This is a genomic window from Micromonospora sp. NPDC002296 (assembly GCF_040296145.1).
Classification (GTDB): Bacteria; Actinomycetota; Actinomycetes; order Mycobacteriales; family Micromonosporaceae; genus Micromonospora.
Genome location: NZ_JBEOWQ010000004.1, coordinates 226,117 through 273,381, shown reverse-complemented (window position 1 = coordinate 273,381; position 47,265 = coordinate 226,117). Strand labels below are relative to the sequence as shown.

Below are 47,265 nucleotides of genomic sequence, written 5' to 3'. Positions count from 1 at the left end.
CTCATATATTTGTTGGGTTTCTGTTTTCCTTGGGGTGTCCCCCCCCCGGGGGGGGGCGCCCCCCCCCCCCCCCCCGCGGCCGGGGCCCGGCGCCCCCCGCGGCTGGTCGGGTCGATCATGGCCAGGCACGGGGGCGGGGTGCCGTGGCACCGGGTGGTGAACTCCGCCGGCCGGCTGCCGCCCGGCCACGAGGTCGAGGCGCGGGCCCGGCTGCGCGCCGAGGGCGCCCCGCTGCGCCCGTCGGGCGTGGACATGGCGGCGGCCTGGTCGCCGGAAGAGGGGATGTGACCCAGGCCATAACATGAGTAACATTCGGCGTCATGACGCTGCCGCCGGCCGAATCCGGCACGCCGCCCGGGGCACCGACTCGCCGGGCGAACGGCGGGCTGCCCCGCCGGGTGCACCTCGGCTACGCGCTCGGCTCCCTGGCGACCGGGGCCTTCGGCACGGTGCCCGGGCTGCTGCTCCTGCCGTACCTGACCGACACCCTGGGCGTCGCCGCCGGGGTGGCGGCCCTGCTGGTGCTCCTGCCGAAGGCGTGGGATGTGCTGGTCAACCCGGTCGTCGGGCGTATCTCCGACCGGACCAGGTCGCGCTGGGGCGCCCGCCGGCCGTACCTGCTGCTCGGCGGGCTCGCCCTCGGCGTGCTGTTCGCCGCGATCTTCGCCGGCCCGTTCGGGTCGGGCCCGGCCGCCGCCGGGTACGTCGCCGTCGCGTTCCTGGCCGCCGCGACCGCGTTCGCCTTCTTCCAGGTCCCGTACGTGGCGATGCCGGCCGAGCTGACCGACGACTACGCGGAACGTACCCGGCTGATGAGCTGGCGGATCGCGGTGCTGGCGGTGGCCATCCTGGTCTCCGGCGCGGTCGCCCCGGCCGTGGTGGCCGCCGGTGGCGACGGCGTCGCCGGGCACCGCTGGATGGGCCTGTTCGTGGCCGGGCTGATCGTGCTCGGCGCGGTCGGGGCGTTCCTCGGCACCCGGGGCGCGCCCACCGGCACGGTCGGCGAGAGCGAGCCGACCCTGCGCGCCCAGCTCGCCGTCGCCGGCCGGAACCGGCCGTTCCGGGCGCTGCTGATCTGCTTCGTGATCCAGTCCGCCGGGGTGGCCACCATCCTGGCCGGGGTCAGCTACTTCGCCGGCCAGGTGCTGCGCGACCCGGACACCGGCCCGACCGTGCTGTTCGCCTGCTTCGTCGGCCCGGCGCTGCTGGTGATGCCGCTGTGGACCCGGGTCGGCGCCCGGGTCGGCAAACGGGCGGCGCTGGTCGCCGCGTCGGCGCTGCTCGCGGCCGGTGCGACCGCGCTGGTTGCCGCGCCGGTGCTGCCGGCCGTCGCGGTCTACCTGGTGGTCGCGGTGATCGGCGTCGGGTACGCGGGCCAGCAGGTCTTCGCGCTGGCCATGCTGCCGGACTGCATCGCGTACGACACCGCGCGCACCGGCCGCCGGCAGGCCGGCGTGTTCACCGGCCTGTGGACGGCGGGGGAGACCTTCGGCCTGGCCCTCGGCCCCGGCATCTACGGCCTGGTCCTCCAGCTCAGCGGCTACGTCTCGTCGGACACGGGCACGGCGGCGGCCCAGTCCGACACCGCCCGCCTCGGCGTCCTGCTGGGCTTCACCCTGCTGCCGGCCCTCCTGGTGGCCCCGCCCCTGCTCCTCCTGCGCCACTACACCCTCACCCGGGCCGATCTCCTCGCCACGCCCACCCTCCACGAGAAGGGCACCACCACCTGATGATCGACGACCAGGACACCGGCCGGGCGCTGCCGGGGCACGGGGTGCCGGCCGAGCGGGTGCTCCGGGAGATCCGGGGGCTGCGCGAGGCCGACCGGCCGACGCACGGGGGGCGGCTGTTCGCGTACGTGTACGACCCCGCAGTACCCGGGCTGGACGACCTGGCCGCCGCCGCCCACGCCGGCAGCGCGCACGTCAACGGGCTCGACCCGACCGCCTTCCCGTCCCTGCTGGCGATGGAGAACGCGCTGGTCGGGGCGGCTGCCCGGCTGCTCGGCGGCGGCCCCGGCACGACCGCCCCGGACGTCGTCGGCAGCGTCACCAGCGGCGGCACGGAGTCGCTGATCCTCGCCGTCAAGGCGGCCCGGGACGCCCGCCCCGAGATCGGCGAGCCCCGGATCGCCGTGCCGGTGACCGCGCACGCGGCGTTCGCCAAGGCGGCCCACTACCTGCGGGTCGCCCTCGACCCGGTGCCCGTCGACCCGGACACGCTGCGCCCGTCGGCCGCCGACGTGGCCGCCGCGATCCGCCCCGACACCGTGCTGGTCGCGTGTTCCGCCCCCTCGTACGCGCACGGCGTCGTCGACCCGGTCGCCGGGATCGCCGAGGTGGCGGCGGCGGCCGGGGTGCGCTGCCACGTCGACGCCTGCTTCGGCGGTTGGACCCTGCCCTGGCTGCGCCGGCTCGGCGTGCCCGTGCCGCCGTTCGACTTCGCCGTCGACGGGGTCACCTCGATCTCGGTCGACCTGCACAAGTACGCGTACGCCCCGAAGGGCGTCTCGGTGCTGCTGCACCGCGACCCGGCGCTGCGCGCCCCGCAGTACTTCGCGTACGCAGACTGGCCCGGGTACACCATGGTCAACCCGGTGATCGCCTCCACCCGCTCGGGCGGGCCGATCGCCGCCGCGTACGCCACCCTGCGCCACCTCGGCGAGGACGGCTACCTGCGGCTGGCCGGTGCGACCCGGGACGCGGTGGCCGGGCTCGCCGACGCCGTGCGGGGCGTCGACGGGCTGCGGCTGATGGCCGAGCCCGAGTCGACCGTGGTCTGCTTCACCTCCGTCGACCCCGGGTTGGACCTGTTCGTGCTGGTCGACGAGCTGACCGCGCGCGGCTGGCACACCCAGCCCCAGCTCACGTACGGCGAGCTGCCGGCCAGCGTGCACCTCACGGTGACCGCCTCGGTCGCCCCCAGGGTGGCGGAGTTCGGCCCCGACCTGGCCGACGCGGTCGCGGCGGCCCGGGCCGCCGGGCCGGTGGAGCTGCCCGCCGAGCTGACCGCGCTCGCCGCGACCCTGACCCCGGACGCCCTGACCCCGGACCTGGTCGCCGGCCTGGCCGCCGGCCTCGGCCTCGGCGGTACGCCGTCCGGCGGCCCGGCGTCCGGCCCCGGGGCCTTTGCGCCGGACGCCACCGTCAACGCCCTGCTCGACGCCGCCCCGCCGGCCCTGCGGGAGCGGCTGCTGGTCGAGTTCGTCGGCCTGCTGCAACGCCCGACCTACTGAGCGGCCCGGCCGGGCCGTCCGGTGGCTGTGGTTGACTGGCGTTGGGAGAGAGGGGGCCGGTCGTGCAACTGCCGGGAGTGCTGGGAGAGCCGATCCGGTTCGTGCTGAACTGGGGCCGCCGCTACTCGCTCTGGGTGTTCAACTTCGGCCTGGCCTGCTGCGCCATCGAGTTCATCGCCACCAGCATGGGCCGGCACGACTTCATGCGGCTCGGGGTGATCCCGTTCGCCCACGGCCCGCGCCAGGCCGACCTGATGGTGGTCTCCGGCACGGTCACCGACAAGATGGCCCCGGCGATCAAACGGCTCTACGACCAGATGCCCGAGCCGAAGTACGTCATCTCGTTCGGCGCCTGCTCCAACTGCGGCGGCCCGTACTGGGACTCGTACTCGGTGACCAAGGGCGTCGACCAGCTCATCCCCGTCGACGTCTACGTGCCCGGCTGCCCGCCCCGCCCGGAGGCCCTGCTGCACGGCATCCTGCGCCTCCAGGAGAAGATCGCCGCCGAGCAGTCCGGCATCGGCGGCGTCCCCCGCCCCGACCCGCTCGCCTCCCCGGCCGCCACGCCCGCCTCCCCGGCCGACGCGCACCCGCCCCGCCCGGTGGAGTCCCTGACCGCCCCACCGGTCCGCCTCCCCGACTGAGTCCCACCCCACCCCACCCCGCTGGTTGATCATGAAGTTGTTGCCATGACACGCCGGACGGTCTGGTAACAACTTCATGATCAACCAGCGGGTGGCGGGCGAGGGCTAGCCTGCCGGCCATGACTCAGTCCGCGGACGATCGGTCCGCCTTCATCGTTGACGTGCTCACCGGGGAGTTCGGCGCGTCGATGGCGCTCGACCCGGCGGCTTTCCGCCGCAAGTTCCGCAAGATGGCCGCCTCGCCGTTCGCCTTCTACCGGGGCAGCGCCTCGCTCTTCTACGCCGACCAGCGCGGCGACTTCGCCGACGACGCGTTCCTGGACGAGCGCACCAGCCGGGTGTGGATCCACGGCGACCTGCACGCCGAGAACTTCGGCACCTACATGAACGCCTCCGGGCAGCTCGTGTTCAACGTCAACGACTTCGACGAGGCGTACGTCGGGCCGTTCTCCTGGGACCTGAGGCGGCTCGCCGCGAGCGTGGCCCTGCTCGGGTACGCCAAGGCGCTCTCCGACCGGGCGATCAGCGACCTGGTCACCGGCTTCGCCCGGTCGTACCTGACCGAGCTGCGGGCGATCGCGGCCGGCGGGGACGACGCGATCGGCTCGATCACCCTGGACAACGCCGACGGGGTGCTGCGCCGGGTGCTCCAGCAGGCCCGGCTCAACACCCGGGTCGACCTGCTCTCCGCGCAGACCACCGTCGACAACTACGAGCGCCGGTTCTCCCTCGGCGACGGGGTCTTCGAGATCGACGACGACACCCGGGCGAAGGTCTGCGCCGCGTTCCAGGACTACCTGGGCACCCTGCCCGAGTCGTCCGCCCGGCTGCGCCCGGTCGCCGCGCACATCAAGGACGTCGTGCTGCGCAAGGGGGTGGGCATCGGCTCGGCCGGGCTGCCGTCGTACAACCTGCTGCTGGAGGGGCACACCCAGGCGTTGGAGAACGACGTCGTCATCTACATGAAGCAGGCGCAGGTGCCGGCGGTGGCCCGGCACATCGAAGACGAGCGGGTACGCGGCTACTTCCGGCACCAGGGGCACCGTACGGCCGAGTCGCAGCGGGCGCTCCAGGCACACGCCGACCCGTGGCTGGGCTTCACCGAGCTGGACGGGGCCGGGCAGCTCGTCGCCGAGGTCTCCCCGTACGCGGCCGACCTGGACTGGGCGGACGTCAACGAGCCGGAGGAACTGGCCGGGGTGCTGGCCGACCTGGGCCGGGCGGTGGCCCGGATGCACTCGGTGGCCGACGACGAGTCCAGCCACGACCTGGTCGACTACTCCACCGAGGAGGCAATCGTCGCCGCGGTGGACGCCGACCCCGACGGGTTCGCCACCGGGCTGGTCGAGTTCTCGCACGCGTACGGGCTGCGGGCCCGCGAGGACCACCAGCTCTTCGTCGACCTGTTCCGCAACGGCCGCCTGCCCGGCATCTGACGGCCGTGCCACCCCGTCTGCCCCGGTCGGTCGCCTGGAGCCTGTTCGCGATCGCCCTGTCCAGCTTCCTGGTGGGCGTCGGCTGGGAGACGTTCGGCGGCGACAACATGCAGCACCACCCGTACCTGGTCAACGTCCTGTCCGGCATGACGGGCTTCTCCAGCAGCGCCCTGGTGGTGACCCTCGGCGTCAGCCGTTTCCTCCGGCGGGAGTACGTGCGGCGGTGGTCGCCGGTGATGGGCGACGCCGTCGGACGGGTCTCCGAGGACATGACCGACGTGCACAGGTGGTTCCTGCTGGAGGGGGCGGTGCTGCCGCGCCAGCCCTGGCGTCGGGGCGGGCCGCTGCTCGACGACGAGCTGTACTTCAGGACCCTGCGACTGGTCAACGAGCACGGGGTGCCGGAGGCGGTCTCCCGGGAGCAGTTGGACGTCCTGCTCCGCCTGCTGGACCGGCTGCTCACCCGCTCCGTGCCGGCCTTCGAGAAGGCCTTCGACGTGGTGGCGGAACCGGACCTGGACCGGGTCGTCGGCGAGTTGCGGCGGATCGCCGAGGTGCTGTCGGACGGGGTGGAGGAGGACGCGCTCCAGGGGGCCCTGCTGGAGGTGCTGCTCGGCACGGGCGAACTGCTGAAGGCGCTCGCCGCGGGTGAGAACTACCGGCTGCACAAGGCGTCCGTGCTGCGTCGCCGAGGTTCCGCCCGGCCGCGGTGACCCCGTGCCCACGGGCGGGATCACCCGCTCAGGCGGTGAAGTCGAGCACCACCTTGATGTCGTCGGGGGTGGAGGTGTACGCCTCGGTGTACGCCTCCACCGGCACCCGCCGGGTGATCAGCGAAGCCAGCCATGCCGGGTCGGCCCGGGCGAGGGCTTCGGCGGCCAGGCCCCAGTGCCGGCGGTTGGCGTTCACCGAGCCGAACACCACGTGGTTCTCCAGCACCAGTTCCCGGTTGAGTGCCCCGGCGTCGAATTCGATACGCCGGCCGCCGCTGGACACCCCGGTCAGGCAGATGATCCCGGTCGGTCCGGCCTTGCACATCGCGTCCAGCACGACCACCGGCGCGCCGGTGCACTCGACGATCACGTCCGGGTCGAAGTCGAGCTGCGCCACCGACTCCGTGTGGTACGTCGCGCCGAGCGCCCTGACCAGGCCCGGCTTCGGCCCGGTGGTGGCCCGGTCGAGCACGTGTACGGAGAACCCGCGCTGGGTGGCCAGCAGCGCCGCCAGCAGGCCGATCGGCCCGGCCCCCGTGACCAGCACCGTCTGCGGCTGCCACTCGGCGCGGGCGCCGATCCGTTCGATGTGGTCCCACGCCTTCGCCACCACCGCGGTCGGTTCCAGCAGCACCCCGACCGGGGCCAGGGCGGGGTCCAGGCCGACGGCGAACCTCGGCTGCACCCGCCACCGGTCCCGGGCGAAGCCGGGCAGCGCCTTGATCCCGTGCTCGGTGTACCTGCCGTTGCGGCACATGTCCCACTCGCCGATTGCGCAGTTGGGGCAGGGCACCGGGTCCGGGTGGCGGACGATGCCGGCCACCAGTGCGCCGGGTTGCAGCGTGCCGCTCGGGTCCTCCAGCACCCGGCCAAGCGACTCGTGCCCGAGCACCAGGGCCGACGCGCCGGGCGGGGCCTCGCCGTAGTCCCCGGCGACGATCTCGTGGTCGGTGCCGCAGATCCCCACCGCGAGCGCCTCGACCAGGATCGCGCCTTCCTCTGCGGGCGGCTCGGGGTGGTCGTGCACCAGGCGCAGGGAGTTCGGGACCCCGGGGGTGACAGTCACGGCGCGCACGACCTCATCCTTCCCCGCAGGGCGGGCTGCCGCCGGTGAAAGCAGCCATCCGGTCCGCCGGGCAAAGCAGCCATCCGGTCCGCCGGGCCGCGCGCACGCGGACTCCACGCGGCCCGCGGCCGGGGCGGCCCGCCGCGTGGGGCCGGCGTCGGCCATAGGATCAGCGGCATGACTCCGGAAGAGGTCGGCCGGCGGCTGGTGGCGCTGCTCGCCCCCGTCGAGGCCACCGCGTCGGTATCCGGCGGCCAGGCGTACGCCCGGGCCACCGTCGACGTACCCCCGGCGAGCTGGCGGGACGCGCTGGCCGCCGCCCGGGACGACGCGGACCTGGCCTGCGACTTCTTCGACTGGCTCTCCGCCGTCGACCAACTGGCCGACGGCTGCGAGGTGGTGTCCCACCTCTGGTCGACCGGCCACCGGCACGGTCTGCTGCTGCGCACCCGGGTCCCGTGGGACGAGCCACGGGTGGCCTCGGTCGTCGACCTCTACCCGGGCGCGGCCTGGCACGAGCGGGAGACGTACGAGATGTTCGGCGTCGACTTCCCCGGGCACGGCGAGCTGAAGCCGCTGCTGTTGCCGCCGGAGTTCGAGGGGCACCCGCTGCGCAAGGAGTTCGTGCTCGCCTCCCGGGTGGCGAAGCCCTGGCCGGGCGCGAAGGAGCCCGGCGAGTCCGGGGCCGGTGGCGGCAGGCGCCCGATCCGCCCGCCGGGCGTACCGGCTCCGGGGGAGTGGGGGCCGACGCCGACGCCCGCCGGCGCGGCCGGGGTCGGCGAGGGGCCGCGCGGCGGCACGCCCGCCCGACCGGCCCGGGAACGCCCGCCCCGCCCCGCCCCGGCCGAGCCACCGGCCCACCCGGGTTCGGGTCCGGCGGGCGACGACGCCGGCGGGAACGGAGGTACGGCCTGATGCCCGACTGGTTGGAGGCCGTCCTGCGGGTGGTCGGCGTGCTGGCCGCCTTCCTCATCCTGCCGCTGGTCGTGGGGCAGGCCGAGCACAAGGTGATGGCGCACATGCAGGGCCGGCTCGGCCCGATGTACGCGGGCGGCTTCCACGGCTGGGCCCAGCTCGTCGCCGACGGGGTCAAGTTCGTGCAGAAGGAGGACGTCACCCCGCGCGAGGCCGACCGGGCGGTGTTCCGGCTGGCCCCGGTGGTGGCCCTGGTGCCGTACCTGCTCGCCCTGCTGGTGATCCCGCTCGGGCCCGGCGACCTGGTCGGGCAGCCGCTGGACATCGGCCTGTTCTTCGTGCTGGCCGTGGTCGGGGTGGGCGTGCTGGCGGTGCTGATGTCGGCGTGGGCGTCGGCCAACAAGTACAGCCTGCTCGGCGGGCTGCGCGGGGCGGCCCAGCTGCTCGGCTACGAACTGCCGCTGGTGCTGGCCGCAGCGTCGGTGGCCATGGCGGCCGGCACCCTGAGCCTGCCCGGGATCGTCGAGGCGTGGCGGCCCTGGTGGCTGCTCTGGCAGGCACCCGCGATGATCGTCTTCTTCGTCGCCGGGCTGGCCGAGATCCGGCGGCCCCCGTTCGACATGCCGATCGCCGACTCCGAGCTGGTCTTCGGGTACATGACGGAGTACACCGGCCTGCGCTTCGCGTTCTTCCTGCTCGCCGAGTACGTCGGCATCGTGGTGATCGCCGCGCTGACCACCGTGCTCTTCCTCGGCGGCTGGCAGGGCCCGTTCGCCGACGAGCACCTCGGCTGGCTGTGGACGCTGCTCAAGGTCTTCGCCGTCGCGTTCGTGATCATCTGGCTCCGGGTGTCGTACCCCCGGCTGCGCGAGGACCAGCTCCAGCGCCTCTGCTGGCTGGTCCTGGTCCCCGCCTCCCTGGCCCAACTCGTCCTGACGGCCGCCGTCCGCCTCGCCCTCTGACCCCCCACCCCCACCCCGCCCCTCCTTCCCGCGATCTTGCAGTTGCGGCCCCGACACAAGGTGCGAAAGGCACATCACGGGGGCCCAAAGTGCAAGATCGCGGGAGAGCGGGAGCGGGGGGTGGGTTAGGGCAGTGGGGGTGGGGTGCCGTTGCCGAAGGGGCGGCCGCCGAGCTGCTCGCGGCCGTGTGGGGTGAGCCAGTTGGACAGGTCGGGGCCGAGCGGAACGATCCCGGTCGGGTTGATGTCCCGGTGTACCTCGTAGTAGTGCCGCTTGATGTGGTCGAAGTCGATCGTGTCGCCGAACCCGGGCGTGGCGAACAGGTCCCGGGCGTACGCCCACAGCACCGGCATCTCGGTGAGCTTCTGCCGGTTGCACTTGAAGTGGCCGTGGTAGACCGGGTCGAACCGGACCAGCGTGGTGAACAGCCGCACGTCCGCCTCGGTGATCGTGTCGCCGACCAGGTACCGCTGCCCGGCCAGCCGTTCGGCCAGCCAGTCCAGCCGGTCGAACAGCCGGTGGTACGCCTTCTCGTACGCCTGCTGGCTGCCGGCGAAGCCGCACCGGTACACGCCGTTGTTGACGTCGGCGAAGACGACCGCGTTGACCTCGTCGATCTCGTCGCGCAGCCGCTCCGGGTACAGCTCCGGCGCGCCCTCGCGGTGGTACGCCGTCCACTCGGTCGACAGGTCCAGGCTCATCCGGGCGTAGTCGTTGGTGACCACCTGCCCGGTCGGCACGTCCACGATCGCCGGCACGGTGATGCCCCGCTCGTACCCGGGGAACCGGGCGAAGTACGCGTCGGCCAGCCGCTCGATGCCGAGCACCGGGTCCCGCCCGCCCGGGTCCAGGTCGAACGTCCAGCTCCGGGCGTCATGGGTCGGCCCGGCCACGGCCATCGAGATGGCGTCCTCCAGGCCCAGCAGCCGACGCACGATGATCAGCCGGTTGGCCCAGGGGCAGGCGCGACTGACCGCCAGCCGGTACCGGCCCGGCTCGACCGGCCAGCCGTCCCGCCCGTCGGCGGTGATCCGGGTGGCGATGTACCGCTGGTCGCGGGTGAACTCCCTGCCGGGCTCGACGTACTTCCCGTCGGTCGTCGCCGCTGCCTCGTCGCCCACGTCGCCTCCTGGTGTCCGCCGGTCGTTCCCGTCCGTACCATCTTGGCCGATCTCCGGCCTGCGCGGGCAGGGCCCGGGTCCGCGCGGCCCGTCCGGACGCCCGCCCGCGTGCCCCGGGGCCGCCCGGCCCGGTGGCTAGGCTGCCCGGGTGAACGATGTGGAGGCGGCGGCCCGACGCTTCATCGCCGACGTGTGGAACGGCCGGCGCGAGGAGTCCGCGTACGAGCTGGTCGCGGCGGAGTGCCCGGGGCTGGGCGGGACCGGCCCGGAGGCCGCGCTGGCCTGGCACCGGGAGCGGCGGGCGGCCTTCCCGGACCTGCGCTACAAGATCGTGGACGTGGTGGCGTCCGCCGAGCGGGTGGCCGTGCACTGGCGGGCCGCCGGCACCCAGGCCGGCGCGTTCGGGCCGGTGCCGCCCACCGGTCAGGTGGTCAGCTTCTCGGGGGCGTCGTTCCTGCGCTTCGACCCGGCGGGTCGGATCGCCGACGTGTGGCACTGCACCGAGCTGTTCCAGCTCCTCCAGCAACTCGGCGTCGAGGTGCTTCCGCCGGTCACAGGTGCCGGGGCGTGATCCGGCTGACCGGCAGGTTGACCGGGAACGGCTCGCCGGTGTCCACGAACTTCGTCCAGCGCCCGGTCTCGGTGTAGACCTCGTCCACCGGGTCGATCCGGTGCGTGTGGACGGCCAGCCCGTCGTCCTCCACCTCGATCCGCCAGAAGTACGGGATGCCGGCCTGCGCGTAGAGGGCGGGCTTGAGCACCCGGTCGATGGAGCGGGTGCTGGGGGAGACGATCTCGACCGCGAGCACGACCTCGTGCGCCTCGTACCGCGACGACTGACGCCGCGCCGCGGTCGACGTGGTGACCAGCACGTCCGGGATGAAGGAGCGGGTGCGGTTGATGCGCACCTCGACGCCCTGGGTGACGTCGTACTCGTCGGGGCAGTCTTCTTCGAGCGCGACCATGAACCGGCCGGCGATGGTCTGGTGTACGCGGGTGGGGGAGGGGGACACGAGGAGCACTCCATCGAGCAGTTCGCGGCGGCGACCGTCCTCGGGCAGCGCGTCGAGGTCGTCGGTCGTCCACCCGCCCTCGGGCGGCTGGTCGCCCTGCAGCGCGGCGGTCATGGGAAAGGTCCTTCCCGGTGCGTCGTTCTCCCCGCCGTCACCGTACCGCCGCAATGCGCCGGGTGGTGGTCGCGCGCGCCGGGGTCACAGGGCAGGATGGACGGCATGAGCGAGCGGAGTGTGCCCGGCGAGGGGCTGGTGAAGGGGCTGGCCGTCACGCTGAAGACGATGACCCGCCGCTCGACCACCCAGCAGTACCCGGATGTGGCCCCCGAACTGCCGCCCCGGTCCCGGGGCGTGATCGCCCTGCTGGCGGAGAACTGCACGGTCTGCATGCTCTGCGCCCGCGAGTGCCCGGACTGGTGCATCTACATCGACTCGCACAAGGAGGAGGTGGCGGTGCCCGGCGCCGCCCGTCCCCGCCAGCGCAACGTGCTCGACAAGTTCGACATCGACTTCTCGCTCTGCATGTACTGCGGCATCTGCGTCGAGGTCTGCCCGTTCGACGCGCTCTACTGGTCGCCGGAGTTCGAGTACGCCGAGTACGACATCAAGGACCTGCTGCACGACAAGGACCACCTCGGCGAGTGGATGGGCACCGTCCCGCCGCCGCCCGCGCACGACCGCAACGGCGAGCCGGCGAAGGAGGAGACCACCGCCGCGCGCAAGGCCGCCGCCCCGGCCGCCCCCGCCGCCCGTCCGGCCCCCACGCGGGTACGCCCCGAGCCCGGCGCCGCCCCCGGCCCGGGTGCCGCCGAGCCGGGTGCCGCCTCGTGACCGGTGTGGACGCGCTGCTGCTCGCCCTCGGCGCGGCGGCGGTCGGCGCGGGGGCGCTGGTGGTGACCACCCGGCACCTGGTCCGGGCCGGGCTCTACCTGGTGGTCTGCCTGGGCGCCCTGGCGGGCCTCTTCCTGGTGCTCACCGCCGAGCTGGTGGCCTGGGTGCAGGTGCTGATCTACGTGGGCGCCGTGGTGGTGCTGCTGCTGTTCGCGGTGATGCTGACCCGCGCCCCGATCGGCGCCTCCGACGACCTGGACCGGCCCGGCTGGCCGGCCGCCCTGATCGGCGGCGGTGCCGGCCTCGGGCTGGCCGCCCTGCTGGTCGACGCGTTCCGCTGGACGCGGGTCGACCTGCCCGAGCCGGGCACCGCCGAGCGCCTCGGCGAGCAGGTGTTCGGCTCCTGGGTGCTGCCGTTCGAGGTGCTCTCCGTGCTGCTGCTGGCCGCCCTGGTCGGCGCGATCGTGCTCTCCCGCCCCGACATCGGCCGCCCCGCGGCCGACCGGCCGACGCCGGCGGAGGGGGCCCGCCGGTGAGACCTGTCATCCCGTACGTCACCGCCGCCCTGCTGTTCGGCCTGGGCGTGTACGGCGTGCTGCGCCGTCGCAACGCGGTGCTGGTGCTGATGGCGGTGGAGTTGATGCTCAACGCGGTCAACCTGGTCCTGGTCACCGCCGACACCACGGTCCGGGCACAGCTTCCGCACGCCGGCCAGGTCTTCGCCCTCTTCGTGATCGTCCTGGCCGCCGCCGAGATCGGCGTGGGGCTGGCGATCGTGCTCCAGCTCTACCGCATGCGGGCAAGCGTCGCCGTCGACGAGGTGCCGCTGACCGAGCCGCCACTGGTCGAGCCGGCTCCCGGGGCGGGCGCGGCGACGACCCCGGGCGCGTCGGCCGGCGAGGTGATCAGGTGACCGGCCTGCTCGGCGTGCTGCTGCCGGCCGTACCCCTGGTGGCGGGCCTGGTCGGGCTGCTGCTGCCGCCCTCACCGCGTGGCGCGACCACCGGGCAGGATTCGGCCCGGCGGGCGGCGATCGGCCTGGGCGTGGCCGGGGCGGCCGGGGCGCTGCTGATCGCTGTCGTCCTGCTGGTCCGCGTCGGAGCGCCGGCGGAGACCTCGACCACCTGGGTCGACCTGGGCGGGCTGCGGGTCACCCTCGGGGTCCGGCTCGACGGGGCCGCCGCCCTGGTCGCGGTCGCCGTCGCGGCGGTGGCCCTCGCGGTGCAGGTCTACTCCGTCGGCTACCTGAGACGGGGCCCGCACGACGACGTCGAGGTCGACCACCGCTACCCGCCGTACGCGGCGCAGATCAGCCTCTTCACCGCCGCGATGCTGCTGGTGGTGGTCGCCGGTGACCTGATCATGCTGCTGGTCGGTTGGGAGGTGATGGGCCTCTGCTCGTACCTGCTCATCGCCCACGACCGCCGGCTGCCCGAGGCGCCGGCCGCCGCGATGAAGGCGTTCCTGGTCACCCGGGTGGGCGACGTCGGCTTCCTGCTCGGCATCGCGCTGCTCGGCGTCTCGGCGGGCAGCTTCCGGATCGCCGACGTGCTCGCCCACGACCACTCCGCCGGCCTGCTGACCGCCGCCTGCCTGCTGCTGCTCGCGGGGGTGGCCGGCAAGAGCGCCCAGTTCCCGCTGCACACCTGGCTGCCCGACGCGATGGCCGGCCCGACCCCGGTCTCCGCGCTGATCCACGCCGCCACCATGGTCGCGGCCGGCGTGTACGCGGTCACCCGGCTCTACCCGCTGTTCGAGCGGGCCCCGGCCGCGCTCGCCGTGCTCGGGGTGATGGCCGCGGTCACCCTGCTGCTCGGCGCGCTCGCCGCCACCGCCCAGGACGACCTCAAGCGGGTGCTGGCCTGGTCCACGGTCTCCCAGATCGGCTACATGACCGGTGCGCTCGCCGTCGGCTCACCCACCGCCGCGCTGTTCCACCTCCTCAGCCACGCCGCGTTCAAGGCGCTGCTGTTCCTCGCCGCCGGGGCGGTGATCCACGCCGTCGGCACCACCCTGATGTCCCGGATGGGTGGCCTGCGCGCCAGCATGCCGGTGACCTTCTGGTGCACCGCGGTCGGCCTCGGCGCGCTGGCCGGCGTCCCCCCGCTGTCCGGCTTCTGGAGCAAGGACGGCGTGCTCGCCGCCGCCGAGGCAGCCGCGCTGGACGGGGCCGGCCCGGCCCCGGCCTGGGTGGGCTGGCTGGTCTGGCTGGCCGGGCTGGCCGGCGTCGCGGTCACCGCCTGGTACGCCACCCGGCTGCTGCTGCGCGCGTTCCTCGGCGAGACCCGGATGCCGCTGGTCCACCCGCACGACCCGCCCGCGCTGATGCGCTGGCCGGTGCTGCTGCTCGCCGCCCCGGCCGCCCTGCTCGGGCTGGCCGCGTTCCTGCCCCCGTTCACCGACCGGCTCGCCGTCGGCGAGGGGGAGCTGGTGCACCTCGGCCCGGCCCTGCTGCTGCCGCTGGCCCTGCTGGCCCTCGGCGCAGGGCTGGCCTGGGCCGGCTGGCGGCGGGACCGGACCGCCGACCCGGCCCGTGCGCTGGGCCCGCTGGGGCCGCTGTTTGCCGCCGGCTTCCGGCTCGACGACGTCCAGCGCGCCCTCGTCGTACGCCCGGTGGTCGCCCTGGCCCGGGCCGCCCGCGCGGGCGACGAGTCGGTGGTCGACGGCGCGGTGGAGGGCACCGCCCGGGGCGCGCGCGGCCTCGGCGGGGCACTGGCCGGGCTGCACCGCGCCGCGCTGCCCCGGGCGGTGGCGGGGGTGCTGGCCGGCGCGCTGCTGATCGGGCTGGCCGCCGTGCTGATCGGAGGGGCCGCATGACGCTCGGACAGGTCCTGCTCGTCGCGGCGCTGGTCGTGCCGGCCCTCGGCGCGGCCGTGGTCGCCGTCGTCCCCGGGGACCGGGCGGCCCGCCTGGTCGGCACGGCGGCGGCGGGGCTGACCCTGCTCGCCACGGTGTGGCTGGTGGCCGGCGATCACCTGTGGACCGGCTACGGGCCGGCACCGGCCGTGCGGCCCTGGCACCAGCTCGACCTGCCCTGGGTGCCCGGCCTCGACCTGCGCTTCCACCTGGGCGTGGACGGCATCTCGTACCCCCTGGTGGTGCTGACCGCGCTGCTCACCCTGCTCTGCTGCGCGTACACGGTGTGGAAGGTGCCCGCCGGCGGCGGCAGCGGCCGGGCCCTCGTGGCGCTGCTGCTGGTGGTCGAGGTCGGCATCCTCGGCACCTTCCTCGCCTTCGACCTGGTGCTGTTCTTCTGCTTCTTCGAGGTCGTCCTGCTCCCCATGTACGCGATCATCGCCGGCTGGGGCGGACCGGACCGGCGGCGGGCGGCGCGCAAGTTCGCCCTCTACACCCTGCTCGGCTCGGTGCTGCTGCTGGTCGGCGTGTACGTCGTGGTGGCCGCCGCCGGCACCGCCGACCTCGTCGCGCTGACCGGCGGGGCCGGGCTTCCCCGAGGCACCCAGCTCGCCGCGTTCACCCTGTTCGGGTTGGCGTTCGCGGTGAAGAGCCCGCTCTGGCCGCTGCACTCCTGGCTGCCCGACGCGCACACCCAGGCGCCCACCGTCGGCAGCGTCGTGCTCGCCGGGGTGCTGCTCAAGATGGGCACGTACGGGCTGGTCCGGGTCGCCGTCGGGGTGGCGCCGGAGGGGGCCCGCTGGGCCGCCCCGGTGCTCGGGGTGCTCGCCGTCGCGGCGATCCTGATCGGCTCCCTGGTCTGCCTCGCCCAGAGCGAGCTGAAGCGGCTGATCGCGTACTCCAGCGTCGGGCACATGGGGTTCGTGCTGCTCGGGGTGGCCACCCTGACCGCCACCGGCATCCAGGCCGCGCTGATCGGCAACATCGCGCACGGGGTGATCACCGGGCTGCTCTTCTTCCTGGCCGGGGCAATCAAGGACCGGTCGGGCACCGGGGAGCTCGCAGAGCTGTCCGGGTTGCGGGAGACCGCGCCCCGGCTCGCCGGGCTGCTCGGCTTCGCCGCCGTCGCCTCGCTGGGCCTGCCCGGCCTGGCCGGGTTCTGGGGCGAGGCGTTCGCCGTGGTCGCCGCGATCGGGCGGGGCGGGGTGTTCTGGACCGTCCTGGGCGTGCTGGCGGCGGTCGGCGGCGCGCTGACCGCGGCGTACCTGCTGCGGCTGCTGCGCCGGGTCACCCACGGCCGGCCCAGCCCGGCGGTCGGCCGGGTCGCCCCCGGCCTCGCCGCCGCCGAACTGACCGCGTGGGCGCCGCTGGTGCTGCTCGCCCTCGCCGTCGGCCTGGCCCCCACCCTGGTCCTCGGCGTCGCCGCCGCCCCGGTGGCCGCCCTGGTGGCGGTCCTTCGATGAGCCCTGTGGCGGAGGTGCGCGTGAGCGCGAGGAGTGCGGCGGAGCGGAGCCTCGCAGTCGTGAACGAGAGCGGGCTCGGATGAGTGTGGTGCAGAGCGTCGACAGCGTGGCGCTGCTCCCGGCGTACCTCGCGGCCGGCACGGCCGTCCTGGTGCTGCTGACCGACCTGTTGGTGGCGCGGGCCGCCGCGACGGTGGCGGTGGCCGCCGCCGGGTCGGTCGCCACCGCGCTCGGCTGCGCCGTCGTCGGGGCGGGCGGCGAGCGCTCGACGTTCTGCGTCGGCGCCGACTGCTCGTACGTCTTCGGTGGCCGGGCCGCCCTGGTCGGGGCGCTGTTCGCCCTGCTCACCCTCGGTGTGCTGGCGCTGTCCGGGCCGCTGCTGCGCGCCGGCCGGTCCCCGGTGGGCGAGTACTGCTTCCTCCTCGCCTGCTCGATGACCGGTGGCGTGGTGCTCGGCGCGGCCGGCGACCTGATCACCCTGATCGTCGCGTTGGAGACGCTGACCCTGCCGCTGTACGTGCTCGTCGGCCTGCGCCGGGGGAGCCTCGCCGGCGCCGAGGCGGCGGTGACGTTCTTCGTGGTGAGCGTGGTCGCCACCACCCTCACCCTGCTCGGCGCGGCCCTGCTCTACGCGGTCACCGGCGGACTGCACCTGGGCCGGGTCGGCGCGCTGTTCGCCGAGCGTCCCGACCTGCTGGACGTGCCGCTGACCGCGGCGGCCGTGGCGCTGGTCCTGCTCGGGCTGGCGTTCAAGGTGGCCGCCGTGCCGTTCCACGCCTGGGCCCCGGCCACCTACGACGGTGCGCCGCTGCCCGTGGCGGCGTACCTGTCGACCGCCTCGAAGCTCGGCGGGGTGGTGGCCCTGCTCGCGGTGGTCCAGCGGGCCCTGCCGGCGGAGGTCACCGGCCCGGTGCTCGCCGGACTCGCCGTGCTCACCATGACTGTGGGCAACCTGGTGGCGCTGCGCCAGCGCCGGGCGGTCCGGCTGCTCGCCTGGTCGTCGGTGGCCCAGGCCGGCTACATTCTCGCCCCCCTCGGCGCGCTCGCGCTGGCCGCCGGCCGCACCGCCGACGCCCGCGCCGCCGCGTACGCCGCCGCCGTCGCGTACACGGTCTTCTTCGTGGTGCTGGAGCTGGCGGCGTTCGCGGCGCTGGTGGCGCTGCGGCCGGCTGACGCCGACGGGGGCACCCTCGTCGAGCTGCGCGGCGCGGCCCGGCGGCGGCCCTGGGTGGGGGCCGCGTTCGCGCTGGCCCTGGTCGGGCTGGCCGGTCTCCCGCCGGGGCTGGCCGGCCTCTTCGCGAAGGTGACGGTGGTCCGGGCCCTGCTGGACGGTGGCGCGGCCTGGTTGGCCCTGGTCGTGGCGGTGAACGCGGTGATCGGCCTCGCCTACTACCTCCGCGTCGCCGCCCTGCTGTACGCCCCGTCGGCCGATGCCACGCCCGTCCCCGCCCGCCCTGCCGGAGCGGTCGCCGTCGCGCTCGCCGCCGCCACCGGCGTCGCGCTGGTCGTCGGGTTCGCCCCGCAGCTCGTGCTGGACCTCGCGGCCCGCTGACCCTGCGTAGATCGTGCCCTCGGGCGCGGCCTGAGCGGATCGCTCCTGACCTGGGGCTCAGTGGCCGCTCAGTTTTACAGGTAACTCACAGTCATTAGGCGGATGGTTGGTGGGTACCGGTTTTGTTGGACCGGTCAGCGGGTCCCGTGTGATCCGCGCACCGAAGGAGCGATCGTGCATCACAACCGTCTGAAGACCGCAGTGCTGCTCGGCCTGTTGACCTCGCTGATCCTTGCGGTCGGCTACTGGTTCGGCGGGAGCGGCGGGCTCGTCATCGCCGTCGTCATCTCGTTGGTGATGAACGGCGTGACCTACTTCTACTCCGACAAGCTCGCGCTGCGCTCGATGAAGGCACAACCGGTCAGCGAGGCGCAGTTCCCCGAGCTGTACCGGATGGTCCGCGAGCTGGCCACCGAGGCCCGGCAGCCGATGCCCCGCCTGTACGTCAGCCCCACCTCGCAGCCCAACGCGTTCGCCACGGGCCGTAACCCGGCCAACGCGGCGGTCTGCGTCACCCAGGGCATCACCGAGGTCCTCGACTACCGGGAGCTGCGCGGGGTGATCGGGCACGAGCTGTCACACGTCTACAACCGGGACATCCTCATCTCCAGCGTGGCGGCCGGCCTGGCCGGCATCATCACCATGCTGGCCAACCTGGCGTGGTTCATCCCGCTGGGCTCCTCCGACGACGAGGACCGCCCGAACCCGGCCGTGCTGCTGCTTACCCTGATCCTCGGCCCGATCGCGGCCACCGTGATCCAGTTGGCGATCAGCCGCAGCCGGGAGTTCCAGGCCGACGCGTCCGGAGCCCGCCTCACCGGGGACCCACTGGCCCTGGCCAGCGCCCTGAAGAAGATCCACATGGGCACCCAGGCCCGCCCGCTGCCGGCCCAGGGACAGCTCACCAGCACCGCCCACCTGATGATCGACAACCCGTTCAAGCGGGGCGGCGGCGTCGCCGCGCTTTTCTCCACCCACCCGCGGATGGAGGAGCGGGTCGCCCGGCTGGAGCAGATGGCCGCCAGCGCCGGCCCGGTGCAGTTCCAGCGCTGACGCCCGTACCACCCGATCCGCCCGCGCCCGGTCCCACCGGGTCCGGGCGGATCGTCGTGCACGCGACGAGACACCGGCCATAACCGGTTCACTCCCGGCAGTCGCGGCGTTAGGGTCGCAACGTCTTCCGCTCATTACATATTTGGAGGTTCCCCGTGGCCGCACTGCGCCAGTACCTGGGCGTCTGGCGGATCCCCGGCGCACCGATGCTGCTCGTCCTCGGCGTCATCGGCCGGCTCGGGATCGGCATGACGCCGCTGGCGCTGCTGCTCGTCGTGGAACAGGTGACCGGGCGGTACTCCCTCGCCGCGGTCGCCGGCGGCATCTACGCCCTCTCCAGCGCCGCGCTGAGCCCGATCGCCGGCCGGGTCGCCGACCGGGTCGGCCCGACGCCGGTGCTGCTGGCCACCGCCGTCGCCCACCCCCTCGCGCTGTCCGGCCTGCTCGTGGCGAGCCGCTCCGACGCCGGCAACCTGGCCCTGATCTACGTGGCCTCCGGGGTCGCCGGCGCCACGTACCCGCCGCTGACCGCCGCGCTCCGGGGGGCCTGGAACGACCTGACCGGCCCCGCCTCCGGCCGGTACCACCTACGCAACACCGCCCTGGCCGCGGAGACCACGCTCTTCGAGGTGGTCTTCGTGCTCGGTCCGCTGCTGGTGGCCGCGTTCGTCCTGTTCGCCGATGCGACGGCCGCCCTGATCGGCTCGGCGGTGGTCACCCTGGCCGGCACCACCGCCGTGGCGCTCGGCCGGGTGATGCGCGGCTGGCGCCCGCACGCGCACGAGCACCAGGCCAAGGGGCTCGGCCCGCTGCGGGTCGGCGGCTTCCCCGCACTGCTGCTCTGCGTCGCCAGCCTCGGCATCGCGTTCGGCGCCGCCGGGGTGATCGTGCCGGCCTTCGCCGGGAGCCAGCCGACCGACGACCCGGAGAGCCTGGCCGGGCTGCTGCTCGCGGTCTGGGGGATCGGCAGCGCGGCCGGCGGGTTCTGGTTCGGCGTCCGCAAGCCGGCGGCGAACATGACCCGCCAGTTCGCCTGGCTGCTCGCCGCCGTTGCCGGCAGTTTCGCCGTGTTCGCGGTGATGCCCGGACCGCTGCCACTGGGCGTGGCCCTGATCGTCGGCGGGGCCACCATCGCACCCGCGTTGACCCTGGAGAACACCCTGGTCGGGCGGATCGCCCCCGTCGGCATGCTGAACGAGGCGTACACCTGGGTGGTCACCATGTCGGTGGCGGCCAGCGCCGCCGGTGGCGCGGTGGCCGGGCTGATCGTCGACCACGCCGGCGGCGTGTCCTGGGCGTTCCTCTTCGCCGGGGCTGCGGTCGCCGTCGGGGCCACGGTCGCCGCGTTCCCCGCCGGCCCGATCGCCCGGGCCGAGGCCACGGCGGTACGCGCCGAGCAGACCCTCGCCGCCTGACCTCCGCTGCCTGACCCCCGCCGGCGGCTGGTTCCCCAGGCCGCACTCCGGGCACCGCATGCGGTGCCCGGAGTGCCTGTCGTGCTGATCAGGCCTGGATGCCCACCCTGCGGCGGATCCGGCTGGCCCCGAGCAGGAGCGCACCGGCGGCCAGCAGGCCGCCACCCAGGGAGAGGACACCGGCGGAGCTGTCGCCGGTGACCGGCAGTTCCTGCTCGCCCTTGCCCTTGTCGCCCTTGCCGTGCTCGTCGTCCTTGCCGTCCTTGCCGTCCTTGCCGTGCTCGTGGTCCTTGCCGTCCTTGCCGTGCTCGTCGTCCTTGCCGTCGTGCCGGGGGTCGAACTTGCCATCCCGGATGCAGACGGTGACGGTCACGGGGTCGGAGACCACGGGCTTGCGGTAGAACTTGCCGGTGGCGCGGGCCGTGTTGACCACCTTTCCGGCCTTGACGTCGGCCGAGGTCACCACATGCGGCTTGACGGCGTGGCAGTCGGTGCTCGTGCCCGGTGCCAGCGTGGTGCTGTTGCAGACCACCTGACCGGCCTTCGGGTCGTTGACGGCTACGTCGGTGATGGCGACCGTGCCGGTGTTGGTCACCCGGTAGGTGTAAAAGATCTTGTCGCCCTTGGCCGCGAAGCCGTCGTTCTCACACTTCTTGCGGCAGTCCGACTCGACCCGAGCCTTCTTGTCGATCGACAGGCTGATCTGCTTCGGCGGGACCCGCTCGGTGGTCACGGTGAACGTCGCGTAGTCGGACAGCACCTTCTGCCGGTGGAACAACCCGGAAGCCTGTGCGGTGTTGACGATCTTGCCCTTGGTCACGTCGGTCTTCGTGACGGTGTACGTGCCGGTGCAGGTGGTGCTCGCCCCCGGCGCGAGTGACGTGTCCTCGCAGGTGATGCCGGTGACCGTGTCGTCGGTGACGGTGATGTCGGTGACGGTGATCGGGTAGGTCGTGCCCGTGTTCTGGTTCGTCACCGTGTAGGTGTAGGTGACCTTGTCACCAGCCTGTACGTCGGTGGCCGGGGTTGCGGTCTTGGTCAGCCCCAGCTTCAGGTCCGCCGGTCGCCTCGCCCCACAGGTGCTGATGAGCTCGAAGGAGCGTGCGCTTCCGGACACCAGCACAGCGGTGGCACCGGTGAGCGTCCCGCCGGCCGGCAGTCGGATCCACGCCTTGCTGGTGCCCATGTCATTGACGATCTTGCTGTTGGGAGCGGTGGGGATCGTCCTCGTGACAGTGCCGCTCGGCGTGCTGAACGTCGCCGTGACGGACTGGAAGGCGCCGCTGGTGTGCGGGTTACCCGGCAGGTTGAAGACCCACGCGTCCTCGTTCGGGAAGGGCCCACCACCGAGCTTGGGGTCGCAGTTCTGGGTGAACTGGGCTGCCGTCGTCGGCACGTTGCCCGGGTTGATGTTGATCGGCGGTGCCGCAACGGCCGGCGAGCCGGCCGCGAGCAGCAGGCCGCCGGCCAGCAGCGTGAAGGCGGCCAGTCGTACGCGGATGCCGGCTCGTATGCGCGGCGAAGAGGTCTTGCTCATGTGTTCCCCCGTGTCATGGACTGTTGACAAGGGGGGCAACGAGTAGTAAAAGATGCGCGTCACGCAGGGGAAGGTGAAATCCCCCGCTAGATGGAAAAAGGTGCCCTTCTGCCACCAAATCGCCTCGGCTACCCCATCCAGCTGCCGAGGACGGCTGCCCGCGGCGTGAGTTTCGTGCGCGGCGAGCCTGTCAGCACCGGACCAGGAGGCCGCCGAGGCCCCGGACCGGCGACACGGGCTACCGCCTCCGTCCCGACCCGTGTCGTCTTGGTCCAGACCTGGATCGGACGGGAATGCGGTACTCGCGAGCCGCGCCTTCGGCGCTGCCGGGCGTGTAGTTGCCGCCGCCCACCGATGGCGGCCGGCCCCCGAGGGCGGCGACCGGTCGCCACCGCGTCAGCGGTAGTTGGTGAACTGAAGGGCGACGCCGAAGTCATCACCCTTGAGCAGCGCGATGATGGCCTGGAGGTCGTCCTTCTTCTTGCCGGTGACCCGGAGCTGGTCGCCCTGGATCTGCGCCTGGACGCCCTTGGGGCCCTCGTCCCGGATCTTCTTGCTGATCACCTTGGCCTTGTCCGAGTCGATGCCCTGGATCACCTTGGCGTCGATCTTGAAGATCTTGCCGGAGGGACGCGGGTCGCCGGCGTCGAGGGACTTCAGCGAGATGTTCCGCTTGACCAGCTTCTCCTTGAAGACGTCCAGGGCCGCCCGGACCCGCTCCTCGGTCTCCGCCTGGAGGCTGATCGCCTCCTCGCCCGACCAGGAGATCTCCGCGCCGGTGCCCCGGAAGTCGAACCGCGTCGCGATCTCCTTCTCCGCCTGGCGGAGGGCGTTGTCGACCTCCTGCCGGTCGACCTTGCTCACGATGTCGAACGACGGATTCGCTGCCATGCTCATGCTCCTGCTGTCCGGGCGGTCAGTGCTCGTACGCGTCGCCCGCCGACCAGCGGCACGACCCCCTGACGGTACCCGGTTGCGCCGGACCCGGGAGTAACCGCTATCCTTGGCTCCGCTGCCGCGCACAGCGCGGTGGCGACGCCCTGGCGGGTTGCCCGAGCGGCCAATGGGAGCGGACTGTAAATCCGTCGCGAAAGCTTCGAAGGTTCGAATCCTTCACCCGCCACCAGGTGCGAAAACGGCCCCTGACCAGCAGAGATGCCGGTCAGGGGCCGTTCTCGTTAGTCCCGCTGAGTCTTGCCGGGTGCCGCTGGATCTCACTGGCTGTGTCGTATACGTGTCGCGGGTCGGCGATGGAGGGCAGGCGACACCTTCTAAAGCATGACCAAGTTCGTCACAACGTTCCCGACGACGCCGAGGACCACGCCGCCCGCAAAGGTCAGGAGGGCTAGGCGCGTCCCGCTTCGGCGTTGCTGCTCTGCCTGCTCGGCGTTAGCAACCTTGAGCTTCTCAATCTCATCCTTGAGGCTCTGCTCTGTGCGTTCACTGAGCAACAACGAGATCTTGCTCGCCTGGTCCTCGTTAAGTTGAGCGACCACCTGCGCGGCCTCTGATCGCTCAACCAACTTGCGTACCTCGCCCTCGAACGCTTCTGCTCGCGCGCTGATGTCGCGAAGTCTTGTGACCGTCTGAGCCAGAGTGCCGGAAACGTCCGCAATTTCCTGTTCTAGGGAAGGTGCTGGTTGGGGCAGGCTTCGCTCAACCGAAGCAATAGCCTGGTCCAACGCGTCATGGAAGTGTCGCGTCGCTCTTGCCCGTGCTGCTTGGCCCCTTACGATGATCAAAACGCTGCTTAGCAGCACTACCAGCACTGACCCCACTATGAGTGTCCACTCCGAGGGGTCGAGTTGGCCTGAACTTTGCTGAACTATCAGCGCAGCGGCCGATGTAGCGAGGATCGAGATCAAGATGTCCAAGACATCCCATGACCGTCGTCGGCTTCTAGGCCGTGTTGTGACGTTAATTCGCACGCTGAGCAGCTTAGAGATGGGTGGATGGCTTAAGTAGCCCGCCCAACACCGATCGGAGTTATTCCTGGTCATGTTCGCTGTCGGAAAGGTGGCTGCCGTCGCGCCACGCTAGGGCAATCGCGATGCGCTGTCGGGCCGCATCTCCTTGACCGGAGACGCACTTCGCGTACACACGCATTAAGACGTGCACACTGTGCCCGGCCCACTCAGCAACCTGGGTCGCCGGTACGCCAGCGTTCAGCCAAAGCGACACGGCGGCGTGCCGTAGGTCGTACGGACGCCGGGCCAGTGGTGAGCGCTGCTGAGCGGGAGTGAACACCTTGGCCCGTGCGTCCCGCCATGCCTTCCCGTAGGTGTTGTTCGGAATTGGTTGGCCGGCGGTGGGTACGTACCGGCCGCCGGGGCCGCGGCGGGTGACGAACAGCTTTCCGTTTGATCCCGGCGGGTACTCCTGGATGTGGTGATCGAGTAGCCGCACGAGCGGCGGTGGCACCGGCACGTCTCGCGTCGCGGTCTTCGCCCGGTGTTTCAGCCCGCGTTCCTCGGTGGTGTCGTTTCCGTCGCCCCAATCCCGGCCTACCGCCACCGTCGAGCCGGTCAGGTGCAGCACGCCCCACCCGCCGTGCTTGGCAGGCCGTTCGTACTCGTCCTCGCGCAGGTGGAGCACTTCCTCGGGCCGCAACGCGGCGTAGTACATGCACCCGAAGAATGCCTCCAACTCGGGCACGGCGCGCCCCACCTCGGTGAGTAGCGCCCGCACCTGATCCGGGTTGACCACCGCCCGGCGGTCCACCTCATCGGCAGTCTTCGGCGCGGTCCAGCTCACGAGGGACATCGGGTGTGTATCGAGTAGCCGCAGCTCGACGGCGTATTTGAGGGCGCCGGAGAAGACGGCGCGCTTGCGGGCGATCGTGCTGGGTGACGCCGGAACGCCGTCCATTCGTAGGGCAAGCACGTCGAGTGCCTTCCGGACCAACGCGGCGTCGGCGAGCGCCGCCAGGTCGACGGTGTTGGCCTTCAGCCAGCGCACGGCGGCGGCGAGGTCGGCGGGCGGTTCTCCGGCGTCGCGGCGGGTCTTGTTGAACACCCACCCGTAGAGCGCGGCGCGTAGCGCCTTGTCGGTGGGTACACCTCGGTCTGTCGCCAGCAGGGCCGGCGTGACGGTGGCCAGCGTCTCGGCGATGCCCTTGCGGTGCTTGGCCGATGCGCGGGGCCACTTTATGTCGACGTACGTCACGGCGTGCTCGTACCACGACCTGGTATTGAGCGCTCGTGCCATCGGCTCGGGCAGGCCGCTGGCCTCATCGAACGCGACGCCTTCCCGCTGGGCCACGACCAGCTTCGACCGGAAGCTTTCGGCCAGGGCGCGAGTCGCGAACGTCTTGCGGAACGCGTGGCCGGCCACCTTCCACCGGACGACGTAGGAGTAGCCCTTGGCGAGTTGGTTCTTAAGGATGCCGTGTACGCGTACGTCGTAGGTGCTCAAGCGGCCTCCTCGTGATCGTTGATCCAGGCGTCCAGGTCGCGGCGGCGGACGAACAGGCTGCCGTTCGGGTACTTGATGGTTCGGGGTGCGCGGCCGGTGGCCTTCCAGCGAAAAAAGGTCGAGCGGGGTACGCGGAGTTCGTCTAGGGCTTCGGCGAGGGTGAGCAGGTTGCCGGTCGGGGTGCGGCGGGCGGTCATGGGCGGGTGTCCTCCCTCGGGGTGGCGTCGAGGTAGATGCGCTGGAACACCGGGGATCGGCGGTCGGGGTAGGGCCGAAAGACGGAGCGGATGTGCAGCACTCGGGCGATGGCGTTGAGCGCTGCGTCTGTTTCAGGGGGTGTGCCAAGCAGCCTGATTCGCACGGTGAGCGCCTTTCGGTCGGCGCGGGTCGCCTTGATGAAAAAACAGGGAGGTATCGCCGCAGAACGGCATAGAGCCGCCCACTGAGAGCGCCGTAGGCGCAAGATCCGGGATGGGTCGGGGTAAGGCATAGAGCCGAACCGTCTCCGTGGCTCTCCGTGGGGCCGTTTCCGGGGCGTCGAGCGGTCGGCCGCTGGCCGTGAGCGTCGGGAAGGGGTCGGGAGGCGTTGACACGTTGACAATCGGCCGACAAGCGGATATTTCCGCAGTTGAGGGCTGGTGTCGGGGTGTCAACGCCCCCCGTTGACAGGCGTTGACACCCGTTGACACCGGGGCGGACCGGCGGCGGGTTGTCAACGCCTGTCAACGCCTGTCAACGGAGCCCGTTGACACCTTCGGAGGTGTCCTGAGCTGCGGAAACATCGTCGTCGGGGGCGGTTGTCAGCGTGTCAACGCTTCCGGGCACCTCGGCGACGGCGCGGGGGTGCAGCTCATAGCGGCCGTCCGGCCCGTGGCGGACCCATCCGAGCGCGGCCAGCTCGGCGAGCACCGCCGACACGTCGTCGGACTTCGGGAGCCGGCGGGAGACGCGGCGGTGCAGTTCCCGGCGGGTGAAGGTGGTCATGGCCTTGGTGGTGAGCACGCCGAGCACGTAGCGGGCGTTCTCGATCGTGGCGTCACTGCCGATGGTGGTGAGCGCGGCTCGGTAGTGGGCGGCGAAGAACTCGGCGAGTCGTACGGCGTCGGCCATGCGGTCGGCGTCGATGGGGCGGCGCCAGGCGTCGGCGGGGTGGTGGGCGACGTGGAGCAGCCCGGCGAGGCGCAGCGTCGCGCCGGAGAGCTTGTTGCCCCATTCCCGCATGTCGTAGAGGTTGCCGCCGGGGCGTAGTTCGGTCTCGACCTGCTCGGCGGCGGCCCGCCGCACTTGGCCGGCGTCGTCGGTGAGGGTGACCACGGCCGGGTCGGTCCACTCGGCGAGCGCGGCGGCCAGGTCGTGTACCCGGTGGGTGTAGCCGGCGGTGACCTGCTCGGGCACCGGGTCGGTGTCCACGGACCGATATCCGGCCAGCGACCGGGGCAGGGCGAACAGGAACCGGGCCGGCAGTCCTCGGCCGGCGAGGTCGGCGTTCCCGCCGAACTTGCGCAGCACGGTCGGTTGCGCCATCACGCACACGGTCAGCGCCGGCTTGTCGACGCTGGCCCCTTCGCGGGTCTGCCGTTCGTTGCTCATCGGCTGCCCCGCGTGGCCCTTCAAGTACGGGTCAAGGTTGGGGGCACCGGAGTACCGGCCGGCGAGGGTGTCGAAGATGCCGCCTTCATCGCTGATGATCGCCATCCGTCCGCCGTTGGCGGCCATCAACCCGATGAGGGCTTCCGGGGTGGCGTCGTCCACGATGAGTTTCGGCAGGGTGGGAACGGTGATGGCCTCGGCGGCGATGGCGGCGGCGACCGCCTCGGCGGATGCCTCATCGCGCTTGCCGGGGTCGGTGGCCTTGGCTGCCTGGGTCTTGGCTTGCTCGGCTTGCCGGTCGGCGATGTCCCGTAGCGCGGCTGCCTCGGCGATGCGGGGGCGCATCGCGTCGCCGAGCGTCGATTGCGCGGCGAACAGCGGTGCGGTCATGGCCCGATGCACCGGGCTCTTGCGTTCGCCGGGGCCGGCGATGACGGCGGCGAACACGTTCACCGGCTCCCGCCACCCGGCGACCGGCTCGACCTCCAGGCGGCCACCGGCGCAGGCGGAGAGCACGGCGACGGCGAGGGTGCCGGCCATGGCCGGATCGGTTTGGGTGAACCGGGCGACGCCGGTGACCATGTCGCCGAGCCAGCGGGGGAACACGTCGGCCGGGAATGGCGGTGGCGCGGTGTTGGGGCCGGTCAAGGGCACTGGAACATCCCACAGCGGGCCGCCCGCGGTTTGCTGCCCGGTGGTGTCGGCCGGGTCGGTGACGAGGTGGAGACGGGCGGCGGTCATGCGGCCACCTTTCGGGGACGGTGGGAGCCGGCGGTGAGCCCGGATCGGACGGTGCGGTACACCTCGGCGGTGGGCAACCCGGCCGTCACGCCCGCTTGTTCCAGCACGCTTTGCACGTCGTCGGTGCTCAGCGCGCCACCGGCCACGAGTTGACCGAGGGCGATGGCGGCGATGTGGAGCGCCCGGTTGCGTTCGCCCGGCGCGGCGCCGGTCACCCGTTGCACCTCGCGGGTGACGGCGGCCCGCACGTACGCCCCGGCGCGGTCGGTGGGCAGGTCCACCAGCACCGGCCGTTGCGGTGGCAGCGGGGCCGGGGTGAGCAGCCCGGCGAGCCAGCCCGGCAGCGGGGCGGGGTCGGTGTCCAGGTCGACGGTGTACCGCCGACCGGCGGCGGTGGAGCCGGCGGCGACGACGTAGCCGCCGTTGGCGCGGGTGTCGACCATCGGGCCGAGGGTGCCGGCGGTGTTGCGTAGCGCCGGCCCGTCGTCGGGGTGCCGGTAGTAGAGGTGGGTGCCGCCTCGCCCGGTGTGGACGGTGTAGGTCGGGTCGATGTTGGCGGCGTGTGCGGCGGCCAGGTCGGCGAGCACGGCCAGCCCGTCACGCCTGCCCGCCTCGGCGGGGTTCTTCGGCCGGTCGAGGTCGACCACGACTAGGCGGGACGGCCCGCAGGCGAGGCCGATGCCGTAGGGGCGGGTCGACCACGCGCGGCGGATGCGGTCGGGGTTGGTGGTGGCGCGGGGTTCCCATCCGAGGTGGTGGCCGGCGGTGCGGCAGCGGGGGTCGCGGCCGGTGCAGTCGTCGGCGGGGTGGTCGGGGAACGCGGGTCGCTTGTCGTCGGGGCGCAGCGGGAAGACGTTCCAGCCTCGTTCGGCGTGGGCGAGCGCGGCGGTGAGCAGGTCGGGCATGGGTGTCTCCTGTTCAGGCGGGCCGGCGGGTGGCGCGGGCGGTGTCGAGGTCGATCAGCGCCCCGCCCTGGCCGGCGGTGGTGAGGGCGGGGCGGCGGGGCATGGTGTCGGTGGTGGTGGTGAGGGCCAGGCGCAGGAACACGCGGTGGCGGCCGGCGTCTGCGCCGGTGAGCGGGTGCCGGTCGCTGACCTGGGCGACGTAGGCGACGGCGGTCAGCGCCGCAATGGCGGTGTCGAGTTCGGTCGGGGTGCCGGTCAACCACGCCTCCACTACGCGGCCCGGCGGGGTGCGGGCCGTGCGGCGAGGGCGGCGCGGGTGACGACGTGGCGCAGGTCGGCGAGCAGGCCGGCGAGTTGCCGGCGGGCGGGCGGCTCGGCGGGGGCCAGGGCGACCCGTAGCCGAATCTCGGCGTGGTCGCGGCCGGAGGTGGTGCGGACGCGGACGAGGACGGCGCGGCCGTGGCCGGGCAGGTCGATCACGATCTCTTCGGAGCGGTGTTCGCCGAGGTTGCAGCGGTGGTCTCGGCCGCACCATGCGGTGTGGCCGGCGGCACGGCGGTTCATCGGGTGGCCTCGGTGCGCAAGCGGTGGAAGTAGTTGTAGACGCGTCGTCCGGTGCGGAGCCGGTGGCCTCGGTCGCAGCGTCGGCAGCCGCGCGGCCGGTGAAGGATGCGGGTGGTGGTCTGGCCGGTTCCGGCGCACCGCCGGCACCGGGTGAACGGGCTGACCCAGCACAGCCCGACGTAACCGAGCGTGATCAGGGCTGCGAGGGTGATGACGGCGATAGCGAGGGTGAGCAGGGGGTCCACAAGTGCCTCCGGGGCCGGTTTTTGGGTGTGAACGGCCGTGAGCTGCTATCCGCTAGAGGGCAGCTCATGATTCGGATGGGGTGCTAGCGGGGGTGCTAGCGCTAGCAGGTCGGGCGGCTAGCGCTAGCACCCCCGGGACGGGTTAGCCGGCGGACCGCTTCCGGTCACGCTCCGCGATCGCCTTGATGAGGTCGGTGTGCTTGATGCCGCGCCGGGTGGTCGGCTTGCCGTCGATGCGCCGGCCCACGTCGCCGACCTTCACCAGGGGGTGGGGCTTGAGCGCGGTGGTGAGCTGCGCGGCTTCCCACCCGCCGTAGATCTCGGGCCGCAGCTCGGTCAGCAGCGCACACAGCGTCTCGTTCCAAACGGCCTTGTCGTCGCCTGGCCACACGCGGGCCAGGTCGCCGAGCACGTCCGCCACCGGGGCGACGTCGCGGGTCTGCTCCTCGGGCTTAGGCAGCGTCCCAGCCGTGGTGCGCAGGGCGACGGCGCGGGCGACGATGCGGGCGGCGGCGGTGGTGTCGACGTAGTACGACCGGACCGCCGACGCCTTCGGGCCGAAGCCGCGCAGGATGCCCCACCCGGCCTCGATGACCGGCTGAAACACCGTGGCCCGGTGGCCGTTCTTGTAGGCCGAGGTGCCGAGGATCATGTCGTTCGCGGTCTGGTCAGCGACGCTGAGGCAGAACCGGGAGTTGACGTTGCGGGTGATGCCGGTCGGCAGGCTGTCCTTGTCGGGGATCTGCGTGCCGATCATGATGATCACCCCGAGCGCCCGGCCGAGCTTGATGACCTTCTCCAGGATCTCCCCGGCGTCCTTGCCGTACTTGCTGGTCATCAGCTCTTGCAACTCGTCGAACCAGGCCACCAGCGGGTGGAGGCCGGATCCCTTGAGGCTGGCCAGTTCCGGGGTGACCTTGTTCTCGGGTGCCTTGCCCATCCGGGCGTAGTGCTCGATGCGCTTGGAACGGCGGCGGCACTCCTCGTACAGCCACTCCACGAACCCGAAGCACCGCGCGAGGGTGTCGTCGTCGAAGCCGTTGCCGTACTCGGCCATGACCGGCTCCAACACCGCGAAGTCCCCGACACCCTTCAACTCGTAGCCCCGGATCTCCGTACGCGGGTCGAGGGCGGCGGCGAGGATCAGGTCCCGCAGCGCGAACGTCTTCCCGCTGCCGGGCTGACCGCCGAACAGGAAGTTGCGGAACATCAGATCCACGGTCACGGTGTCCAGGCGCGGGGTGGTGGCGAACGGGAACGGCTTGAACACGTCCACCCGGGCGGTGCCGGCCAGCAGCGGCCAGGCGGGTTGCTTCATCTGCGACGCCGGTTCGTAGCCGACCCACAAGGCCAGGCGGCCGGTGTGCCCCGGAGCGGGCTCGGGCCACACCTGATCCAGCGGCAGCCGCATCGCCGAGGCCAGCTTGCCCCGCCGGGCGACCACCTCGGCGGCCTCCACCCCGTACGGCAGATCGACCACCGCGAGGTGGCCGGGGCCGTCGCGGTGGATGTCCATCGGGAAGCTGATCGCCTTCGGGTCCTTGGCAACCGCCGAGTTGATGGCCGGCATCTGCAACGAGGTGAGCGCCCGCCGCACCAGGTCGGCGGTGAGCTTGCGGTACCGGGTGCCCTCGGTCACCCGGTCGGTGAGCGGCTTGTCCGCCGGGCGGCCCCGGGTGGCCAGGAACGGCACGACCACGGCTGCCGCCGCCCACCGCCACCACGACGGCCCGGCGGCCAGGACGATCACGCCGGTTCCGGTGCCGGCCGTGCCGGCGGCGAGCACCCACCACCGCCACACGGACTGGCGCTGCCGGCGGGCGTCGAGCTTGAGCCAGGTGTCGGCGTCACCCCGGGACGCGGCGGCCTGCCGCAGGTGCCAGTTACCTTCCTCCGCGCTGGCCCACCGCAACGCCTGGCCGATCCCGCGCACCATGCCGATCGGTGCCCACGCGAGGGCCTTCACCGCGTACTTCGGCAGGCGAACCCCGTGGTAGGCGGTCACATAGCCGGCGTCCTTGCTCTGATGCTTCACGGCGGCCCGCAGCGCCCGGCCGGAGCGCGCCCACTCGGCCAGGATCGGCCGGCGCTCCCGCTGCCGGGCCACCACCTCGGCCGGGATGTCCTCGGCCATGTCGACCGGCCCACCCACGCGGCCCGGCCCGTCGTCGACGCTCTCGGCGTCGCTGCCGTCGTTCAGGTCGCTTTCGTCGCCGGGCGGGGTAACGAAAGCGTGTCGGCGGGACCGGGCGTCGTCCAGGTCGACCACCTCGGCGTCCGGGCCGCCGGTCACGGCGGCTTCGGCGGCTTGCCAGTCGAACTCATCTCGGGGGGAGGTCATGATGGGGGTTCCTCCAACAGGTCTCACGGGATCGGTGAGGGGCCGGCGGCGCGGCACGGTTCCTAGGCCATGGGCCGCGCCGCCGGGCAGGGCTACTTGTCGGTTGCGCCGCAGCAGCGGCACGTCTTACCTCGGTTGACGGGGGCGGTTAGACCTCCCACATGGCCCCGCAGTGGGTGCAGACCACGTACTTCTTGGCGTTGGCGTAGGTGTAGTGGAAGGCGGGGTGTGCGCAGCTCGCCATGTCGGTCCTCTCGGGTAGTGCCGTCCAGTCGGTCTGGCGGCCTCCGCGTGGGCATCCGGTGATGGGCGGATGCCCCACGGGGGCGGTCAGACCGCGCAGAACAGGGCGGCGACGAACAGCCAGCCGATGTGCCAGGACTGATCGAGGGCGTAGGCCCCGGTGCCGAGAGACGGGTTGTCGTCGTGGCCGGGGCGGGGTGCGCCGAGGGCGTAGAAGCGGGCCGAGCCGAGAGCGGCGGCGATGCGCTTGAGCGGGGTCCGCCGGTCGGCGATGTAGTGCGTGACCGCCGAAATGGCCAGCCCGACCGTGACGCCGGACGGGTCGAGGCGTAGGCCGGTGCCGGCGATCAGGAACACCAGGGCCAGGCCGGCGGTGAGGGTGTAGGTGGTGACGTGGGCGGCGCAGGCGATACGGCCTGCCCAACCGGGCTGGCCCTTGCAGTCGGCCTGGTGCTGGGTCTGCACCCAGTGGTCGGCGACCTGGTGGGCGACGTAGAGGGCGACGAACACGGCAGCGAACGCGGCGGCGCGGGTGCCGGTGGGGTCTGGGAACATGGGTGTCTCTCCTGAGGTCTGTTGGGCTGAGGGGTGAGGCCGGCGGCACGGCATCGGTTTCTGAGGCCAGGGGCCGTGCCGCCGGGCACAGCTAGTCGTGCGCGCGGACGAGGTGCGCCAGGGCGGCGCCCATGCCGAGTACGGCGACCGGCAGGACGGATACGGCGGTGGTGATCCACCAGGGGGCACCCGTGGCGGGGGCGACCAGCAGGTGATAGGCGACCTGGCCGAGCGCGCCGACCAGCAGGGACGCGATGGCGGACCACTTGGCGAACCGAAGCGCCCGGGGCGGCACCCGCCCGGACAGCCACACGTACAGCGCGTACGCCCCGTAGGTCTCGACGCCGATCGGGAGCGTGATCGCGGTGTTGAGGCTGAACCCGTCCGCGATACCGGGCAGCGGGTGGACCACCCCGAACCCGGTGAGTCCGCCGAGCCCGACCCACCCCGACCAGATGGCGACGAACGCGGGCAGGGCGAGCAGCACCACCGGCCAGGCCACGGCTGAGCGGACCGGCGCGGCCGGGGCGGGGTCGGGGGTGGTCGGGGTGGGCGTGTCCGGGTGACTGACCGGCGTGACCTGCCCACCCGGCTCGGCGGGCGTGATCTTCGCCGGGGCGGTCGGGGTCGGGTCGAGCACCGGGGCGAACTCGGGCACGTCCGGGGTCGGGGCGGGGTCCGGGCCGATCGGCTCGGGGTAGTCCAGCCGGGGCGCGGCCGGGTCGGCGGTGTCCGCCTCGGGCGTCAGCAGCGACCCGCGCAGGATCAGAGCGGTCCGCAGCGTCTCGGCGCGGGTGCGGCCCTCGTGCTCGGCCTTGAGGCGGGCGAGGATGTCGTCAGCCTTAGCCGCGCCGATGCGGAACTCACGCATCAGCCGGTTGCGGGAGGGGAGCTGTTGGCCGGCGGGCAGGTCCAGGGCGCGGGCGGCCGGAAGCAGCACGTCGACCGGCTGCGGGAACTTCGTGCCGTTGATGGCCGGGGCGGTCATGACTGATGTCCTCCATCGGAGCAGGTCAGGCACTCGCCGAGCGAGCGCGGAATGTAGTAGTCCCGGACCACACCGCAGGCGGGGCAAGTACGGCGGGCGATCAACGCGGCGCGAACCGCGCAGAGCTGGGCGGGGGTGGCGGTGCGCTTGGGGCGGGCCAGGTCGACCCGGTACAGGAAGGCGGCGCGGGTACCGCCGACACCGCGCCAGAGCACCTGCGCGGCGACCGGCTGACCAGCGGGGCGCAGACCGGCGGCACGCAACTGGCGGCGGGTGGCGTAGCCGGTCGGGGCACCCCGCCACCAGTAGGTGGGGATGCCGTACCGGTCTCCGTCCGGATCCCAGTAGGCGGCGCGGATGCGTGACATCAGGCCGCGCGGCACGGGCCGGCGAGGGTACCGGCGGCCAGGTCGGCGGCGGCGCGGGTGACACGAGCCTCGGCCCGGCGCAGCCGCCGCCAGTCCAGGTCGGTCGGGCCGCCCTTGTCCTCGGCGTAGATCAGGGTGATTTCGGCGTCGAGTACGTCCAGCTCAGCGGCGATCAGCGGCCACTCCGTGTCGATCGCGGCCAGGTCGGCGGCGGTCGGCTCGGCGGTGACGAGGGCAAGTCGGTTCCACACGGGAAACCTCCGGGAGAGTCGATGAAGTGGGGGGGAAAGCCCCGGGGTGCGACTGGACCGGCCGCACCCTGGGACAGACAGGAACAGGAGGCAGAAGCAACCGCGCGCCAGATCCGGCCCGCTCGCCCCGCTCACCCGGGATCTACCGGGGTCGGCCACCGTGTGGCTCAAGGCGGGGATGCCGCAGACGGATCTACGCGGCGCTTCTGCTGTGAAGTTCTCAATGAACGACCACACGACCGGCCCGTGAGCGCGCAGCGCAAAGCGCCACCTTCCCCGGCTTCCGTTCGGCTTGTCGTTCCTGGCTAGCCAGGTTCGACGGGATGAACGTAGGTCGGCTTGGCTAGTCAGGTCAAGTGGGCGCGGCGAACTTTCTCAACTTGGCTAGTCAGCGCTACCGTGGGCAGGTGAGCGAGAACCTTGACTTCCTCGGTCAGCTAGATCCCGACGACCCCAAACAGGCCTCGCAGCAGATCGCGAACAAGCTGCGGGCAGCCATCCTCACGCGCCGACTCACGCCCGGCGAGAAGCTGCCGTCGCAGCCCGAGCTAGCCACCCGCTACGGCGTCGCACGAGAGACAGTCAAGCGAGCCTTGGACCTGCTCCGGGCAGAGCGGCTGATCGTGTCCCGGCAGGGCAGCGGCGCGTTCGTCCGCGCGCAGACGCAGCGGGCGGTTGAGCTGCGTCCGCACATTGAAGCCTCGTTCGACCGACCTCACGTCACTATCGACTTCGCCGGGTTCTCTGGCGAGACGCTGCGCGACGCGCTCGCCGAAGCGCTCGACAAGGTGCGCGTCGGCCGGCTCGCGCCGGAGACGATCGCCGTGCGGGTCCTGATCTCCGACATGACTGCGCCGATGGCGCTGCCAGCACGGGCCGAGACGCAGGCCGACGACCCGGCCGTACGCGAGCGCGCGGCGCGAATCACCCGCCGGGCGGCGGACGGCATCATCGATCAGGTCACCGAGCTGGGCGACCTCGGCCTCATCCGGTCGACCACCGTCGAAGTACGGATGCACCGGGCGTCCCCGCTGTTCAAGCTCTACATCCTGAACAGCGAAGAGGTCTTCTACGGCTTCTACCCGGTACTTGAGCGCACCGTCTCGATCAAGGGTGAGCCGATGGCGATCTATGACCTGATGGGCAAGGACGTGCCGCTGTTCCACTACGCGGTGACCGACGACGACACCTCGCACGGCACACAGTTCGTGGAGGCGTCCCGCCAGTGGTTCGACTCGGTGTGGTCGACCATCGCCTACCGGTACGACGGATGAGCGCCGACCTCGGCCGACTGCTCGCCGGGGTCGGCGCGGTGCTGCTCGACTTCGACGGGCCGGTGTGCAGTATCTTCGCCGGCTACCCGGCGCCGCAGGTTGCCGCCGAGCTGGTCGACGTACTGAGGCAGCGAGGCGTCGACGTGCCACCCGACCTCGCCAGCGAGCCGGACCCGCTTGAGGTGTTACGCCGCACCGGCGCGGCCGGCGACCAGGGCGCCACGCGGGCGGTGGAGGACGCGCTATGCGCGGCCGAGCGCCGGGCCGTCGAGACTGCCGAGCCAACGCCGTACGGCCGGGAAGTCATCGTGGCCGCCCGGCAGGCCGGGCTACCCGTGGCGGTGGTCAGCAACAACTGTGCCGGGGTGGTGACCGCCTACCTGGCAGCGCACCGACTCGCCGGGTATGTCTCTCCGGTGGTCGGCCGGTCCTATGCCGATCCGGACCGCATGAAGCCCAACCCTGATCCGATTCTGCAAGCCGTGCAGGCGCTCGGCGAGCCGCCGGGACGCTGTGTCCTCGTTGGCGACTCGCTGTCGGACATCGAGGGGGCGCGGGCCGCCGGGGTGCCGGTGATCGGATACGCAAACCGGCCCCGGAAGGTTGCGGGCTTCCATGCGGCCGGAGCGGACATCGTAGTCACCAGTATGGAGACGATAGCCGGGTTGTTAATTGACCTAGCCGGTGGCTGAGTCGCCTGTTTCAGTCACCGCGTACCTGTTAGGGGGCGGGTCCGGAGCATCAGCCCGATTAGCCCACCCCTTGGGGCGGCGACAGGTAAGCCCAGTTCTCTATGGTCTGAGAAGGCAATGCTACCAGCGGCATTCCCGCTGGCGCTTCCAGAATGAGGGAGTGCGAGGGCGAGTTTAGGCCTTTGTTTGCCTAGACGTTGTCTTCTCGGAAACCTGTGAGCCGGCTTCTACGATGACGTTGCGCCGTATGCCAAGACGCTCGGCGACAGAGCGTTCTAATGCCCGTTCCGTACGTTGGAGGAATAGTCGATATTTCCGATAGAGCCACGCCACTGGTTCAGACAATGGCCATACGCGTTTCCACAGCAAAAACCAAAGTCGACCATTCTGCGCAAAGGCTCTTCGTGGAGGCTCGGTACTCTCTCGCTCCCATTGTAGGCCGGATGAGTCGATGAATCTGGCCACGAGTGTGGGCGGGTAATCGAGGAGTTCTTCCAGTAAGATCGGAGTGCGGAGTTTGTGAGATCCTTCGACAGTTTCGCCAGGTCCAATCACGTTTATTAGCCTTACCCTCCTGCCCCAGTGTGACGGTAGGCCCGCCCTGACCTGAAAGATCGGCGCATCGCTGTAATTGGTGACCGACCAATCAACCTCATGAACTACACCCTCATCATCGATTGAGAGGTCGCGCTGCATTATCACAACAAGACGTGCCTGCGCGGCCTCTTTGTCTCGCTGGTCCTCACGGCGGACATAGATTTCATGACGGAACAACAGGCCGGTAAAGATCAACGCGGCCGTGGACATTGCAAGCCCAGCGAGGCTTCCCCACGCCTGCATCCAGTCCGTAATTTTGGGAGCTTCAGTAGCCAACACCGTGTCAGGGTAGGTGGCTGGCGCAAAACCCCAGACTCACGAAGACCCGCGCAGCAGAACCTGGCCAGGCGGTCGCTGCCGCTTGCCGTGTCGTACTCTTGTCGCAGCGGCCCCTCAATAAGCCGTTCATGCAGGTCAGAGCGCCGAGGTTGGCGCTCTGTAAATCCGTCGCGAAAGCTTCAGAGGTTCGAATCCTCTACCCGCCACCAGGTGCGAGAACGGCCCCTGACCAGCAGGAATGCTGGTCAGGGGCCGTTCTCGTTTGTCTGGCGGGGTCCGGCTGGGTCCAGCCGTCTACGACTGGTTGTGGGCAGATGGCGGTTGAGGGACGCGTCGGGGTGTGGGCTCGGCTGCGGTAGGGGGTCGGCGGCAAGCCAGTTCCTGGGGTTGGACTGGTGCGGCAGTCGGAAGCCCCGACCGTCGATCAGAACGAGCGATTCGGCTTCCGTACCGCCTGGTGGTCGTCGAGGCGTCTGGGGCTGCCGCACGGGGCGGATTGCCGCCGGCCGGCTTCCCGCCCGCGCCGCGCGAAGCGCGGCGCCTTGATCCAGAACAGAAGAAATCGGCAACAGGGTGGGGCGAGACAAATGTCCTCCGTCGACTGATGCGCGACACGCGTCCGCCAACTGACCTGCGCCAACCTCAGCGCGCTAATGGCGGCAGATCCGGACGTCGGCCAGGATCAGCGCGACCACGGGAAGAGATCGGCGGGAGATGACGCGCTGAGCACAGCAAGCGTCACACGTCACCACCAGAGCCACTGGGCACCGTGTCGGTGCTGTCGGGTGGTCGGGATGGTGTCGACGATCCCGTTACCGCGATGTTCTTTCGCGGTGTTACGGCATGCGGCTCTCGCAGCCTGACGCTCCCTGCTGGTCCAGACGGCGTTGATGAACCAGCGCGGCGGGCCTCCACCGCCGACCAGCCAGCGCAGGCCGGTTCGCGGGTGATGCTGACCGTCCTTGTCCGTACGAGACATGGTTGCCCCTCTCGGGGCTGCGGTCGCGGCCACCTAACGGGGGTGGAACGCGGCGCTGATCCTTGTCCATGGGTCGACCATCATGGCCGCAGGATGGGTCATTGCATCCACAGCACCACGACAGAAGTTCGATGAGGCGGTGCGCACGACCCGCGGCAGATCCGGATGCCGGAACACGGCGACTTCAGGCATCATCGCTGGGTGGATGCCAGCGAGGCCAGGGTCGTTCTGGTTGATGATCTGCGTTCCTTCGTGGACGGCCGCAGTGCGGAAGTGGCCCGTAGCAGTGCGGTTGGGGTTCAGCTCCTCGACCGGTACCGGGGGCAGCGGTTGGACGAGTTGTGGCTGGACCATGACCTGGGCGGGGACGACACGATCTGGCCGGTTGTGGAGGTGCTGGAACGGGCCGCCTTCGAGGGGCGCCGGTTCGACATCGGTGTCGTCTACGTCCATTCCGCCAACCCGGCCGGTGCCACGAAGATCGTCCAGGTTCTGCGGCATTGGGGCTACCAGGTCCACGTCGCGCCGGGCTCGACGGACGTCGGCTATCTCGACGGGACCGCCAGCGCGAGCTGACCGGTTGCAAAGCGCCAGAGCGACACTGACCAGCCGACCGCGCGACCCGCGGCAAAAGCAGATAGCCGACTATCGCGGGACTCGGCGCCCGAAGGGCGAGGCGTGCTGGCCAGTTGGCTCTTGAGGGCATGCCGCCGAGTTGCAACACTTATTCGCTATGAGTGCTAAGGGGCACGGGCGCCCGCGTCAGCCGAGCAATGAGGTCGCGGAACGACGCGAGCGACGCGACGTGCGGATTCGCGCGGAACGGATCGAACTCGCGATGGCGGAGATGGACGACAAGCCGCCGACCGACGACATCGAGTTCGGGCCCGGCCGCGATGCGCGTGTACGGCGAGGAGGACTGCCTGGCCTCGGTCGAGGTCGATGAACCGCCAGCCGGGCCACTCTGGGTGAACTCCGATCGGGCCATCGTTGTTGGCGACTTGATCTCGGCATGTCTGGCCCTTCGGCGACCCACCAGCGCGCTGGGACACCGTGCAGCGATAGGATTGCGGCAGATCCGCACACATCGACCGGGCCGAGGCGTTGGCCCGCCACATCACTGACCCGGACCGGCGGGCGCAGGGCGATGACCGGTCTGGCCAAGGCAGTGGCCGCCGCCGGAGATCTCGACCGGGCCGAGGCTATCGCCAACAGCATCACCGACCCGGACCAGCAGGCGCAGGCGCTCATCGTTGTCGCAACCGTGTGTGGAGGCCGAGGCAGGTTCAGCTCCGCCGGGGCGATGTTCGGTGGGCGCAAGCAAAGGTAAGGGGATGCTGCGAGCCCGTTCACTTGCCGCCGCAGCTTTCGATCAAGGTTCTGGGATAGGCGCCTCGACATAGTTGCCCGCATTCATCCAAACGCCTTATTGGCCGTCTCCAGCGAACGAATGCTCGCAACCCGATGGAGCTGAACCGCACGCCCGCGCAATTCCGAGCTTCGCAAACTCTAATACGACTCTTCTCGGTATGAGAGGGTCTTGCGACGGCGGCCATCCTGTCGCCCCTGGCTTGCTGGATCTGTCGCACATCACCTGGCGGAGTTGCGGCGCACATCAGTTGTCGGATCACAGGTGGGGCGAGACGATTGTGGTGTCACTGGAGATGCTTGACAGTGGCGTCCCACCAGGGTGCTTGACAAGATCCGGAAATTGAGGGGTGTCCCTCTGGCTGAATGCCGGCGTGCCGCCGACGGAGGTCGCCCGGCGCCTGGGTCACGGCCTCGCCGTCCTGCTCCGCGTCTACGCCAACTGCATCGACGGCGGAGACGACACCATGAACGACAAGATCGGCGACGCCCTCGGATGACTCTGCTTCTTGCGGTCGGTCACCACGATGAGTGGATGGCGTGGGAGTGGCTTGGGTCTGTCATGACGGCCGTAGTCGGTGTCGCGGGTGTGGCTGGGACGGTGTGGACTGCTCACGCGGGCCGGCGGCATCAACTTGATGCGGTGAAGGCGCAGGGAGTGATCAGTATGGCTGTTGCCCTGGCGGCGGAGAAGCGATTGATCTACGCCCGGTTTCTCCAACTCGCCCGCGCTGCGTTTGGCGAGGCCAGGTCACTCGTCTCCTCTGGTGCCGCGATGCCCTTGGACGAGGAGTCGTTGCCTCCCTTGCCGGCAGGGTCGAAGATCAAGTATACGGGCCGCTATGAGGTCGGAACGCCATTCGATTTGGCGATGGTCGAGCTGAACAAGTGCTATGACGAGGTGGTCATCGTCGGTGGTCATGAGATCGGAACTCATGCGACGGCCGTGATCTCCGCAATCAGCGGACATGCATCAGGCATAGGGGATGTTTGGGACGTCGACCGTGCCCTGACTGAGGTATCCACTGTCCTGCACGAGGATGCAACGAGATCGACCATGCCTGACCCGGCCGCGCGGCCTGCTTGACGAAGGTTGTGGGGCGTGGGCAGGCCGGAGTCTGCTGAGCGACACTGAGAAACAGCAGATCAGCGCGGTTGATCCAGGCGGGATCGTGGACGCCCTCGGATGAGGGTGGCCCAGTGCAGAATGAGGTGATGTGAGTGAAATGAATCCGCCATTGGTGGTGACGGACAGGCTCGTGCTGCGAGAGGTCCACTCGTCCGACATGGATGTCCTTGAACGGATGTGGCGTGACCCGGTGATGCGGCGGTACCTCGGTGGCCCGGTGTCTGGTGACGAAGTGGCCGAGCGGCGGAAATATGACCAGGCGGGTGGGCTGATGTGGCGACGCGCTCCGGGGAGGTCGTCGGTAGTGCCACCTGGGCAGGTACCGCACGGGCGATCTTGAGTTGTCATACGTCTTCCTGCCGGAGTGGTGGGGGCGGGGGTACGCCCGGGAGACGTGTACGGCGGCCATCGGATTGGCCTTCGACCGGTTTCCGGACGCGGCCCGGCTGATCGCCGTCACTCAGGAGGCGAATACCCGATCGGTCCGCCTCCTGGAAGCCCTGGGCATGGCGCGGGTCGACGCGTTCGAGGAGTTCGGCGCGCGTCAGGTGATGCACGCGATCGACCGTCCGGGGACAAGGTCCCGGGCGTGGGCAGGTGGTGGGCGGGCTAACGTCGGACGGCCGGGTGGCGACGAGCCTGACCAGCGTGAATGCTGTTCAGAAGCTTTTCTTGCTGGGACCGGCCCCGTTAGCGCGGGTGGTAGACGACTGCGCGGCTGACACCCCAGACCGGGCGGATCGACGCGGCGATGCGGCCGCGGTCATCGAGGTCGACGACCTCGCCGTCCGTGCTGACCCCGGCGAGGCTGAGGTCGTGCAGGACGCCGCGCCGCCACAGCGCCGGGCGGGCGCTTCCGTCGGTGGCCTGGGAGCTGGCCAGGATCTCGCCGCGGTTGTTGATCGCCCGCAGCTGGGTGAAGCTGCCGCCGAGGGTGCCGACGTCCAGGGCGCGGCCGTGCCGCCAGAGGATGCCGCGCTCGAACTGCTCGGCCGAGAACTGCCAGCCGATCACCCAGCCGCGGTCGTTGAGGGCATACGTGTTGCTGCGGTCCAAGGGGCCGGCGCCGAGGTCGGTGACCCGGCCACTGTGCCACCGGGCGGCGTGGAAGCCGCCCGGCACGTGCACCCCGCCGGAGACCTGGCCGCGCTCGTTGACGTCGGACACCTCGCCGAGCGGCAAAAGCCGGGCGCGGCCGTTCGTCCACAGGACGGGGCCGGCGTCGGTGCGGCCCACGACCTGGCCGCGGTCGTTGATCGCCACGGGCACGGCGGACGGGTCGCCCAGCGGCCGCAGGACACCGCGGTACCAGACGTACCCGCCGGCGCCGTCGCTGCGGATGCCGACGACCTGGCCGCGGTCGTTGACGTCGATCGGGTGGAAGGCGTCGCCGAGATCGACCATCCGGCCGTGGCGCCAGAGGAACCCGCGGTAGCTGCCGTCGGCGGCCTGGGCGCGACCGACCACGTCGCCGCGGTCGTTCATGGCGCTGGCGTAGCTGCTGTCGCCGCCGAGGGTGCCGAGGTCCACCATGCGATAGCCGGCCAGGGCGCCGGGCGCGGCGGATGCGGCGGCGGTGGGTGCGAGGGTGGGTGCGGTCGTCAAGGCGGCCGCGAGGAGAGCGGTGGCGAGGACGGATGGCATGGGACGGCTCCCTCCGGAACGTCGCCGGGCGAAACGTGCGCTCAGCGTAGGCGCGTCCCGCCGCTCCGCCAGGATGCAGTCACATGGCCGACAGTCGCGCCGTCCGCTACGCGTCACTCGCAGGGGCGATCGTGGGCGTGGTGCGCGGCGACGCCACGGTGCCGCTGCACCTCGTCCAGGACACCCAACTGCGACTGCGGGGCGGCGCCACCGCGTATATGCCGGTGAGGTGCTGAGACAGTGAGGGCGGGCCATCGGGTACGCCACCGCTCCCTACTCGGGTTCGGGGAAGGCGGGGGACAGCGGGACCAACACCCCAAGTGCAAGATCGCGGGGACCGGGCGGGCTGGGAGGGCGGGGCCTGGATGGCGGGTCAGCCGTTCTTGACCTGGGCGAGCTGCACGAGGAGCTGGACCACGTCGTACGCCTCGGCGACATCCCGGCCGGTGAAGGTGACCGTCCGCGCGCCGGCTGCGCGCTCGACGCCCGGGATCAGCGTCGCCATGTCGACGGCGGAGGGGCTGTACAGATCCACCTCCAGCGCCACCGGACCGATCATCGACAGGGGTGGCACCTGCGCCCGTCGCCCCATCGCGGTGGCCGCTCCGTGCCGGAGCCGGTCGCGCGCGACCGCCGGATGCAGCACCTCGGCGGTGAGTTGGCCCAGCGCCCGCTTCACCGGGACGGTCGATGCCTCGGGCACCAGCTCCAGCAGTTCGGCGCAGGCGGCGTCGTCGCCGCTGAGCAGCACGACCGGGGCGCCGTGCTGGCCGGCCAGGGCTGCGTTGAGACCGATCTCGCCGACCTCCCGCCCGTTGAGCCGCACCCCGAGGACGGCGTCGCTGATCGTGTGGGCGAGCACGGCGGGGCCGGTGCCGACCCGGGCGTGGTAGCCGACGAACAGCACGGCGTCGACGTCGTCGGCGAGCCCCGCCAGCATGCCCCGCGGACGGGGCCTGCCGCGGATCAGCCGTACCCGCCGGTCGAGATCCTCCGGCAGCAGGTTGCGGAAGGGGCCGTGCGCGTCGACCACCACGACCTCCGCCGACGGCTCCGCCTCCAGCACCCCGGCGACGACGGCGTTGACGTCGGCCGTCATCAGTGCCCGGCCACGCTCGTAGTCGTACCGGTCGGGGTTGGTCTCCGTGGGGTGGACGATGCCGGAGATGCCCTCCATGTCGGCTGAGATCAACGCCTTCGCCATCGGCCCACCCTAACGCGATCCGCCGTCCCGCTCACGCTCCGCGAGCCGGGCGGACGCGGGAGGACGGGTCGATGGCGGGAGCATCCGGCACGCCGGTGGCGAGCTCGGACCGGCTTGTGCTGCAAGCGGTCCGGCCCGCCGGCCTGGCGCTCCTCGAACGAATGTGGCGTGACCCGCTGATGCGGCGTCACCCCGGCGGCCCACTGCCGGACGAGGTGGTGGCGAAGCGGTGGGATCGACGGGTTCATGGTGACGCCGCGCCTCGGTGAGATCGTCGGCCGGTGTCGTTTCGGCCGGTACCGCACGGGCGAGCTCGAACTGTCGTACGTCTTCCTGCCGGAGCGGTGGGGCGGGGGTACGCCCGGGAGGCGTGCGCGGCGGCCGTCGGCCTCACCTTCGAGCGGTTCCCGGACGACGCCCGGCTGATCGCGGTCACCCAGGAACCGAACGACCGGTCGGTGCGCCTGCTCGAAGCTCTGGGCATGACCCGGGTCGACGCGTTCGCGGAGTTCGGTGCGCGCCAGGTCAGGTACGCGGTCGACCGGCCGGGGCGGCGTGGGGCGATCGCGTCGATGGCCCGTCGACGCCTGGGAAAGGCTCGGACCGCCGACGCGGGGTGTGAACGGCCGGGTGGGGGTCCGGAAAATGAAGGTCCCTTTCGATATCTGCTCCACTGTGGTGTGCTGCCCGGAGTAAAGCGCCATGCGGCTTTAGACGCACTCAATGAGTTTCCGTGATTGGCGCGCTTGGTCCGAGTGTTCGCCAAATGAAGCAGGGCGTGGAACCCGGGAACGTGGGGGTATCACCCCGCCAGGCAGGGCGTCCTGCCGATCGGTCGGACTTGTTGCCGTCCAGGCGGAGCCAGGCCACCGAGGGCTTTGTTGCCCTCAGTGCGTGTGGCACCATCATGGAATCTTCACGCCCCCCGTGCTGCCCGTTTCGTGACAGGAGCCCCACAGATGCCTACTCAAAAGCTGGGTCGGCTGCTCGGCATGACCCTGATGCTCTTCGCGCTCGCCTCCGGCGTCGCCTCGGTTGCCGGTGATTCGGTCGCCGGTGACCGGGCGACCCTCGAGTTCGAGTGGAACTAGGTTCTTCGCGGTTCGTTTGACACCCGCCGTCGTTCGGGTCACCGGGCGACGGCGGTAGCGACCGGGCATCGGCGCGGAGTTCACTCTCGGTGACGACAAGGGAGCAGGATGACGAGCCGTGCGACAGCCGTGCGACGACGCGGGACCGACCTCGCCTGGCTGATAACCGGGCCGCTGGCGTTCCTGGCTGTCATCTGCTGCCTGCTGATCGCGCTGGTCGAGCGGGAGCCGTACGGCGAGTGGGGCCTCGGTCTGCTGCTGCTCACCGCCCTGTTCGCGGCCCACCTGCCGGTCCTGAGCTTCGTCGTCCGGCGGCAGACCTTCTCGGCCACGATCACCGAGATTCCGCTGGTCCTGGCGCTGTACTACCTGCCGCCGCTGACCCTGGTGCTGGTCGCCACCCTCGCCGCGTTGATCGCCCAGCTCCGCCGCCGGCTCGGCCCGGCCAAGTTCGCCTTCAACGTCGCCCGCGCCGCCGCGGCGACCTCCCTTGCCGCCCTGGTCCTGCTGGCGCTCCCCCCGATCAGGGGCGTGGGGCCCGGGACCTGGGGCATCCTCTTCGCGGCGGTCAGCACCATCACGCTGGTCACCCTCGCCGCCGTGGTCGGCGTGATCACCCTGCTCCAGGGCTCGCAGGCCGGGCTCGAGGTGGTCCGCACGTCCACCGTGCCGCTGCTGGTCGCCGGCGTGAACGCCACCGTCGGCCTGATCATCCTGCTCGCGTTGACCGCCACCTACTGGTCGCTGCTGGTCCTCGGGGCGCTCGCGGTGACGGTGGCCGTGGTCTACCGGGCCTACGCCCACTTCCTCCGCCAGCACCGCACCCTCGCCGACATCTACGAGCTGACCCGGGCCATGACCCGTAGCGGCCAGGACGGCACGCTGCCGGACGCGCTGCTCGGCCGGGTCCGCGCCCTCATGCAGGCCGAGTACGCCACCCTGTGGCTGCCCGCCCAGGGCCGGCACCCGGAGGTGCTGCTGACCGCCCGGGTCGACGGGCGCGGCCTGCTCGACTTCTCCAAGATCCCGGGGGCGGTCCGGGAACGGGTCGTGCAGCAGCGGCAGACCGCCGCGCTCGGTGCCCGGCTCGGCGGCGACCGGGGGCAGCTGGAGATGCTGCGGACCGCGCCCGCGAAGGACGCGATCATCGTGCCGCTGCGCTCGGGGGAGGCGGTGATCGGCACCCTGGAGGTCGTCAACCGGCTCAGCAGCCTCGGTCACTTCACCCCGGCCGACGTGCCGGTGATCGAGACGGTGGCCGCGCACGCGGCGGTGGCCCTGGAGAACTCCCGGCTGGTCGACCGGCTGCGGCACGACGCGTACCACGACACGCTGACCAAGCTGCCCAACCGGCGGAGGATCAGCAACGCGCTCGACGAGGCCGTGAAGATCCGGGCCCCGGGCGAGGTGGTCGCCGTGCTGCTGTTCGACGTGGACGGGCTGCGTCAGGTCAACGAGTCGCTCGGCCACGCCGCCGGGGACCAGGTCCTCGCCGAGGTCGCCGTCCGGCTGCGCGCCTCCGCGCCGTCGTCGGCCCTGGTCGGTCGGGCCGGCGGCGACGAGTTCCTGGTGACGCTGCGGCTGGAGAACGCCGACGTGGCGCTGGAGCTGGCCGCGCGGCTGCGCGAGGAGATCCGTGCCGAGATGGTCTTCGACGCGTTCACCCTCGACGTGGACACCGCGGTCGGGGTGGCCGTGCACCCCGACCACGGCAGCGACGCGGCGACCCTGTTGCAGCGGGTCGACCTGGCCGCGTCGGCGGCGAAGTCCATGCCCGGCAGCATTCAGCTGTTCAACCCGGCCCTGGAGTCCCGGTCGCTGCGCCGGCTCGGCCTCGCCGGCGACCTGCGCAAGGCCATCGACGACGGCGAGCTGGAGGTCTACTTGCAGCCCAAGGTGACGCTGCGGGACCGCCGGCTCGTCGGGGTGGAGTGTCTGGCCCGCTGGGAGCACCCCGCGCATGGCGAGGTCGCCCCGGAGGACTTCGTGGCGGTGGCTGAGCACACCGGCCAGCTCGGCCGGCTCACCGAGGTGGTGCTGCGGGAGGGGCTGCGGCGCAGCCGGGACTGGACGCACACCGAGCAGCCGCTCGCCGTCGCGGTCAACCTCTCCGCCCGTACGCTCACCGACCGGCACTTCCCGGACCAGGTGCGCGAGCTGCTGGCCGAGTACGACGTTCCGCCGCAGCGGCTCACCTTCGAGATCCGCGAGGCCGGGGTGCTGGACGGCACCGACCGCCCGATCCCGACCCTGCGCCGGCTGCGCGACCTCGGCGTCCGGCTGTCGGTGGACGACTTCGGCACCGGATCGTCCTCGCTGGCCTACCTGCGTCGGCTGCCGGTGCACGAGGTGAAGGTCGACCGGTCGTTCGTGCAGGGTATGGCGACGGACCCGAGTGATCTGGCCATCGTGAACGCGGTGGTGACCCTCTCCCAGCAGTTCGGCCTGGCGGTGGTGGCCGAGGGCGTGGAGAGCGAGCTGACCCTGGAGTTGCTCCAGGACATCGGCTGTGAGATCGGCCAGGGCTTCCTGTTCAGCCGCCCGCTGCCGTACGAGCGGCTGGAGGCCTGGTTCGGGGCCCAGTTGGAGTCCGAGGCGCTGGTCGGCCCGGACGTCCGCCGGCTGCGCGTCGTCCCCTGAGACGCAGCCCCGAAAGGCCCCTCACCTGGGCGGACGTTCACCCGTCCGACGGCGGGGGGATCCGATTTCACCTCCGGGGCGGGGCCGTGTACTCTTACTTCTGCGCGGCCACCGGGTGATCGTGCAGGCCCCCTTAGCTCAGTCGGCAGAGCGTCTCCATGGTAAGGAGAAGGTCTACGGTTCGATTCCGTAAGGGGGCTCAAAGGGTCCGGCTGGACCCGCCGCGGCGGTGTAGCTCAGATGGCAGAGCAAGCGGCTCATAATCGCTGTGTCGCCGGTTCAATTCCGGCCACCGCTACTCTCGTCCCTCGGGCTCGTTCCCGGTGGTCGTTGGGATGGGCGCCACAGGCG

Annotated in this window: 46 protein-coding genes, 3 tRNA genes and 2 pseudogenes; 30 read left to right on the top strand and 21 right to left on the bottom strand. The window is 71.5% G+C overall.

Features of this window, described 5'->3' with window-relative positions; translation table 11 throughout:
- Positions 1–87 precede the first annotated feature (87 nt).
- The 6 genes and pseudogenes from ABT023_RS05860 to ABT023_RS05835 all read left to right on the top strand — a co-directional run.
- Positions 88–288 (top strand): annotated as a pseudogene (locus tag ABT023_RS05860) (MGMT family protein); the annotation flags it as partial.
- A 32-nt stretch (positions 289–320) separates the two neighbouring features.
- Entirely contained in the window at positions 321–1,730 is a 1,410-nt protein-coding gene (locus ABT023_RS05855) for an MFS transporter (protein WP_350882097.1), read from the top strand.
- Positions 1,730–3,235 carry a pyridoxal phosphate-dependent decarboxylase family protein gene (locus ABT023_RS05850; protein ID WP_350882095.1) on the top strand — a complete coding sequence of 502 codons (1,506 nt, stop codon included), beginning with the start codon at positions 1,730–1,732 and terminating at the stop codon, positions 3,233–3,235. The genes ABT023_RS05855 and ABT023_RS05850 overlap by 1 nt, the downstream gene beginning before the upstream one ends.
- Before the next feature lie 62 nt (positions 3,236–3,297).
- Entirely contained in the window at positions 3,298–3,879 is a 582-nt protein-coding gene (locus ABT023_RS05845; RefSeq protein WP_350882093.1) for an NADH-quinone oxidoreductase subunit B, read from the top strand.
- Between the two features lie 119 nt (positions 3,880–3,998).
- Entirely contained in the window at positions 3,999–5,315 is a 1,317-nt protein-coding gene (locus ABT023_RS05840; protein ID WP_350882092.1) for a DUF2252 domain-containing protein, read from the top strand.
- Positions 5,316–5,320: 5 nt separating this feature from the next.
- A complete protein-coding gene (locus ABT023_RS05835) occupies positions 5,321–6,028 on the top strand; it encodes a hypothetical protein (RefSeq protein WP_350882090.1) in 708 nt (235 codons plus the stop codon).
- A 28-nt stretch (positions 6,029–6,056) separates the two neighbouring features.
- Here ABT023_RS05835 and ABT023_RS05830 read toward each other — a convergent pair whose 3' ends face one another.
- Positions 6,057–7,103, bottom strand: a complete 1,047-nt coding sequence (locus ABT023_RS05830) for a glucose 1-dehydrogenase (RefSeq protein ID WP_350882088.1) — start codon at positions 7,101–7,103, stop codon at positions 6,057–6,059.
- Between the two features lie 168 nt (positions 7,104–7,271).
- Between ABT023_RS05830 and ABT023_RS05825 the strand changes: the two are divergent.
- Together ABT023_RS05825 and ABT023_RS05820 are read left to right on the top strand one after the other, a co-directional pair.
- A pseudogene (locus ABT023_RS05825) lies at positions 7,272–7,868 on the top strand (NADH-quinone oxidoreductase subunit C); the annotation flags it as partial.
- 140 nt (positions 7,869–8,008) lie between these two features.
- Entirely contained in the window at positions 8,009–8,971 is a 963-nt protein-coding gene (locus ABT023_RS05820; RefSeq protein ID WP_350882085.1) for a complex I subunit 1/NuoH family protein, read from the top strand.
- A gap of 125 nt (positions 8,972–9,096) precedes the next feature.
- Here the strand turns inward: ABT023_RS05820 and ABT023_RS05815 are convergent, their stop codons facing one another.
- A complete protein-coding gene (locus ABT023_RS05815) occupies positions 9,097–10,092 on the bottom strand; it encodes a glutathione S-transferase family protein (RefSeq protein ID WP_350882083.1) in 996 nt (331 codons plus the stop codon).
- 148 nt (positions 10,093–10,240) lie between these two features.
- Here ABT023_RS05815 and ABT023_RS05810 point away from each other — a divergent pair, with 148 nt between their 5' ends.
- Positions 10,241–10,663: an ester cyclase gene (locus ABT023_RS05810; RefSeq protein ID WP_350882081.1), complete on the top strand. Its 423-nt coding sequence runs from the start codon at positions 10,241–10,243 to the stop codon at positions 10,661–10,663.
- Here the strand turns inward: ABT023_RS05810 and ABT023_RS05805 are convergent.
- Positions 10,644–11,219, bottom strand: a complete 576-nt coding sequence (locus ABT023_RS05805) for a Uma2 family endonuclease (protein WP_350882079.1) — start codon at positions 11,217–11,219, stop codon at positions 10,644–10,646. The genes ABT023_RS05810 and ABT023_RS05805 overlap by 20 nt on opposite strands.
- Before the next feature lie 105 nt (positions 11,220–11,324).
- Here ABT023_RS05805 and ABT023_RS05800 point away from each other — a divergent pair, with 105 nt between their 5' ends.
- The 8 genes from ABT023_RS05800 (at position 11,325) to ABT023_RS05765 (ending at position 20,275) form a co-directional block, all read left to right on the top strand.
- Positions 11,325–11,936, top strand: coding sequence for a NuoI/complex I 23 kDa subunit family protein (locus tag ABT023_RS05800; protein ID WP_350882077.1), 612 nt, complete (start codon positions 11,325–11,327; stop codon positions 11,934–11,936).
- Positions 11,933–12,472 carry an NADH-quinone oxidoreductase subunit J family protein gene (locus tag ABT023_RS05795; RefSeq protein ID WP_350882075.1) on the top strand — a complete coding sequence of 180 codons (540 nt, stop codon included), beginning with the start codon at positions 11,933–11,935 and terminating at the stop codon, positions 12,470–12,472. Before ABT023_RS05800 ends, ABT023_RS05795 begins: the two co-directional genes overlap by 4 nt.
- Positions 12,469–12,849, top strand: a complete 381-nt coding sequence (nuoK, locus tag ABT023_RS05790; protein WP_350882073.1) for an NADH-quinone oxidoreductase subunit NuoK — start codon at positions 12,469–12,471, stop codon at positions 12,847–12,849. The genes ABT023_RS05795 and nuoK overlap by 4 nt, the downstream gene beginning before the upstream one ends.
- Positions 12,846–14,753 carry an NADH-quinone oxidoreductase subunit 5 family protein gene (locus ABT023_RS05785; RefSeq protein WP_350882071.1) on the top strand — a complete coding sequence of 636 codons (1,908 nt, stop codon included), beginning with the start codon at positions 12,846–12,848 and terminating at the stop codon, positions 14,751–14,753. The genes nuoK and ABT023_RS05785 overlap by 4 nt, the downstream gene beginning before the upstream one ends.
- Complete coding sequence (locus ABT023_RS05780; protein ID WP_350882070.1) at positions 14,750–16,255, top strand: complex I subunit 4 family protein; 1,506 nt, start codon at positions 14,750–14,752, stop codon at positions 16,253–16,255. The genes ABT023_RS05785 and ABT023_RS05780 overlap by 4 nt, the downstream gene beginning before the upstream one ends.
- A 79-nt stretch (positions 16,256–16,334) precedes the next feature.
- Complete coding sequence (locus ABT023_RS05775; protein WP_350882068.1) at positions 16,335–17,807, top strand: NADH-quinone oxidoreductase subunit N; 1,473 nt, start codon at positions 16,335–16,337, stop codon at positions 17,805–17,807.
- 174 nt (positions 17,808–17,981) lie between these two features.
- Positions 17,982–18,860: a zinc metalloprotease HtpX gene (gene htpX / locus ABT023_RS05770; protein WP_350882066.1), complete on the top strand. Its 879-nt coding sequence runs from the start codon at positions 17,982–17,984 to the stop codon at positions 18,858–18,860.
- Between the two features lie 155 nt (positions 18,861–19,015).
- Entirely contained in the window at positions 19,016–20,275 is a 1,260-nt protein-coding gene (locus ABT023_RS05765; RefSeq protein WP_350882064.1) for an MFS transporter, read from the top strand.
- 88 nt (positions 20,276–20,363) lie between these two features.
- Here ABT023_RS05765 and ABT023_RS05760 read toward each other — a convergent pair whose 3' ends face one another.
- The gene (locus ABT023_RS05760) at positions 20,364–21,812 is read right to left on the bottom strand and encodes a CLIPPER-2 domain-containing protein (RefSeq protein ID WP_350882062.1); all 1,449 of its coding nucleotides are present in this window, start codon (positions 21,810–21,812) and stop codon (positions 20,364–20,366) included.
- A gap of 396 nt (positions 21,813–22,208) precedes the next feature.
- Positions 22,209–22,703: a YajQ family cyclic di-GMP-binding protein gene (locus ABT023_RS05755; protein ID WP_350882059.1), complete on the bottom strand. Its 495-nt coding sequence runs from the start codon at positions 22,701–22,703 to the stop codon at positions 22,209–22,211.
- A 151-nt stretch (positions 22,704–22,854) separates the two neighbouring features.
- Here ABT023_RS05755 and ABT023_RS05750 point away from each other — a divergent pair.
- Positions 22,855–22,938, top strand: a tRNA-Tyr gene (locus ABT023_RS05750).
- A 145-nt stretch (positions 22,939–23,083) separates the two neighbouring features.
- Here the strand turns inward: ABT023_RS05750 and ABT023_RS05745 are convergent.
- The 13 genes from ABT023_RS05745 to ABT023_RS05685 form a co-directional block, all read right to left on the bottom strand.
- Positions 23,084–23,581, bottom strand: coding sequence for a hypothetical protein (locus tag ABT023_RS05745; protein WP_350882056.1), 498 nt, complete (start codon positions 23,579–23,581; stop codon positions 23,084–23,086).
- A 217-nt stretch (positions 23,582–23,798) separates the two neighbouring features.
- A complete protein-coding gene (locus ABT023_RS05740) occupies positions 23,799–25,226 on the bottom strand; it encodes a tyrosine-type recombinase/integrase (RefSeq protein ID WP_350882054.1) in 1,428 nt (475 codons plus the stop codon).
- On the bottom strand, positions 25,223–25,423 hold the full coding sequence (locus ABT023_RS05735) for a helix-turn-helix transcriptional regulator (protein WP_350882052.1): 201 nt from the start codon (positions 25,421–25,423) through the stop codon (positions 25,223–25,225). The genes ABT023_RS05740 and ABT023_RS05735 overlap by 4 nt, the downstream gene beginning before the upstream one ends.
- Before the next feature lie 535 nt (positions 25,424–25,958).
- Positions 25,959–27,557, bottom strand: a complete 1,599-nt coding sequence (locus ABT023_RS05730) for a YfjI family protein (protein WP_350882050.1) — start codon at positions 27,555–27,557, stop codon at positions 25,959–25,961.
- A complete protein-coding gene (locus ABT023_RS05725) occupies positions 27,554–28,462 on the bottom strand; it encodes a bifunctional DNA primase/polymerase (protein ID WP_350882048.1) in 909 nt (302 codons plus the stop codon). The genes ABT023_RS05730 and ABT023_RS05725 overlap by 4 nt, the downstream gene beginning before the upstream one ends.
- A 13-nt stretch (positions 28,463–28,475) precedes the next feature.
- Positions 28,476–28,721: a hypothetical protein gene (locus ABT023_RS05720; protein WP_350882046.1), complete on the bottom strand. Its 246-nt coding sequence runs from the start codon at positions 28,719–28,721 to the stop codon at positions 28,476–28,478.
- A gap of 11 nt (positions 28,722–28,732) precedes the next feature.
- The gene (locus ABT023_RS05715) at positions 28,733–29,026 is read right to left on the bottom strand and encodes a hypothetical protein (RefSeq protein ID WP_350882044.1); all 294 of its coding nucleotides are present in this window, start codon (positions 29,024–29,026) and stop codon (positions 28,733–28,735) included.
- Positions 29,023–29,271 carry a hypothetical protein gene (locus tag ABT023_RS05710; RefSeq protein ID WP_350882042.1) on the bottom strand — a complete coding sequence of 83 codons (249 nt, stop codon included), beginning with the start codon at positions 29,269–29,271 and terminating at the stop codon, positions 29,023–29,025. Before ABT023_RS05710 ends, ABT023_RS05715 begins: the two co-directional genes overlap by 4 nt.
- A gap of 142 nt (positions 29,272–29,413) precedes the next feature.
- On the bottom strand, positions 29,414–31,612 hold the full coding sequence (locus ABT023_RS05705; RefSeq protein WP_350882040.1) for a cell division protein FtsK: 2,199 nt from the start codon (positions 31,610–31,612) through the stop codon (positions 29,414–29,416).
- Positions 31,613–31,942: 330 nt separating this feature from the next.
- Entirely contained in the window at positions 31,943–32,410 is a 468-nt protein-coding gene (locus ABT023_RS05700) for a DUF3307 domain-containing protein (RefSeq protein WP_350882038.1), read from the bottom strand.
- Positions 32,411–32,501: 91 nt separating this feature from the next.
- The gene (locus ABT023_RS05695; RefSeq protein ID WP_350882036.1) at positions 32,502–33,398 is read right to left on the bottom strand and encodes an ABC transporter permease; all 897 of its coding nucleotides are present in this window, start codon (positions 33,396–33,398) and stop codon (positions 32,502–32,504) included.
- Entirely contained in the window at positions 33,395–33,766 is a 372-nt protein-coding gene (locus ABT023_RS05690) for an RRQRL motif-containing zinc-binding protein (RefSeq protein WP_350882118.1), read from the bottom strand. The genes ABT023_RS05695 and ABT023_RS05690 overlap by 4 nt, the downstream gene beginning before the upstream one ends.
- Positions 33,766–34,017, bottom strand: a complete 252-nt coding sequence (locus tag ABT023_RS05685; RefSeq protein ID WP_350882034.1) for a DUF6284 family protein — start codon at positions 34,015–34,017, stop codon at positions 33,766–33,768. Before ABT023_RS05685 ends, ABT023_RS05690 begins: the two co-directional genes overlap by 1 nt.
- 407 nt (positions 34,018–34,424) lie before the next feature.
- On the opposite strand from ABT023_RS05685, the gene ABT023_RS05680 reads away from it, so the two are divergent.
- Positions 34,425–35,291, top strand: a complete 867-nt coding sequence (locus ABT023_RS05680) for a GntR family transcriptional regulator (protein WP_350882031.1) — start codon at positions 34,425–34,427, stop codon at positions 35,289–35,291.
- Positions 35,288–35,983, top strand: a complete 696-nt coding sequence (locus ABT023_RS05675) for an HAD family hydrolase (protein ID WP_350882029.1) — start codon at positions 35,288–35,290, stop codon at positions 35,981–35,983. Before ABT023_RS05680 ends, ABT023_RS05675 begins: the two co-directional genes overlap by 4 nt.
- 174 nt (positions 35,984–36,157) lie before the next feature.
- Here the strand turns inward: ABT023_RS05675 and ABT023_RS05670 are convergent, their stop codons facing one another.
- Positions 36,158–36,859 carry a hypothetical protein gene (locus ABT023_RS05670; protein ID WP_350882027.1) on the bottom strand — a complete coding sequence of 234 codons (702 nt, stop codon included), beginning with the start codon at positions 36,857–36,859 and terminating at the stop codon, positions 36,158–36,160.
- Positions 36,860–38,039: 1,180 nt separating this feature from the next.
- Here ABT023_RS05670 and ABT023_RS05665 point away from each other — a divergent pair.
- The 4 genes from ABT023_RS05665 to ABT023_RS05650 all read left to right on the top strand — a co-directional run bounded on the left by ABT023_RS05665 (position 38,040) and on the right by ABT023_RS05650 (position 41,057).
- Positions 38,040–38,414 carry a cyclic-phosphate processing receiver domain-containing protein gene (locus ABT023_RS05665; protein ID WP_350882025.1) on the top strand — a complete coding sequence of 125 codons (375 nt, stop codon included), beginning with the start codon at positions 38,040–38,042 and terminating at the stop codon, positions 38,412–38,414.
- Between the two features lie 1,166 nt (positions 38,415–39,580).
- Positions 39,581–39,706, top strand: coding sequence for a hypothetical protein (locus ABT023_RS05660; RefSeq protein WP_350882023.1), 126 nt, complete (start codon positions 39,581–39,583; stop codon positions 39,704–39,706).
- A 35-nt stretch (positions 39,707–39,741) separates the two neighbouring features.
- Complete coding sequence (locus tag ABT023_RS05655; protein WP_350882021.1) at positions 39,742–40,293, top strand: hypothetical protein; 552 nt, start codon at positions 39,742–39,744, stop codon at positions 40,291–40,293.
- A 383-nt stretch (positions 40,294–40,676) separates the two neighbouring features.
- Positions 40,677–41,057 (top strand): GNAT family N-acetyltransferase, encoded by a 381-nt coding sequence (locus ABT023_RS05650; protein WP_350882019.1) that lies wholly within the window; start codon positions 40,677–40,679, stop codon positions 41,055–41,057.
- Here ABT023_RS05650 and ABT023_RS05645 read toward each other — a convergent pair.
- Positions 41,026–41,979: a hypothetical protein gene (locus ABT023_RS05645; protein WP_350882017.1), complete on the bottom strand. Its 954-nt coding sequence runs from the start codon at positions 41,977–41,979 to the stop codon at positions 41,026–41,028. The genes ABT023_RS05650 and ABT023_RS05645 overlap by 32 nt on opposite strands.
- 83 nt (positions 41,980–42,062) lie before the next feature.
- On the opposite strand from ABT023_RS05645, the gene ABT023_RS05640 reads away from it, so the two are divergent.
- Positions 42,063–42,215, top strand: a complete 153-nt coding sequence (locus tag ABT023_RS05640; protein ID WP_350882015.1) for a hypothetical protein — start codon at positions 42,063–42,065, stop codon at positions 42,213–42,215.
- A gap of 137 nt (positions 42,216–42,352) precedes the next feature.
- Here ABT023_RS05640 and ABT023_RS05635 read toward each other — a convergent pair whose 3' ends face one another.
- Positions 42,353–43,183 carry a M55 family metallopeptidase gene (locus ABT023_RS05635; RefSeq protein ID WP_350882014.1) on the bottom strand — a complete coding sequence of 277 codons (831 nt, stop codon included), beginning with the start codon at positions 43,181–43,183 and terminating at the stop codon, positions 42,353–42,355.
- A 281-nt stretch (positions 43,184–43,464) separates the two neighbouring features.
- On the opposite strand from ABT023_RS05635, the gene ABT023_RS05630 reads away from it, so the two are divergent.
- The 5 genes from ABT023_RS05630 to ABT023_RS05610 all read left to right on the top strand — a co-directional run bounded on the left by ABT023_RS05630 (position 43,465) and on the right by ABT023_RS05610 (position 47,212).
- Complete coding sequence (locus ABT023_RS05630) at positions 43,465–43,920, top strand: GNAT family N-acetyltransferase (RefSeq protein WP_350882012.1); 456 nt, start codon at positions 43,465–43,467, stop codon at positions 43,918–43,920.
- Positions 43,921–44,142: 222 nt separating this feature from the next.
- Complete coding sequence (locus ABT023_RS05625) at positions 44,143–44,274, top strand: hypothetical protein (protein ID WP_350882010.1); 132 nt, start codon at positions 44,143–44,145, stop codon at positions 44,272–44,274.
- A gap of 108 nt (positions 44,275–44,382) precedes the next feature.
- Positions 44,383–46,914: a putative bifunctional diguanylate cyclase/phosphodiesterase gene (locus tag ABT023_RS05620; protein ID WP_350882008.1), complete on the top strand. Its 2,532-nt coding sequence runs from the start codon at positions 44,383–44,385 to the stop codon at positions 46,912–46,914.
- A 127-nt stretch (positions 46,915–47,041) separates the two neighbouring features.
- Positions 47,042–47,114 (top strand) — tRNA-Thr (locus ABT023_RS05615).
- Between the two features lie 25 nt (positions 47,115–47,139).
- Positions 47,140–47,212 (top strand) — tRNA-Met (locus ABT023_RS05610).
- Positions 47,213–47,265: the final 53 nt, after the last annotated feature.

What these genes read in the sequence shown, in the direction of transcription:
- ABT023_RS05855 (WP_350882097.1), top strand. Translation starts at nt 321, where the DNA reads ATGACGCTGCCGCCGGCCGAATCCGGCACGCCGCCCGGGGCACCGACT.
- ABT023_RS05850 (WP_350882095.1), top strand. Translation starts at nt 1,730, where the DNA reads ATGATCGACGACCAGGACACCGGCCGGGCGCTGCCGGGGCACGGGGTG.
- ABT023_RS05840 (WP_350882092.1), top strand. Translation starts at nt 3,999, where the DNA reads ATGACTCAGTCCGCGGACGATCGGTCCGCCTTCATCGTTGACGTGCTC.
- ABT023_RS05820 (WP_350882085.1), top strand. Translation starts at nt 8,009, where the DNA reads ATGCCCGACTGGTTGGAGGCCGTCCTGCGGGTGGTCGGCGTGCTGGCC.
- ABT023_RS05805 (WP_350882079.1), bottom strand. Translation starts at nt 11,219, where the DNA reads ATGACCGCCGCGCTGCAGGGCGACCAGCCGCCCGAGGGCGGGTGGACG.
- ABT023_RS05800 (WP_350882077.1), top strand. Translation starts at nt 11,325, where the DNA reads ATGAGCGAGCGGAGTGTGCCCGGCGAGGGGCTGGTGAAGGGGCTGGCC.
- ABT023_RS05780 (WP_350882070.1), top strand. Translation starts at nt 14,750, where the DNA reads ATGACGCTCGGACAGGTCCTGCTCGTCGCGGCGCTGGTCGTGCCGGCC.
- ABT023_RS05775 (WP_350882068.1), top strand. Translation starts at nt 16,335, where the DNA reads ATGAGTGTGGTGCAGAGCGTCGACAGCGTGGCGCTGCTCCCGGCGTAC.
- ABT023_RS05760 (WP_350882062.1), bottom strand. Translation starts at nt 21,812, where the DNA reads ATGAGCAAGACCTCTTCGCCGCGCATACGAGCCGGCATCCGCGTACGA.
- ABT023_RS05755 (WP_350882059.1), bottom strand. Translation starts at nt 22,703, where the DNA reads ATGGCAGCGAATCCGTCGTTCGACATCGTGAGCAAGGTCGACCGGCAG.
- ABT023_RS05735 (WP_350882052.1), bottom strand. Translation starts at nt 25,423, where the DNA reads ATGACCGCCCGCCGCACCCCGACCGGCAACCTGCTCACCCTCGCCGAA.
- ABT023_RS05730 (WP_350882050.1), bottom strand. Translation starts at nt 27,557, where the DNA reads ATGACCGCCGCCCGTCTCCACCTCGTCACCGACCCGGCCGACACCACC.
- ABT023_RS05725 (WP_350882048.1), bottom strand. Translation starts at nt 28,462, where the DNA reads ATGCCCGACCTGCTCACCGCCGCGCTCGCCCACGCCGAACGAGGCTGG.
- ABT023_RS05715 (WP_350882044.1), bottom strand. Translation starts at nt 29,026, where the DNA reads ATGAACCGCCGTGCCGCCGGCCACACCGCATGGTGCGGCCGAGACCAC.
- ABT023_RS05705 (WP_350882040.1), bottom strand. Translation starts at nt 31,612, where the DNA reads ATGACCTCCCCCCGAGATGAGTTCGACTGGCAAGCCGCCGAAGCCGCC.
- ABT023_RS05700 (WP_350882038.1), bottom strand. Translation starts at nt 32,410, where the DNA reads ATGTTCCCAGACCCCACCGGCACCCGCGCCGCCGCGTTCGCTGCCGTG.
- ABT023_RS05695 (WP_350882036.1), bottom strand. Translation starts at nt 33,398, where the DNA reads ATGACCGCCCCGGCCATCAACGGCACGAAGTTCCCGCAGCCGGTCGAC.
- ABT023_RS05690 (WP_350882118.1), bottom strand. Translation starts at nt 33,766, where the DNA reads ATGTCACGCATCCGCGCCGCCTACTGGGATCCGGACGGAGACCGGTAC.
- ABT023_RS05675 (WP_350882029.1), top strand. Translation starts at nt 35,288, where the DNA reads ATGAGCGCCGACCTCGGCCGACTGCTCGCCGGGGTCGGCGCGGTGCTG.
- ABT023_RS05655 (WP_350882021.1), top strand. Translation starts at nt 39,742, where the DNA reads ATGGCGTGGGAGTGGCTTGGGTCTGTCATGACGGCCGTAGTCGGTGTC.
- ABT023_RS05645 (WP_350882017.1), bottom strand. Translation starts at nt 41,979, where the DNA reads ATGCCATCCGTCCTCGCCACCGCTCTCCTCGCGGCCGCCTTGACGACC.
- ABT023_RS05640 (WP_350882015.1), top strand. Translation starts at nt 42,063, where the DNA reads ATGGCCGACAGTCGCGCCGTCCGCTACGCGTCACTCGCAGGGGCGATC.
- ABT023_RS05635 (WP_350882014.1), bottom strand. Translation starts at nt 43,183, where the DNA reads ATGGCGAAGGCGTTGATCTCAGCCGACATGGAGGGCATCTCCGGCATC.
- ABT023_RS05625 (WP_350882010.1), top strand. Translation starts at nt 44,143, where the DNA reads ATGCCTACTCAAAAGCTGGGTCGGCTGCTCGGCATGACCCTGATGCTC.
- ABT023_RS05620 (WP_350882008.1), top strand. Translation starts at nt 44,383, where the DNA reads ATGACGAGCCGTGCGACAGCCGTGCGACGACGCGGGACCGACCTCGCC.